Annotated in this window: 55 protein-coding genes and 3 pseudogenes; 43 read left to right on the top strand and 15 right to left on the bottom strand. The window is 58.6% G+C overall.

The annotated features are described in order from the left end of the window. Window positions 1–86 precede the first annotated feature (86 nt). Together I3253_RS18505 and I3253_RS18500 are read left to right on the top strand one after the other, a co-directional pair. Entirely contained in the window at window positions 87–707 is a 621-nt protein-coding gene (locus I3253_RS18505; protein WP_197919298.1) for a sensor histidine kinase, read from the top strand. Continuing rightward, a complete protein-coding gene (locus I3253_RS18500) occupies window positions 707–2599 on the top strand; it encodes a hypothetical protein (RefSeq protein ID WP_197919297.1) in 1893 nt (630 codons plus the stop codon). The genes I3253_RS18505 and I3253_RS18500 overlap by 1 nt, the downstream gene beginning before the upstream one ends. A 17-nt stretch (window positions 2600–2616) precedes the next feature. On the opposite strand, the gene I3253_RS18495 is transcribed toward I3253_RS18500, so the two are convergent. The 9 genes and pseudogenes from I3253_RS18495 to I3253_RS18460 form a co-directional block, all read right to left on the bottom strand. Beyond that, entirely contained in the window at window positions 2617–3147 is a 531-nt protein-coding gene (locus I3253_RS18495) for a hypothetical protein (protein WP_197919302.1), read from the bottom strand. A 162-nt stretch (window positions 3148–3309) separates the two neighbouring features. Beyond that, window positions 3310–3459, bottom strand: a pseudogene (locus tag I3253_RS18490) (TrbG/VirB9 family P-type conjugative transfer protein); the annotation flags it as partial. Further along, window positions 3458–4078: pseudogene (locus I3253_RS18485) on the bottom strand (type IV secretion system protein); the annotation flags it as partial. The pseudogenes I3253_RS18490 and I3253_RS18485, both read right to left, overlap by 2 nt. Then, complete coding sequence (locus tag I3253_RS18480; RefSeq protein ID WP_332262150.1) at window positions 4078–5166, bottom strand: lytic transglycosylase domain-containing protein; 1089 nt, start codon at window positions 5164–5166, stop codon at window positions 4078–4080. The pseudogene I3253_RS18485 and the gene I3253_RS18480, both read right to left, overlap by 1 nt. Window positions 5167–5385: 219 nt before the next feature. Then, on the bottom strand, window positions 5386–7761 hold the full coding sequence (locus I3253_RS18475; protein ID WP_197919295.1) for a VirB4 family type IV secretion/conjugal transfer ATPase: 2376 nt from the start codon (window positions 7759–7761) through the stop codon (window positions 5386–5388). Then, on the bottom strand, window positions 7751–8029 hold the full coding sequence (locus I3253_RS18470) for a type IV secretion system protein VirB3 (RefSeq protein ID WP_008327373.1): 279 nt from the start codon (window positions 8027–8029) through the stop codon (window positions 7751–7753). The genes I3253_RS18475 and I3253_RS18470 overlap by 11 nt, the downstream gene beginning before the upstream one ends. After that, a pseudogene (locus tag I3253_RS20750) lies at window positions 8022–8102 on the bottom strand (TrbC/VirB2 family protein); the annotation flags it as partial. The gene I3253_RS18470 and the pseudogene I3253_RS20750, both read right to left, overlap by 8 nt. Beyond that, window positions 8084–8311 (bottom strand): hypothetical protein, encoded by a 228-nt coding sequence (locus tag I3253_RS18465; protein WP_232272196.1) that lies wholly within the window; start codon window positions 8309–8311, stop codon window positions 8084–8086. The pseudogene I3253_RS20750 and the gene I3253_RS18465, both read right to left, overlap by 19 nt. Window positions 8312–8360: 49 nt before the next feature. Beyond that, window positions 8361–8714 (bottom strand): hypothetical protein, encoded by a 354-nt coding sequence (locus I3253_RS18460; protein WP_012187165.1) that lies wholly within the window; start codon window positions 8712–8714, stop codon window positions 8361–8363. 203 nt (window positions 8715–8917) lie between these two features. On the opposite strand from I3253_RS18460, the gene I3253_RS18455 reads away from it, so the two are divergent. The 6 genes from I3253_RS18455 to arsJ all read left to right on the top strand — a co-directional run bounded on the left by I3253_RS18455 (window position 8918) and on the right by arsJ (window position 13337). Continuing rightward, window positions 8918–9178, top strand: coding sequence for a hypothetical protein (locus I3253_RS18455; RefSeq protein ID WP_197919301.1), 261 nt, complete (start codon window positions 8918–8920; stop codon window positions 9176–9178). Window positions 9179–9302: 124 nt separating this feature from the next. Next, on the top strand, window positions 9303–9560 hold the full coding sequence (locus tag I3253_RS18450) for a helix-turn-helix domain-containing protein (protein ID WP_197919294.1): 258 nt from the start codon (window positions 9303–9305) through the stop codon (window positions 9558–9560). 168 nt (window positions 9561–9728) lie between these two features. Beyond that, entirely contained in the window at window positions 9729–9956 is a 228-nt protein-coding gene (locus I3253_RS18445; RefSeq protein ID WP_197919293.1) for a hypothetical protein, read from the top strand. Window positions 9957–10225: 269 nt separating this feature from the next. Further along, window positions 10226–11071 (top strand): arsenate reductase/protein-tyrosine-phosphatase family protein, encoded by an 846-nt coding sequence (locus I3253_RS18440; protein WP_197919292.1) that lies wholly within the window; start codon window positions 10226–10228, stop codon window positions 11069–11071. Further along, window positions 11068–12066, top strand: a complete 999-nt coding sequence (locus I3253_RS18435; protein ID WP_197919291.1) for an ArsJ-associated glyceraldehyde-3-phosphate dehydrogenase — start codon at window positions 11068–11070, stop codon at window positions 12064–12066. Before I3253_RS18440 ends, I3253_RS18435 begins: the two co-directional genes overlap by 4 nt. After that, the gene (gene arsJ / locus I3253_RS18430; protein WP_197919290.1) at window positions 12063–13337 is read left to right on the top strand and encodes an organoarsenical effux MFS transporter ArsJ; all 1275 of its coding nucleotides are present in this window, start codon (window positions 12063–12065) and stop codon (window positions 13335–13337) included. Before I3253_RS18435 ends, arsJ begins: the two co-directional genes overlap by 4 nt. 113 nt (window positions 13338–13450) lie before the next feature. Here the strand turns inward: arsJ and I3253_RS18425 are convergent, their stop codons facing one another. After that, entirely contained in the window at window positions 13451–14197 is a 747-nt protein-coding gene (locus I3253_RS18425; protein ID WP_232272191.1) for a hypothetical protein, read from the bottom strand. Between the two features lie 87 nt (window positions 14198–14284). Next, window positions 14285–15169, bottom strand: coding sequence for a LysR family transcriptional regulator (locus tag I3253_RS18420; RefSeq protein WP_232272190.1), 885 nt, complete (start codon window positions 15167–15169; stop codon window positions 14285–14287). Window positions 15170–15252: 83 nt separating this feature from the next. On the opposite strand from I3253_RS18420, the gene I3253_RS18415 reads away from it, so the two are divergent. The 21 genes from I3253_RS18415 to I3253_RS18315 all read left to right on the top strand — a co-directional run bounded on the left by I3253_RS18415 (window position 15253) and on the right by I3253_RS18315 (window position 33702). Next, the gene (locus I3253_RS18415; protein ID WP_197919288.1) at window positions 15253–16407 is read left to right on the top strand and encodes an ABC transporter ATP-binding protein; all 1155 of its coding nucleotides are present in this window, start codon (window positions 15253–15255) and stop codon (window positions 16405–16407) included. A 1-nt stretch (window position 16408) separates the two neighbouring features. Next, window positions 16409–17374 (top strand): carbohydrate ABC transporter permease, encoded by a 966-nt coding sequence (locus I3253_RS18410; RefSeq protein WP_197919287.1) that lies wholly within the window; start codon window positions 16409–16411, stop codon window positions 17372–17374. After that, entirely contained in the window at window positions 17374–18336 is a 963-nt protein-coding gene (locus tag I3253_RS18405) for a carbohydrate ABC transporter permease (RefSeq protein ID WP_197919286.1), read from the top strand. Before I3253_RS18410 ends, I3253_RS18405 begins: the two co-directional genes overlap by 1 nt. Window positions 18337–18434: 98 nt before the next feature. Then, window positions 18435–19682, top strand: coding sequence for an ABC transporter substrate-binding protein (locus I3253_RS18400; protein ID WP_197919285.1), 1248 nt, complete (start codon window positions 18435–18437; stop codon window positions 19680–19682). A 57-nt stretch (window positions 19683–19739) separates the two neighbouring features. Beyond that, on the top strand, window positions 19740–20567 hold the full coding sequence (locus I3253_RS18395; protein ID WP_197919284.1) for a phosphodiesterase: 828 nt from the start codon (window positions 19740–19742) through the stop codon (window positions 20565–20567). Further along, the gene (locus tag I3253_RS18390) at window positions 20564–21343 is read left to right on the top strand and encodes a phosphodiesterase (protein ID WP_197919283.1); all 780 of its coding nucleotides are present in this window, start codon (window positions 20564–20566) and stop codon (window positions 21341–21343) included. The genes I3253_RS18395 and I3253_RS18390 overlap by 4 nt, the downstream gene beginning before the upstream one ends. 119 nt (window positions 21344–21462) lie before the next feature. Then, window positions 21463–22179 carry a phosphonate metabolism transcriptional regulator PhnF gene (gene phnF / locus I3253_RS18385; protein ID WP_197919282.1) on the top strand — a complete coding sequence of 239 codons (717 nt, stop codon included), beginning with the start codon at window positions 21463–21465 and terminating at the stop codon, window positions 22177–22179. Beyond that, window positions 22172–22579 (top strand): phosphonate C-P lyase system protein PhnG, encoded by a 408-nt coding sequence (locus I3253_RS18380; protein ID WP_197919281.1) that lies wholly within the window; start codon window positions 22172–22174, stop codon window positions 22577–22579. The genes phnF (I3253_RS18385) and I3253_RS18380 overlap by 8 nt, the downstream gene beginning before the upstream one ends. Further along, the gene (phnH, locus tag I3253_RS18375) at window positions 22579–23115 is read left to right on the top strand and encodes a phosphonate C-P lyase system protein PhnH (protein ID WP_197919280.1); all 537 of its coding nucleotides are present in this window, start codon (window positions 22579–22581) and stop codon (window positions 23113–23115) included. Before I3253_RS18380 ends, phnH (I3253_RS18375) begins: the two co-directional genes overlap by 1 nt. After that, a complete protein-coding gene (locus I3253_RS18370) occupies window positions 23115–24185 on the top strand; it encodes a carbon-phosphorus lyase complex subunit PhnI (RefSeq protein ID WP_197919279.1) in 1071 nt (356 codons plus the stop codon). Before phnH (I3253_RS18375) ends, I3253_RS18370 begins: the two co-directional genes overlap by 1 nt. Continuing rightward, a complete protein-coding gene (locus I3253_RS18365; RefSeq protein WP_197919278.1) occupies window positions 24182–25096 on the top strand; it encodes an alpha-D-ribose 1-methylphosphonate 5-phosphate C-P-lyase PhnJ in 915 nt (304 codons plus the stop codon). Before I3253_RS18370 ends, I3253_RS18365 begins: the two co-directional genes overlap by 4 nt. Further along, window positions 25093–25890 carry an ATP-binding cassette domain-containing protein gene (locus I3253_RS18360; RefSeq protein WP_197919277.1) on the top strand — a complete coding sequence of 266 codons (798 nt, stop codon included), beginning with the start codon at window positions 25093–25095 and terminating at the stop codon, window positions 25888–25890. Before I3253_RS18365 ends, I3253_RS18360 begins: the two co-directional genes overlap by 4 nt. Beyond that, on the top strand, window positions 25887–26606 hold the full coding sequence (locus I3253_RS18355) for a phosphonate C-P lyase system protein PhnL (protein WP_197919276.1): 720 nt from the start codon (window positions 25887–25889) through the stop codon (window positions 26604–26606). The genes I3253_RS18360 and I3253_RS18355 overlap by 4 nt, the downstream gene beginning before the upstream one ends. Beyond that, a complete protein-coding gene (locus I3253_RS18350; RefSeq protein WP_197919275.1) occupies window positions 26593–27756 on the top strand; it encodes an alpha-D-ribose 1-methylphosphonate 5-triphosphate diphosphatase in 1164 nt (387 codons plus the stop codon). The genes I3253_RS18355 and I3253_RS18350 overlap by 14 nt, the downstream gene beginning before the upstream one ends. A gap of 79 nt (window positions 27757–27835) precedes the next feature. Further along, window positions 27836–28648: a phosphonate ABC transporter ATP-binding protein gene (gene phnC / locus I3253_RS18345; RefSeq protein ID WP_197919274.1), complete on the top strand. Its 813-nt coding sequence runs from the start codon at window positions 27836–27838 to the stop codon at window positions 28646–28648. Between the two features lie 41 nt (window positions 28649–28689). Continuing rightward, entirely contained in the window at window positions 28690–29589 is a 900-nt protein-coding gene (phnD, locus tag I3253_RS18340) for a phosphonate ABC transporter substrate-binding protein (protein WP_197919273.1), read from the top strand. Window positions 29590–29648: 59 nt separating this feature from the next. After that, complete coding sequence (gene phnE / locus I3253_RS18335) at window positions 29649–30581, top strand: phosphonate ABC transporter, permease protein PhnE (RefSeq protein ID WP_197919272.1); 933 nt, start codon at window positions 29649–29651, stop codon at window positions 30579–30581. Then, window positions 30578–31435: a phosphonate ABC transporter, permease protein PhnE gene (gene phnE, locus I3253_RS18330; protein WP_197919271.1), complete on the top strand. Its 858-nt coding sequence runs from the start codon at window positions 30578–30580 to the stop codon at window positions 31433–31435. The genes phnE (I3253_RS18335) and phnE (I3253_RS18330) overlap by 4 nt, the downstream gene beginning before the upstream one ends. Then, window positions 31435–32061 carry a DapH/DapD/GlmU-related protein gene (locus tag I3253_RS18325; protein ID WP_197919270.1) on the top strand — a complete coding sequence of 209 codons (627 nt, stop codon included), beginning with the start codon at window positions 31435–31437 and terminating at the stop codon, window positions 32059–32061. The genes phnE (I3253_RS18330) and I3253_RS18325 overlap by 1 nt, the downstream gene beginning before the upstream one ends. Further along, on the top strand, window positions 32062–32622 hold the full coding sequence (locus I3253_RS18320; protein ID WP_197919269.1) for a GNAT family N-acetyltransferase: 561 nt from the start codon (window positions 32062–32064) through the stop codon (window positions 32620–32622). It begins immediately after the preceding gene. 141 nt (window positions 32623–32763) lie between these two features. Beyond that, window positions 32764–33702 (top strand): aldo/keto reductase, encoded by a 939-nt coding sequence (locus tag I3253_RS18315; RefSeq protein ID WP_197919268.1) that lies wholly within the window; start codon window positions 32764–32766, stop codon window positions 33700–33702. Here I3253_RS18315 and I3253_RS18310 read toward each other — a convergent pair. After that, complete coding sequence (locus tag I3253_RS18310) at window positions 33699–33992, bottom strand: hypothetical protein (protein ID WP_197919267.1); 294 nt, start codon at window positions 33990–33992, stop codon at window positions 33699–33701. The genes I3253_RS18315 and I3253_RS18310 overlap by 4 nt on opposite strands. A 216-nt stretch (window positions 33993–34208) precedes the next feature. Here I3253_RS18310 and phnC (I3253_RS18305) point away from each other — a divergent pair, with 216 nt between their 5' ends. From phnC (I3253_RS18305) to I3253_RS18285, 5 genes are all read left to right on the top strand, one after another. Further along, a complete protein-coding gene (gene phnC, locus I3253_RS18305; protein ID WP_197919266.1) occupies window positions 34209–35024 on the top strand; it encodes a phosphonate ABC transporter ATP-binding protein in 816 nt (271 codons plus the stop codon). 93 nt (window positions 35025–35117) lie between these two features. Further along, window positions 35118–36029 (top strand): phosphonate ABC transporter substrate-binding protein, encoded by a 912-nt coding sequence (gene phnD / locus I3253_RS18300; RefSeq protein WP_197919265.1) that lies wholly within the window; start codon window positions 35118–35120, stop codon window positions 36027–36029. 64 nt (window positions 36030–36093) lie between these two features. Then, window positions 36094–36969 carry a phosphonate ABC transporter, permease protein PhnE gene (gene phnE, locus I3253_RS18295; RefSeq protein WP_197919264.1) on the top strand — a complete coding sequence of 292 codons (876 nt, stop codon included), beginning with the start codon at window positions 36094–36096 and terminating at the stop codon, window positions 36967–36969. After that, window positions 36966–38279, top strand: coding sequence for a phosphonate ABC transporter, permease protein PhnE (gene phnE, locus I3253_RS18290; protein ID WP_197919263.1), 1314 nt, complete (start codon window positions 36966–36968; stop codon window positions 38277–38279). The genes phnE (I3253_RS18295) and phnE (I3253_RS18290) overlap by 4 nt, the downstream gene beginning before the upstream one ends. Beyond that, a complete protein-coding gene (locus I3253_RS18285) occupies window positions 38279–38896 on the top strand; it encodes a DapH/DapD/GlmU-related protein (RefSeq protein ID WP_197919262.1) in 618 nt (205 codons plus the stop codon). The genes phnE (I3253_RS18290) and I3253_RS18285 overlap by 1 nt, the downstream gene beginning before the upstream one ends. Here the strand turns inward: I3253_RS18285 and phnF (I3253_RS18280) are convergent. Then, window positions 38893–39612: a phosphonate metabolism transcriptional regulator PhnF gene (gene phnF / locus I3253_RS18280; protein ID WP_197919261.1), complete on the bottom strand. Its 720-nt coding sequence runs from the start codon at window positions 39610–39612 to the stop codon at window positions 38893–38895. The genes I3253_RS18285 and phnF (I3253_RS18280) overlap by 4 nt on opposite strands. A gap of 81 nt (window positions 39613–39693) precedes the next feature. Here phnF (I3253_RS18280) and phnG point away from each other — a divergent pair, with 81 nt between their 5' ends. The 3 genes from phnG to I3253_RS18265 are packed head-to-tail and all read left to right on the top strand — an operon-like array spanning window position 39694 to window position 41800. Then, window positions 39694–40149, top strand: coding sequence for a phosphonate C-P lyase system protein PhnG (phnG, locus tag I3253_RS18275; RefSeq protein WP_197919260.1), 456 nt, complete (start codon window positions 39694–39696; stop codon window positions 40147–40149). Further along, entirely contained in the window at window positions 40149–40712 is a 564-nt protein-coding gene (phnH, locus tag I3253_RS18270; RefSeq protein WP_197919259.1) for a phosphonate C-P lyase system protein PhnH, read from the top strand. The genes phnG and phnH (I3253_RS18270) overlap by 1 nt, the downstream gene beginning before the upstream one ends. Further along, window positions 40712–41800, top strand: a complete 1089-nt coding sequence (locus I3253_RS18265) for a carbon-phosphorus lyase complex subunit PhnI (protein ID WP_197919258.1) — start codon at window positions 40712–40714, stop codon at window positions 41798–41800. Before phnH (I3253_RS18270) ends, I3253_RS18265 begins: the two co-directional genes overlap by 1 nt. 2 nt (window positions 41801–41802) lie before the next feature. Here the strand turns inward: I3253_RS18265 and I3253_RS18260 are convergent, their stop codons facing one another. Continuing rightward, window positions 41803–42102 (bottom strand): hypothetical protein, encoded by a 300-nt coding sequence (locus I3253_RS18260; RefSeq protein WP_197919257.1) that lies wholly within the window; start codon window positions 42100–42102, stop codon window positions 41803–41805. 50 nt (window positions 42103–42152) lie between these two features. Between I3253_RS18260 and I3253_RS18255 the strand changes: the two genes are divergently transcribed. From I3253_RS18255 to phnN, 5 genes are read left to right on the top strand one after another with little or no spacing between them, the layout of a single operon-like run. After that, the gene (locus I3253_RS18255) at window positions 42153–43010 is read left to right on the top strand and encodes an alpha-D-ribose 1-methylphosphonate 5-phosphate C-P-lyase PhnJ (RefSeq protein WP_197919256.1); all 858 of its coding nucleotides are present in this window, start codon (window positions 42153–42155) and stop codon (window positions 43008–43010) included. After that, entirely contained in the window at window positions 43007–43777 is a 771-nt protein-coding gene (phnK, locus tag I3253_RS18250; protein WP_197919255.1) for a phosphonate C-P lyase system protein PhnK, read from the top strand. Before I3253_RS18255 ends, phnK begins: the two co-directional genes overlap by 4 nt. Window positions 43778–43780: 3 nt before the next feature. Further along, a complete protein-coding gene (locus I3253_RS18245; protein ID WP_197919254.1) occupies window positions 43781–44242 on the top strand; it encodes a GNAT family N-acetyltransferase in 462 nt (153 codons plus the stop codon). Then, entirely contained in the window at window positions 44239–44922 is a 684-nt protein-coding gene (gene phnL / locus I3253_RS18240) for a phosphonate C-P lyase system protein PhnL (protein ID WP_197919253.1), read from the top strand. Before I3253_RS18245 ends, phnL begins: the two co-directional genes overlap by 4 nt. Beyond that, window positions 44919–45464, top strand: a complete 546-nt coding sequence (phnN, locus tag I3253_RS18235; RefSeq protein ID WP_197919252.1) for a phosphonate metabolism protein/1,5-bisphosphokinase (PRPP-forming) PhnN — start codon at window positions 44919–44921, stop codon at window positions 45462–45464. Before phnL ends, phnN begins: the two co-directional genes overlap by 4 nt. Here phnN and I3253_RS18230 read toward each other — a convergent pair. Further along, window positions 45446–46162 carry a DUF1045 domain-containing protein gene (locus tag I3253_RS18230; protein ID WP_332262148.1) on the bottom strand — a complete coding sequence of 239 codons (717 nt, stop codon included), beginning with the start codon at window positions 46160–46162 and terminating at the stop codon, window positions 45446–45448. The two genes, phnN and I3253_RS18230, sit on opposite strands and share 19 nt — an antisense overlap. Before the next feature lie 4 nt (window positions 46163–46166). Here I3253_RS18230 and I3253_RS18225 point away from each other — a divergent pair, with 4 nt between their 5' ends. Then, a complete protein-coding gene (locus tag I3253_RS18225; protein ID WP_232272189.1) occupies window positions 46167–47309 on the top strand; it encodes an alpha-D-ribose 1-methylphosphonate 5-triphosphate diphosphatase in 1143 nt (380 codons plus the stop codon). The last annotated feature ends 360 nt before the right edge of the window (window positions 47310–47669 follow it).

Here is a 47669-nt window from a genome sequence, read left to right as displayed (position 1 = left end):
AAATTGGCGGCATGAAAACCAACCCGGATACACCTTAGATCAGCCGCTGAGCTGTCCGAAAAACCGGGACCACTTCAGAGCATGCTTTGGAGCGCATTCGGGAAATCCGAAGCACGGCAACGTCGGACGAAGTCGTAACAGGCTTAGATGGGTTGGCGGCTTCGATGAAGAGCATACACAAGAGACTGCGCATTCTGGACCCATTGAGTGTAAGCGGACGACAAGCACCCGAGACATTTTCGCTCACCCAGCTCATCAGCGAGACCCTTGAGGATCATCAGACTCAGTTCATAAGGCACGGAATTCATCTTAAGTATGAACCGCCAAAAGACCGCTTCACGACTAAGACGGTCAAAGGCTATGTTGTGCAGATATTCGAAAATCTACTTGCGAATTCTGTCTACTGGTTGAGCCTAGAAAAGGAGAAGTCGCCTCTGTTCGAGCCTCAGATCAATGTCAGCATTGTCGGCTCTCCGACTAGAATCATTTTTTCGGACAATGGCCCGGGGATCGACCCTGAACATAAAGATCGCATCTTTGATATGTTCTTCTCCTTAAAAGAGAGCAAGAAACGGCGCGGCTTAGGTCTTTACATCGCCAGGGCCAACGCCGTCGCAGCAGGTGGTTCACTCGAGCTACAAGAGGAGCCGGTCAACGATTTCGGGCGCCTGAATACATTTGAGTATTGTATTTCGGAACAAACCTAATGGATATCCAACAAAACGGCGTTGCTACAGCAATAATTGTCGATGACGGCGTAGATCCGTCACCCCTAGTGTCCGACCTTGGAAATGTGGATGATGAATGGTCGGTTTTCTGGGCTGATTTGACAGACGAGGACAAAGCGTTGCTCGATGAGATCTACCCCGAGCATAAGGATCTCGATGCGGAAGCACTGATCAAAGACCAGGCCTTCGTCACGCTAACATTTGAACGGCGGGAGGAATTTTCTGGTAACGCTCTCGGCAAGGTGTTTGAGGCATTCCTCGGAAATCAACAGCAAGTCCGGAAATTCATCGACGCTGCGGCCGCGAAGCTTGGTGGCATCGGCTTGAAAGTAAGCGAAATCGGAAGGGATTTCGTTGCCGCCGCAAAAGAGGCCGATCTTATTATTGTCGATCTGTTTCTTGGGTCTGAGCAAGCGGAGGGGGATAAGGAGCGATCCATCAGCGGCTTGAAAGAGATCTTGAAGGATCGGGCCGGCAACCCGCCTATTGTGATACTGACCTCTGCACACAACGGCCTCCATGACCTTCGCCATGAGTTTCGCGACAAGACGGGGCTACTGGCATCTGGCTTCAGGACCATCAAAAAGTCGGAAATTGAAAAGGACGGGCACCTTGAGCAGCTTGTCTTCGAATTGTCTGAGCATCGAGGAGATGCGCTGAAGCTGTGGGCGTTCCTAAAATCCTGGGAGACCGGGATCTCACAAGCGCTGCAACGTGCGCAAAGTGAAGTTCGGAAGCTCGATCTCGAGGATCTTTCTCACGTGAAACAGATGCTCTCGTCAGAAGGAGTGCCGTTGGGTGGCTACATGGTCGATATCATGGATGCAGTGCTGGCACATGAACTGGAGGCGGAACAAGGCGTTATCGACGCAGCGATCGCTCTCAACTCGCTAGAAGCGACGTCCTTTCCCCCGAATTCAATCACGGGGAACAAGAACACGCTTGAGGTTGTTCGTAAGACACTGTTTGTAAATGAAAAAAGAAGGCAACTTGATCCGAGTAGCGGCTTTCCAGTTTCACTAGGAGACATTCTTGCGATTTTACCGGAAGCGGACGGACCCGATGTTCGGAAAGGAACAATTTTTGAGGGTGACGAGCGACGCGTATTCCTCGTTCTGACACCCTTGTGCGATCTCGTGCGCGATCCACCAAAGGCCAAGCGCGTCCTATTGCTCGCGGGTGCCTTTCACGATCACAGCGCGCTCAACTTCAAAGCCGTAGCCAATGGAGTTCATACACCCGTCTTGGATTTGAATGCGGAATTGCGCGGTATCGTCAAATGGGACTTGAAGCATATTGAGACGATTGGGAGCGACGCGCTCACCAATCTTCTGTCGCCGCACGGCTCGTGTTTTGTTCCTGCGAGGTTGAAGGAGCATACGGCAATTGCGCTGCAACAAAAGTTACTCAGTGACTTGGGTCGGGTTGGAGAACTGAAAACCATGCCATCGATGTTCCCGGTTCGGTGTGCAGTGTATTTCACGAACAGCCACCGCGAACTTGTGCCATTGGCGACGAACCTCGATGGAATTCTGGTAGGTGAGAGCTCCAATCGGCTAGCCTTCGACGCTGCGCACAGGTTTGACTTTATGAAAGAGGTTCGGGCGGCTCTCGCGGAGGTCTACGATACTAGCAGGGCGAAACTCCAGTCGACCTTGGCTCCGAGCGCGTTAGATGCTCTGTTCACAACGGGTGTTGATTACAAGTCAGATGCCAAGCCGAAGCCCTGCAAAGTACCAGGTGATGGTGCAAGCGTAGACATTGGCAAGATCATCATCAATGCTTCCGCCCAAGAAACCTTTCAGGACGTCAATCAACATCAGGGAGCCGGTTTGATCTTCGAGTTAAGTGAAGAACCAGCGAATGGCTAGTTCAATGGATGGCAGCGCTACCCGGAAGAAATGGTTCGGCCCTTGACCAAGACCTCTTGGCCTACCTCTATTCGATATTGCTCCGGAAAGAAGTGCATCATCCATTGCTTGAGAATTCTCCAGGCGTCAGTCGGACCGATCATTGATGACACATCGATATAATCTGCGATTAGCTCGGCCGCCTGAGAATCCGAAACACCTGAACTGCTGGCAGAGACCACTTTCTGGACGACTTCCAGCTGCTGGAGTCGATCTGCAACGTACTCCAGGAACTGTTCCTCCGAGTAGCCTTTGGGCGGGCCAAGTGTTCTCAAATCGCGTTGCGCGAATTCGAAGGCTGACCGGACCATTTTTGCCTCGTCAAGTTCGCCGGCATATACCTTGAATAGCCGTTCCGGTGACGGGCAGAGGGGTATCCATCGAAAACCCGGATCATCGTCGTGCTCAACATCGATCGAGGTTGTCTTTGGGCGCTGAGCCGCTAGGTCTGCGGCCTGATGCGCGATCAGATCACGCAATTCGGCCGTCACCGAGACGCAGCTACTCATTAGCGATCTTTCCCATTTTTGGAGCTCATGTCGGCCCATATCTAACTCAACAAGAAGTTCGAGATTGGTTGGGAGACGCCAACCAAGCGCTCGCCCGGTCAGATTGGTATAGACAGTCACATTGGTATGGACACCACGCGCGACGGGTTTGATCGCGAAGGCCTGCCCGCCCGGCACGCCGTCGATCTCGAAGCCTTCCGTGTCGCCTGCGATGATCGAGCGAATGCTCTCGCCCTCGCCGAACTCGATCGTGGTCACATGGGTGAGCGAGACATTCAGTCGATAGACCTGGCCTTCCTGGTAGGTGGCCATCCATGTCGTCGATGAGCCCGACGAGCCGGTCGACCCGCTCAAGAGATTGGCCCGCGTCCTCGTAGCTGTTCTGGGCCGCAGCCGAGACGAGCGCACCGGTGGTGGCTTGCGTGGCCACACGGTTGGCACCGGGATTGCCGCTCGTGGCCATTTCCGAGAGGGTATCGTCGTCAAATCCGAGATCAGCCAGCACCCTGTCCATCTGGGTTTCAATCTCGCCCGCGCCGGAGCCCGACAGGCCGGAGAAATCACCTGTCTTGATGGCTTCGATGGTGGCGAGGATGTCGCCGAACTCCTGATCGAGCAGGCCGTTCAGCTCGTCCTCCATCTCGGTCCGGATGATTTCCGGAAGTTCGGCAAGGCGGGTGAGCGCTTCATAGGTTCTTTGCAGCTCCGCGAGTTGGTCCGTGAGTGTCGCAAGCTGTTCGCGGAGCTGCGTCAGCTGCTCGTTTTGCAGGATCTCGTCTTCGATCATCTGCCGGAGCTGCTGGATGTTTTGCGCGATGTTCTGGGTGTCGACGACGGGCACGCCTTGCGCCAGGGCAGGGGACAGGGTGCCAAGATGCAGGCCAATCCCAAGTGTCGTGGCCAAGGCCGTTCTCAGAAACATTCGTCCCATCAGTCAATCTCCCTGATCGTGAATTCCATGAACGCGCCCTCGGCCATGCGGGCGCTGGCCTGTGCCAGTTCTTCGGCGGAAAGGACGCGGGTGCGCGCCGCCTGTAGCCGGATGCGGGCCGCGACGAGGCGCACGAGTTCGGCGCGGGCATAGGTGTTGAGCGCGATGCTTTCCTGCACGTCTTCAGTCGCGGAAATCCGCGTGACGATGTCTTGGATACGCAGGGCAGCTTGCCTGATCGCAGCGGGTGAGTTGTTGCCATAAAAGGCCGCCCCATGACCCGTAAGGGAGAGGTTTGCATTGGCCAGAAGCGCGGGGTCGATCGTCCCAAGCGCTTCGATCCCGCCGATGCGGCTTAGGTAGAGATTGTAGCGTTCGGGGATGACCTGGACATAGTGCTGGGTCTCGGCAAAGGGCGGCACGCCCCCATATTCAAACACGCGGCCTGGTCCGGCGTTATAGGCGGCAAGCGCGTTGATGATATTGCCGTCGAAGGTGTTGAGCTGGGTCAAGAGATAGCGGGCACCGCCATGCACCTGCAGGTAGGGGCTGTCATAGTATTCTGGGTTGATGCCGAGATCGCTGGCGGTGCCCGGCATAATCTGGGTAAGGCCAAAGGCCCCGACCGGCGACCTTGCACCGATGGTGAAACGGCTTTCCTGCCAGATCAGCGCTTGGAGGAGCGCGCGCCACTGGACGGGGGACAGTCCGGCGCGCCCCACGCCCGCAAAGCCGCTGGTCTCCTGGGCGACGCGGATGATGAGCTGCTCTATGTTTTCTGCCGCATCCCCGAACATCTGCGCACCGCCGGGATTGGGATCGATCTCACCCGTGCCATAGACCGCCTCGACGGAGCGGTCCGGATCGCCGCTGCCGTTCTCCAATCCAGAGATCATCGCCGGCAGGCCCTGACCGCCAAAACTGGTTTGGGCATCGAGAATGCGCCGCAGGGTGGCCAATTGCTCGCGTTCGATCTCGGCGATGAGTTCGCGCACGGCAAGCTTGTCCGCCTGAACGGCCAAGTCAGCCTCGCGATCACCGGTCTCGACGATATCGCGCGCGGTCAGCTCGCTGTCATTGGTTGGCACACCTTGAGACAAGGCGAGACCGGGCAGCAGGCAAAGCGCAAGGATATGGGGCAGCTTAGACCTCAACGTCACCCTCCGGTGCATCTAGAGGAGTGAAGGAACAATCTGGCGCGACGGGGGCTGTCGAAGCCAGAAAGGTAAAGCAATTGGCCTGCGGTTCCTGGTACTGCGCGCAGGAGGCCAAAGCGCCGAGCGCGGTGAGAAGAAACAGAGTACGAATCATGAAAGCCTCCAAAAGTCCGGGCGGTCGCGGTAATCGGCGCCGACCAGCGCCTCGCCTTTTTCCATGCCGCCGAGGATGGTGAGATTGGGCCCGAGGGCGCTAAGATCGGCATCGACCACGATGGAGCCCTGGTCATCGCGGATAAGCGCGAGGCGGCTGTCGCTGCCGGTGTTGAGAAGGACGTCGAGTTCCTTCTCGTAAAGATTGAGCATCGCGTAATCGGCGGCATGGGCGCGGATGTTCGGAAGCAGGATTTGTGTGGGTACCGCTTCGACGATGGTCTTGCCGGTTCGGGTGCGCTCGAGCTGGCTGGCGTATTGCGTCATCATCACCGCGACGGTGTTCTGCTTGCGTGCGGTCACGAGCCAGTTCGAGAGCCGCTCGGCGAAATACGCGTTGTCGAGCGCTTTCCAGGCCTCGTCGATCACGATGATGGTGGGGCGGCGATCCTCGATCTCGCGCTCAACCCGGCGGAAGAGATAGGAGAGGACGGCCAAGCGTTCCTTCTCGGCCTCGCTGTCGAGAATGCCGGTCAGATCGAAGCCCACCACATCGCCCTTCAGCGAGAAGGTGTCTTCCAGCGTCTGTCCGAAAATCCAGCCGTAGCGGCCCTCTTCGGTCCATTCGAGAAGACGCTGGTGCAGATCGCCGCCATCATCTGTTGACACGAACAGCGATGCAAAATCCCGCCAGTTGCGCAGGGCGGGGTTCGTGGCCTGAGCGTTCTGACGCACCACTTCCTGAATGCGGTTGGTCTGTGCCGGAGTGAGTGGCTTGTCGGCACGATAGAGCAGGGTGGCGAGCCAGTCCGAGAGCCATGCTGTGCCGCGACTATCGGTTTCGGTCCAGAGGGGATTGAGGCCTGTAGGCTGCCCGGCTTTCAAAGACGCATAGCGCCCGTCATTGGCGCGGACCGCCATCTCCATACCGAGACGGTAATCGAAGACGAAGATCCGCGCCCCTGCTCGACGGGCCTGTGTCATGAGAAAGGCGGAAAGCACCGATTTGCCCGATCCGGGCCGTCCCATAATCAATGTGTGCCCGCTGGTCGGTTCTTTGTCGGGGCTGCCTTGCTCATGATAGGAAAACCGGTAGGCGCTCTGCTCGGGCGTTGGCAGGTAGGTGATGACCTTCCCCCAGGGGGTCTTCTCAGCAGGCTTGCCAAGCTGGGTCCGATGGAAGGCCGCGAAATCTGCGAAGTTGCGATTGGTGATGGCACTGGCGCGCACGCGCTTGGGCTGGTTGCCGGGATGCTGGCTCAGGTAATGCGCCTTGGCCGCGACCCGCTCGCCGATCATCTTCACGCCCTCGGCGGCGGCGGCGTTGACGATCTCGGCGCTCAGCGTTTGCAACTCGTCCAGCGTGTCGCAAAAGATCGTCACGACCATGTGGTGCTCGCCGAAGCTCTGGCGCTTGGCCTCCAGATCATCGGCGGCGATGTCGAGCGCTTCCATGAGCGACAGGGCCGCATCCTGGCTGGCCTGCATCTGGCGCTTTTGCCGCTTGATGCGGCCCGCCATGAGGTTCGAATTGATCGGTGTGAAGGACTGCGTGACGATCATATCAACCGGCAGGTTCAGCATGTCGAACATCGTGCAGGAGGTGGCCTCAGCATATTCCCCGACGGTAAAGCTCTTGCCGTAGCGGTGGCCCACGACGCCTTCGGAAAGCTCGAAGTGATCTCCTTGAAACGTCACGCGGGTGTTGGCGACGTTGAAGGAGAGGAAGCCGTAGGTATTGGCGGGAAAGAGCGGCAGTTCCTGGCCGGTGTTGAGGGCACCCAGAAAGCCGATCAACTCGCCGCTCTTGGCCGTGAGCACCCGTGGGTTCAACTCCGCCAGGCCCGACACGAACACGCTCACGGCCTCGCCCAATCGGCGAAGGCGTTTCTCGGTTGCCTCCTTCAGCCGGTCCGGGGCGCTGCGATTGAGGAAGGGCAGAACGCTCTTGGGAGGCGGGCGGTGAATGACCGTGAGCGTCAGGGTTTTGTCGCGTAGGCCGCTGCTTTCGAGTTTCGCACGCCAGAGCCGGTCAACTTCTCCAGCGAAACTGTCCTCGCGTATGGGCTCGAGGTCCGGCGTGATCGCCTTTGAGACCTTGTGGACGTAGTAGCTGAATTCCGGCCCAAGCTGCGCGATGATCCGGGCAAAGAGCGCAGTTACTTTGTCGAGATAGGCATCATCGGTCGTATAGCTGTTGACCCCATCGAGGCGGATGCACTGGAAAAGCTCATTCACCCGTGTCCGCACTGTCTGGTCATCGACCAGACTGACGTAAGGCAGCATATGCGCGAGGCGGGTCTCGCGCGCATACCAGTCCGGCGTCATGGTCCGGGGATCGAGTGCTTCATTCAAGGCTGTATTAGGGCGCATAGCTGTCCCCGCCGTGAATGGAGCGATTCCGCGTCGGTGGGGTTTCCTGCAGCGCCGTCATCATCACGTCGATGAAGCGCGGATCCCAATCCGCGGCCTTCCAAAGCACGGGATAGAGCAGGGCGGCCACGCCCAGCACCGCGATGTGCTGGACCCAGACGAAGAGCAGCACCGAACCGAAGAGCCAGACCATCGCATACATGATGGGCAGGCCCAGAAGTTTCGGCGGGCGCACGAGACCAAGAAAGAGGGGTGAGCGCTCAGCCACCGGCAAAGACCGCGGCAACAATGGTGGGGGCGGCGGCAACACCGGCAATGCCGACTAGCACCCAGAGGGCCTGGCCTCGATGGCCGAGAGAACATCGGCGCGGGGCAGGGGCGCAGGCCGCGCTAGGGATGCCATCTCGATTTCGTCTGGCCCAAGGTCAGTATCGCCGAGGATCGCCAGCTCATCAGCAGCGGACCCCTGGCCGATGCCGTCATTGTAATTGCGGGCCAAGCTGTCCTGGGAGCGGGACGGGGTCAGAGAGCCATCGCTCTCCATGACCAAGACCATCTGCGCGGTGGCGGGACCCGTCAGGAACCAGAAAAGGAGAAGACTACTTGCTGCCGCCCTTGTCGGTTGCAGCCAGCTTGTGTGTCGTCCGCTGGCCTTCCTCGAGCGGCACATCGGCATGGGAGAAACCGATCCCAATAAGGAAGGACACCACGCCCGTGATGGTTTTGAACTCGCGGATTTTGATGTCGTTGTAGGTTGTCCGGGTACGGGCCGTGACGAGGAGTTTTTCCACGCCTTCGTCAGAGACGACACGCATGATCCAGACCCCGTAATAACTCGGGCCCTTCTTGTGTGCCGACTCCTGGCACAGGATTTCAGCGCTATAGCCGCTTTCCACGAGTTCGCGGAAACGTGCTTCCGTAACCACATTTGGTGCTTCGATGTCCCAGTTCATGGCCCGGCTCACGCTTTCTTCAAATGCGCAACGTCCGGGCATTCCCACTTGAAGCCCAGAGTTACGGTAGTATATTATTAACCGCAAGATATAATGCGGCGGATACGGCTGTATCTCGGTTACTCAAACTCTAGGCACGGCCATTGGCGTCTATCAAGGAAAATAGGGGTTTCAGAAACCTGCGGTTGAGCCGATGGGTGGGCATGCAGTCTGTAGCGCTGTTTTTGCTCGCTCCGGCTGCAAGCCACGCGGCATCCTGTCTTGCCCCGGTTCGACCTTTCGTCCCAAGCGATTCGCGGGCCGCCCGAGACTACGCCGACATCATCCGCCGGGACTTCGAGGTCTACATCACGGACATTCAGGACTACTTTCGCTGCCTCGAGCAGGAGCGCGCGCGCGCTTTTGAGGAAGCCCGCGAAGTCAGTCAGGACTACGGTCGGTTTCTGGAGCTGGTGGGGGATTGATGGGCGATTGGGTGTGCATCAGCCTAGCACCCGACGGAAACCAGACGCCGATAACACCCTCAAATATCTACTTTTTAGATAACAGATTTCATCCGCTAGCGACGTCACAAAAGGTATGTGACGCGTGTCGAAAACAATCTGGAGTACCGGGCATCTGGCCCTTTGTCAGTCTTTGGTCGAGGCCCGAAAACACGCGGGTCTGGGGCAGAAAGACTTGGCGGACAGGCTCGACTGTCATCAGTCTTTCGTGGCGCGCATTGAAAGTGGCCAGCGACGGATCGACGTTGTCGAGTTCATCGTATTGTCCCGGGCGCTTGGCTTCGACTTATCGGAGGTTCTGGCGATCGTCGAAGCCGCCACGGAGCCCGACCACAAGATTTGAAAACAATGCAATTTTGGGGCGTTCCGCTTTGGGTGTCCCCGCGTGAGACCAGCAACCTCAATGAAGAGCAGTTAGCCAACATCCACCACGTGCGGCCTACGGCGCGAGTGAGCGCCTTATGACACCATGCCGCAAATTCAGCGCCATAGTGCAGGAAGTCCGTAAACAGTGAACGATGACAAAGGTGAGGGCGTCGCGATCGCCAATCTGATCGGGACCGATGGGTACAGCGTGGTTGGTTGGGTTTATCGCTGGAGTACAGGCGCGCATGCGGTGATGTGGGACGTCTACGGGCCCCAGCCTGTATCGGACGTCCGGCCGGATCTGACTGCGGAACAGAAGCAGGAAATCGACTTCGATGGTTTGAAGCGGATTGGAAGCGGCGAAGACGGATAGGCTCCTCAGGTGGCCGCTAGTTCATGTTTGATGGTTGGGGCCGGCCGGCATACCGGACATTGGGGTCGCAAGCAGCGAATGCGGACTCTGAGCCCATACCTCCCAGCTTCTGCGAGGCGACGAATGTTGGCTGTGCTCGATACGACAGTTTGTCTTGTCGGAAGCGCAATCATCCTTTTGCCATCGCGAGGCTGATGAATTGATATTTGAGTGCACGAAACTGGACAGAGTGGTTGCGTCGAGTAATTTAATTCAGTAATTCATGAAACATGGAAATAATGATTCCCAATCGCCTTTCAACCCTTGGTCATCCGCAACGTTTGGCCTTGTTCCGGCTGCTCATGCGTCGCTACCCGGATCGTGTGCCGGCAACCGAGCTGGCGCAAGCGCTCGACCTTAAGCCCAATACACTCTCGACCTATGTGAACGCGCTGAAGCAGGCGGGTCTGGTCACGCAAGTGCGTGTCGGAACCTCGTTGCGCTACGCGATCCACATGGATGCGGCACGCGAGACATTCGACTATCTGCTGCGCGACTGCTGTCGTGGTCGCCCGGAAATCTGTTCACCCCTCACATCCTTTGGCTTTGATGGAGGCAGTCAAATGACTGATCGCAAGTACAATGTCCTTTTCATCTGCACCGGCAATTCCGCGCGCTCGATCTTTGCAGAGTCGATCCTGCGCAAAGAGGCCGGGGATAGGTTCGTGGCCTATTCGGCAGGCACCAAGCCCCGCTCTGAGCTGAATCCATTCGCGCTCGAAGTTCTTGAGCAGAAAGGGCATGATATCTCTGTTCTGGAGTCAAAGAACGTGTCGGTCTTCCAGGGCGACGATGTCCCAAACTTCGACTTCGTCTTCACCGTCTGCAATCAAGCAGCCAATGAGGAATGCCCCGCTTGGACGGGCCAGCCGGTAAGTGCCCATTGGGGTATGCCGGACCCGGTGAAAGTCGAAGGCTCGAACGCTGAAAAGAGCCTGGCGTTTCATCAGTCCTATGGTGCGCTCCTGAACCGTATCAAAGCCTTCACGGCTTTGCCGATTGCGTCTCTTGATCGGATCGCTTTGCAGAAGGCTGTGGATGACATCGCACAAACAAACGAAGGAGCCACTGAGTGACCACCTATGCCCTCAATGGCCTTGGCCGGATCGGAAAGCTTGCTCTTAAGCCCCTGCTCGAGCGCGGAGCCAAGATTGCCTGGATCAACGATGCCGTGGGCGATCCAGAGATGCACGCGCACCTTTTGGAGTTCGACACCGTGCATGGTCGGTGGAAAGCCGATTTCTCTCATGATGCGGACAGCGTGACGATTGATGGCACGCGGCTTCCGTTCATCGGAACAAGAAACATCGAGGACCTTCCCTTGGAAGGCGTGGATGTCGTGATTGATTGCACCGGGGTCTTCAAGTCTGAGGCCAAGCTTGCCCCTTACTTCGAAGCGGGTGTGAAGAAAGTTGTCGTTTCTGCGCCAGTGAAGGACGGCGACGCAGCCAATATCGTCTACGGCGTGAACCATGACATCTATGACGCAGGCAAACATCGGATTGTCACGGCGGCAAGCTGCACGACAAACTGCCTCGCGCCGGTCGTGAAGGTCATTCACGAGAACCTCGGCATTAAGCACGGCTCGATCACCACAATCCACGATGTAACGAACACCCAAACGATTGTGGACAGACCCGCCAAAGATTTGCGTCGTGCTCGTTCGGCTCTGAATTCTCTGATCCCAACGACGACGGGAAGCGCAACCGCGATCACGTTGATCTATCCGGAACTGACCGGGCGTCTGAACGGCCACGCAGTGCGGGTTCCGCTCCTGAACGCGTCACTGACCGATTGTGTATTCGAGGTGGAGCGGGAGACAACGGCGGAAGAGGTCAACGCCCTCTTCAAAGCCGCGGCGGATGGGGAGTTGAAAGGCATCCTGGGCTACGAAGAACGACCGCTTGTCTCGACCGACTACACCAATGACGAACGCTCCAGCATCGTGGATGCGCCATCAACGATGGTCATCAATGGAACCCAGATAAAGGTTTACGCTTGGTACGACAATGAAATGGGCTATACGCACCGTCTCGTCGATGTGGCGCTGATGGTTGGAGCCTCGGTGTGACCAACGCTTCTGCGCGACCAGAGGGGCTGTCGGCCTATATCGCCGTGACGGCGGCATATTGGGCCTTCATGCTCACCGATGGCGCGCTCAGAATGCTGGTGCTGCTGCACTTCCACACGTTGGGCTTCAGCCCTGTGCAGTTGGCCTACCTGTTCGTGCTCTATGAGATTGCGGGTATGGTGACCAACCTCTGTGCGGGGTGGATCGCGGCCCGCTTCGGGTTGACCTCTACGCTCTATGCGGGCCTTGGCATTCAGGTCTTAGCTTTGCTGGCGTTGGCACAGCTTGACCCGACCTGGGCTATCGGTGTTTCCGTAGCCTACGTTGTGGTCGTCCAGGGCGCCAGTGGCGTAGCCAAAGACCTTGCAAAGATGTCGTCCAAATCCGCCGTCAAACTATTGGCTCCGTCTGAGGATGGCGGGCTGTTCCGCTGGGTGGCGCTGCTCACGGGTTCCAAGAATGCAGTAAAGGGCCTTGGCTTCCTGTTGGGGGCCGCGCTGCTGGCGACGCTCGGTTTTGTCTGGGCTGTCCTCGGGATGGCAGCAATCCTCGCTGTCATTCTGATTGCCGTGTTGATTGCGATGCCGTCGGGTCTGCCGAAGGGTCGAAGTGGTGCGAAGTTCTCGGAGGTCTTTTCGAAATCGGCGAACGTGAACTGGCTCTCATTGGCACGTGTGTTTCTGTTCGGAGCGCGGGACGTCTGGTTCGTCGTTGGGATCCCGATCTACTTCTATGCGGTGCTGTCCGACGGATCCGTTTCCGGTAACCGCACCGCCTTCTTCATGATCGGGACGTTCATGGCGGTTTGGGTGATCCTCTACGGCTTCATGCAAGCGTCGGCCCCACGCATTTTACGTGCGTCATCACGGTCAGAAAGCGATTTGGTGTATGCCGCAAAGGGTTGGGCATGGACCCTTTCAGCGATCCCTGCAGCTCTGACGGTTGCGGCCCTGGCATCTGATGGTCCTCAGACGTGGCTGACCATCACACTTATTGCGGGCCTACTGATCTTTGGCGCGATCTTCGCGATTAACTCCGCCCTCCATTCCTATCTGATCCTTGCCTTCACGAAGGCAGAGCGGGTCACCATGGATGTTGGGTTCTACTATATGGCCAACGCTGGAGGGCGGTTGGCAGGAACCGTCCTCTCCGGTGCGACGTATCAGCTTGGAGGTCTAACCCTGATGCTTGGGACAGCGACGTTTATGGTGGGAGGCGCGGCGCTCGCTGCCGGTCGTCTGCGGAGTGATCTTCAAACATCGACCACTTAACCTGCTCTAACGTGAAAGCAGCCATTGACGCAGCAGCAGCGAACGACCGGTGTTTGATTAGCTTCGAGCACTTAGGCCGACACGGACGAATGCCAACGCTGTCTTTGTTGCCGCTAGTAGTTCACCTGCTCAAAGCCGTAGTTCCCTTCATAGTCACGCCAGTCGACGAAGACAGAACGGTGATAGATGCCGGGGCAGTTCTGGCCCCAGCGTTCGAGGCCGATATGGGCGGAGGGTAGGGCGCTGATGGAAGACCTCTGCCAGGCGAAATCGCCTTGGGTTCCGTATGTGCCGAGGACCACGGTGGCGCTACGGTTGCAGTCGCCGTCGCGTCCGGATTCATGCTGTCGCGCATACCGGACATCGAAGACTCGGATGGATCGCACGAAGTTGAACTCAGGTCCGCTGATATCGATGTCCGCGCGATCTTGAATGAGCCGAAGGGCCTGGTCGGCAGGAACGAAGTCACTAGCTGTTTCTGGAATGCGCCAAGCAGCCATAATTGGATCAGCGGTATCGCGCGCTGGAAAGGATTGTCGCGGTCCAGTGCTGTTCTTCTGGAAGAACGCTTCAAAGATGCGGTCTACACTGTTTGCTGCTGGAGCTGTCTCAAAGGACGCGCCCATAGGACAGCGCCAGATTTGAAGCGGGGGTTCCACTGGCCAAGGCGTAATGCGTCGGATGAATTCGGCGCGCGCTCGTGCGCAAGGGACGGAAGCAGGCCAGCCGCCAGACAAGCACAGGAGGATCGCGCAATCGATCGGGTATGTCTGCGCTCGGGCGGACATAGGCAGCGAGAGACCTGTCACAGTTAGAGCGACTGCGACCGAGGGGAGGAGCTTTTTAAGTAGATGACACATGCTGTGGGCCCTCTGTGATAGGGTCAGCATACAAACAAAAATATACTATCGCAACATTAAGTATATTTTCGCATAATCAGGTTTATGTTAATTCACTGAGTTGATGAACTCGGAAATCAGTTTCAAACCCACCCTGTCTTTTGTGGCGATCAAATGGGTCTCATGTTTCTGCGGCATCTCGCGGATCGGAATTTCCGTTACAGACTTTTTGATCAGACTACTGTTGCACAGGAACACCGCGACGCCGATACCCTGCAAAACAGCCTCGTACATCAGAGGGAAAGTCGCCATCGTTACCGTTCGTTCGAGCGCAACGGCGTGGGTCCGACAGGCGTTCTCAAGCAACTTCCTTGTCAAGGATCCTCTTTCCGGAATAATGACCGTTTCTTCCTGTAAGTCTTTGAGAGATACCGATGCCTGCGCGCTCAGAGGGTGTTCATTTGGACAGTAAACAACATATTCGGCGCTCTCTATGTGAATGCGCTCCCACGCGTCAGACACGGGTGCATCCGTGATCAAACCTACATCGGCCAGTCTGTTGCGGAGCATATTCGTCGCGGTCGACCAGTCATAAAGGCCGAAGTTCACCTGGATGTTCGGAAAGCGTTGCCTGAAGGTCCCGATAATCCTGAGCGCCGGTTGCGGCGCGTTGCCAATGACGTTCAAGCGCCCGTTTTTCATGGCGTTGTAGCCTTCAAGACGCTCTGAGACCTCGGCATCCAACGACACCATGCGGTCGGCCAGATCATAAAACTCTTGCCCTGTGGGCGTGAGCTCCACTCCGTCCCTGCCGCGACGCAGGAGAAGCGTGCCGACGGTCTTTTCCAGATTTCCAATATGTTGCGTGATCGTGGATTGTGTCACGCCCATGCGCGCCGCAGCAGCGGAAAAGCTGCCTTCGCGGACAACATAGGCGAATGCGATGAACTGGTGATGGTTGGGACGCATTGAACCGCCTTTCATATAACCCATAGACCCCATCGGTTTCACTAATATGACGTCACAAAATTGTGGCTCAGCATCAGTAGCCCTGTGTCAAAGAATGGGGGAATCGCATGGCTGGCCTATCGATCTCATCGGTTACCAAACGCTTTGGGGACACCGAGGTGCTGAAAGGTGTGACGCTGGACGTCGCGGATGCGGAGTTCGTGTCGCTTGTTGGGCCGTCAGGGTGCGGGAAGTCGACATTGCTGCGGATCATTGCGGGTCTTGAGGATCCGACCAGCGGCGAGATCGCGATTGATGGCAAAGGCGTCACCGGGATGCGCGCGGCGGCTCGCAACCTGTCAATGGTGTTCCAGTCCTACGCGCTTTATCCGCATTTGACCGTGGCCGAAAACATCGCTGTGCCTTTGCGGATGCGGTCCTTGACAGCCGCGCAACGACTGCCTTTGATCGGCCCTTTTCTGCCGGGTGCCAAAGAGCAGCGTGCCGAGATCGCTTCTGCGGTGCAGGACGCAGCCGACATGCTGGAAATCAGCGCATTGTTGGATCGCAAGCCGGGACAACTTTCAGGTGGGCAACGTCAGCGGGTTGCCTTGGGCCGCGCATTGGTGCGGGAACCGGCTGCGTTTCTGCTGGATGAGCCGCTGTCCAATCTGGACGCCAAGCTCCGCGTGCAAACGCGCGCCGAGATCGCGCAGCTTCACCGCCGTCTGAACGCGACTTTCATTTATGTGACCCACGATCAGGTCGAAGCAATGACCATGTCAGACCGGATCGCTGTCATGATGGGCGGTGAGATCCTGCAATGTGATGCGCCCAGTGTCATCTACGAAGACCCCAGCGATATCCGTGTGGCGGAGTTTATAGGCTCGCCAAAGATCAATATCTTGCCGGTTGAGCTTGCAAATGCCGAGATGACCCTGTTTGGCCGGGTATTGGGCCATGCCGCCGAGGTGGCACAGGCTGGCATCTATCAATTGGGCCTACGTCCGGAAGCGCTGAAACTCATGCAGGCAGAGCCGGTGATGACCGGGACTGTCGCGCATATGGAAAACCTCGGGTCCGAGGTTTATGCGCAAGTCGCCCTGGCGGATCAAACCGCGCGCGTGACCCTGCGCGCAGCTCCTACTGAGCGCCACAAGCTGCACTTGGGTGCTGAGGTCGGTTTGGGCTTTGATCTGAACGACGGTTTGATTTTCGACGCGGATGGTAAGCGCAGGCGACGCCTTGAAGTCGCCGTCATGCGTGAGCGGGAGGTCGCCTGATATGGCTGCGATTGACGCGCCAGCCGCCGCGCGCGCGCCGCGCGAAGTGAACCGGCAGGCCCGGACGGCCTGGGGCCTGACCGCACCAGCGCTGGCTTTGATGTTTCTGATCCTGTTGGTGCCTGTTGTCGTGGCGGGCATTCTGTCTTTCACCAACTACTCGCTTGGAAATACCGGCTTTGACTGGGTCGGGTTCAAGAATTACGACCGCCTGTTTTCCCGCTCGACTTATGAGAAGATGTTCATCGCGACCTTTACCTATGTTGCGGTGGTCGTGCCGGTCTCTGTTGCATTGGGGCTGGGCGCAGCGCTGCTCGTGAATTCGCTGGGGCGGATCGGGGATATCTACAAGACGATCTTTTTTTTGCCGGTTATGGCGACATTGCTCGCGATGGCGATTGTTTGGGAATTCATGCTGCATCCGACGATTGGCGTAATCAATCAAACGCTTGAGCTGTCCTGCGGCACCTTCCTTGAGGTGGTCCCCTTCCTAGCCAATGGTTGCGCCGACGGCTTCCCCTTGTGGCTCGGGGATCGGGACTACGCCATCTGGGTGCTCTGTTTCATCGGCATCTGGCAAGGGTTTGGCTTTAACATGGTGCTCTACCTCGCAGGGCTGACGGCGGTGCATCGTGAGCTTTATCACGCTGCCGAAATGGACGGGGCCAAAAGCGCATGGGAACGGTTCCGGCTCGTCACATGGCCCGCGCTTGGGCCGACAACTGTGTTCGTGGTGACAATCTCTTGCATCCGCGCCTTTCAGGTCTTTGACACGGTCGAGGCGTTCTGGCCCCAAGGCGGCGGGCCCAACAAATCCACCTATGTGATGATGTTCGCGATCTTCGAGAAAGGTGTGCAGCAGAACCTGATTGGCATCGGCTCGGCCATCACCATGCTGTTTTTGGTCTTCGTGATGTTTCTCACCCTGATCCAGCGTTGGCTGGTCGAGCGGAAGGTGCATTACTGATGACACGCGACGTCTGGAAACACCTGATCCTAGTGATCGGCGCGATCATCGTACTGGCGCCGTTCTACATGATGCTCAGCTATTCCTTCAAAAGCCCGGGCGAGATTGACCGGGGTGTGGGCGGGTTCTTTGGCGCGCAAGAGATGATGGTCGACCCGCGCTGCGTGAAGCTGCGGGATCCGAACCGGGACGAGATTGCAGCCGTTGCCCCTCAGTATCCGGGCAAGACCGACAGCGAGATCCGCGCCGCGATCATGGCGCAGGCCGAAATCGACTGTTCGATGCGCCCCGTGGTGTTCAACTATTCCAAAGCTTTCATCGAGGCGCCGCTGCTGCGCTATTTGCTGAACGGGGTGATCGTCACCGCGTCGATCTTCATTGTTCAGGTGCTGGTCGCCCTGCCCGCAGCTTATGCGTTGGCCAAGCTGAAATTCTGGGGCCGAGAGGCGGTGTTTGGGCTGGTGCTGTTCTGCCTGCTGATCCCGGTGCACGCGATTGCTCTGCCGCTTTACATCATGCTGGCCAAGGTTGGGCTGACCAATACCTATGCCGCGTTGGTGGTGCCCTGGACGATCTCGGTCTTTGGGATTTTCCTGATGCGGCAGTTCTTCATGACTGTGCCGGATGATCTGATCGATGCCGCGCGCATGGACGGGATGACCGAGTTCGCCATCGTATGGCGCGTCATGCTGCCCACCGCCATCCCTGCCCTGCTCGCCTTTGCCATCTTCAGCATCGTCGCCCATTGGAACGACTATTTCTGGCCGCGCATCGTTGTCACCGGCAGCCGGGACCTGTTCACGCCACCGCTTGGCCTGCGCGAGTTCAAAGGGGACGCAGACGGGTCATTCTTCGGGCCGATGATGGCCACCGCCACCATCATTGTCACACCGCTTATCGTCGCATTTCTGGTCGCACAACGCCGCTTTATCGAGGGGATCACGCTGTCTGGAATGAAATAGGGTGGGATCGCTCCCACCCTACTCACCCGCCCTTTCGGGCTTATCACCGGGGTCTGCCAATCGCCAAACCGTCAGCCCCAACAACTGGAGTAGATGTAATGAAATACACGCTGACTGCAATGGCTGTGGCGCTCTCCGCCACCGCTGTTTTTGCCGAAGACAAGGTGACAATCGAGTTTGCCTATCCTTATAGCCACCTCTTTGACGTGACCTATGAGGCGATGATGCCCGCCTTCAAAGAGGCGCACCCGAATATCGAGGTGAAGTTCCGCGCGACCTACGAATCCTATGAGGACGGCACCAACACAGTGCTGCGCGAGGCGGTATCCGGCAACTTGCCCGACGTTACCATGCAGGGCCTGAATCGTCAGGCTCCGCTGGTCGACAAGGGCATCGCGCAATCGCTGGAGCCCTTCATCTCTGCCGAGGCTGATTTCGAAAAGGACGGTTATCACCAAGCCATGCTGTCGCTGTCCACGTTCAACGGCGAAGTCTACGGGCTGCCCTTCTCGGTCTCGCTGCCGGTTGGCTACTACAACATGGACATCCTGCGCGAAGGCGGTATCGAAGAGCTGCCGCAGACATGGGGCGACGTGATCGCGGCCTGCAAGACGATGAAGGCCAACGGTATCGACAACCCGATCTTCTGGGGTTGGAACATCACGGGCAACTGGTTCATGCAGGCTTTGCTCTGGAGCCAGGACAAGGCAATCGTCGAGAATGGCAACGTCACCATGGACAGCCCCGAGGCGCTGGTGGCGCTGGAGCAGATGCAGGAGATCTTCACCGAATGTGAGATGCAGAACCTCGAATGGAAAGCCGCGCTGGCGTCTTTCTCTGCCGGCGAGATCGGCATGATGTTCTGGTCCACCTCGGCTCTGGGCGCGGTTGAGCGCAGCCAAGGCGATTTTGAACTGGTCACTGGCCCCTTCCCCGGTCTGGAAGGCGCGCCGATGGGTCTGCCCGCGGGCGGCAATGCTGCAATGCTGACCTCGACCTCCGAAGATCCCGCCGTGCGTGAGGCCGCCTGGACATGGCTCAAGTACATCACCTCGGGCGAAGGCGCTGCCGAAGTGGCAAAGACCACCGGTTACATGCCGCCGAACAAGGCAGCCAACGAGATCATTCTTGCGGATTTCTACGAGCAGAACCCGAATAAACAAACCGCCGTGGATCAGCTGCCGCTGCTGCGCGACTGGCTGGCCTATCCGGGCGACAACGGCTTGGCGATCACACAGGTGATCTATGACGGGATCGAACGCATCGTCACCGGCGACGCCACCGACATGAAAGAGCTGCAAGAAGAGCTGGTCGAAGAAATCGCCGACCTGCTGCCGAACGGCTAAACCCAACGGCTGGTCGCCCTTTGCGGGGCGGCCAGCTCTCTTTCGAAAGGCATTTCGATGAAACTCGTCCATATCTCTGACATTCACCTGACCGTTCCGGGCGAGCGTATGGGCGGGCTCGATCCCCATCGCCGTTTTGCGCAGGCCCTGGATGAGGTGCGCGCAAAGCACGCCGATGCCGACAGGATCATTATCACCGGCGACCTCACCCATTGGGGAGAGCCGCAGGCCTATGTCGCGCTCAAAGACGCGCTTGCGGATCTGCCCTGCCCCGTGCGCTTGCTGATGGGCAATCACGATAACCGCACGGATTTCCTGGCCGCGTTCCCCGATCATCCGCGCGATGAAAACGGCTATGTGAACTATGTCGAAGATCTGGAGGGCACGCGGCTCATCTTTCTCGATACCACCGCGCCGTGCACGCATGCTGGCCATTTCGGTGCGGACCGGGTTGCTTGGCTTGAGAAACAACTGGAAAGCTGCAAACGCGCGCGACTGTTCATGCATCACAACGTCATGACACTCGGCCAGCCCGCCGAGGACAAAATTGCGCTGGTCTCGGAGGATCGGCCTGCCTTTGCCGACTTGCTCAAACGCTTTGCCAACAAAATCGACTATCTGCATTTCGGCCATATCCATACGATTTGTACCGGCACTTATTGCGGTATCCCCTTTGCCTCTGTGCGGTCCACAGGGAACCAGTCCCTGCCCGACTTCACCGAGACCGAACTCCTGCATGGTGCGCCCATGGCGCCCTCCTTTGCAGTGATCGAGGTCCGCGAGGACACGACCGTAATCCACGACATTCCTTTCACATGGGACGGCCCGGTATTCTCCTCGGGCACCGGCTGGGACGACTGGGTAAAGCCTGTGGCGGCGGAATGAAGTTCATCCACCTCACGGACACGCATGTTGTCGGTTCCGGTCTGCTCTATGGTCAGGACCCGGCAGAGCGACTGACCGAGGCTGTCACGTCGATCAACGCCGAACACAGTGATGCGGAGTTTGTGATTGTCACGGGCGATATGACCCATTGGGGCGACGCAGATGCCTATGCGCGTTTTGCAATTGAGATCGCCAAGCTGAAAATCCCATTCCATCTTATGGTGGGCAATCACGACGACACGCCGTCGCTGATGCAGACATTTCCGGACCTGCCGCGTGACGAAAATGGCTTTGTGCAGCAAGCGATTGAGACGCCGCGCGGGCGGTTCTTGCTGCTCGACACCAAAGCGCCGGAGGGCCATGCGGGAGCTTATTGTGAGGCGCGCCGCGACTGGCTGTCCCACCAGTTGGAGGCCTCCGGCCCCGTCTATCTGTTCATGCACCACCCGCCGTTCGAGGTCGGGATCAAAGCGATGGACGCGATCATGATGCTGGATGCAGAGGCGTTCCACGACGTGGTTGCGCCGCATAAAAATCGCATCCGCCACCTGTTTTTTGGCCATGTTCATCGGGCGATCTGGGGCAATTGGCGCGGAATCAGCTATTCATGCATGCGCGGGCTCAACCATCAGGTGGCCCTTGATCTGAACGCCCGGGCGGAGCGGATAAACGGCAATTTTGAACCGCCAGCTTATGGCGTTGTTCTGTTGCAAGACGATCAGGTGACCGTTCATCTGCACGACTTCACCGACACGTCCGAGAGCTTTCAGCTATAAGTGCTCCAAGGCCAAGGTAAGACCTTTGATCTTTCGCCACGCCGCCGGTGTTTTTCCTGCTTTTGTCATGCCAGTGTCACCCGCGTGACCTAGACAAAATTCATTCGGATGAATCGGACATGACGCGCGAAAACTGGATCATAATTCGGGATACCCTTTCAGATGATATCCGCTCTGGGCGTTTGTCGGCAGGGGATCAGTTGCCGACGGAATCCCAACTGGCGGATCGGTTTGAGATTGGTCGACATTCGGTGCGACGCGCGCTTGAAGCGCTCGCGCGCGACGGAAAGATCAGCATCGAACAGGGGCGCGGCACCTTTGTCGCCGATGCGCCACGGCTGACCTATCAAATCGGCAAACGCACCCGGCTGCGCCGCAACCTGATCCCGCAGGGCGTGGATGTGACCAGTCGCTTGGTCTCTGCCAGTCGCGTTTCTGCACCTCATGACGTGGCAAAGGCACTTCTGTTGAATTCCGGCGCGCGGGTGACCAAAAGCCAGCGGATAACGCTGGCGAATGATCTGCCGGTTGCCTTTGGATCCAGCTACCACTGCGCCGAACGTTTCGCCGATTTTGCAGAGCGCCGGGACGTTCTGGGATCCACGACAGAGACATATCGGTCCTTCGGTATCGACGACTATGTGCGGCAGCACACGTCGATCTATTCGCGTGCGGCAAAACTTGAAGAAGCAAAAACCCTCAAACAACACCCGGACGTTCCCGTGCTGGTCGTCACGGCCATCGACGCCACGCTTGACGGGATGCCGATCTCGACCAGCCGGGTCATCTGGTCCGCGGCGCGGGTGAATTTCACAATGGAGCATTCCGATGGATGACACGCTGAGCGTGCTGGCGCGCGCCGATGCAATACAGCTCAAGAGTTTCGCGGAAACCCTGATCCCGGATCTGGGCGAGATCGAAGTCCTGCAATCGCAAAGCGGTCTGGTGATGCTGCCGATGCGCGACACGGCCAAAGGCGTCGCGTTTCACCTTGGCGAAGTGCTGATGAGCGAAGCGCATATTCGCAAGGGCGAGGTGCAAGGCTACGGGATGCGGCGCGGGCATGACCTCGAGGCCTCGATGGCGATGGCGCTAGTTGATCTTGCGATGGCGACAGATGTGCGTCGCGCGGACTGCAAGGCGTTTTGCAACGCGCAGGCCGAGGCATTGCAACAGGCAGACGAAGATGTGCTGCGCCGCGTCGAGGCCACCCGCGTGAACATGGAGACCTTCTGATGCTTGCCACCCCTGCGCCAAGCCTCGCCGAGAGCCGTGACAACGCGGCGTTTGACGCCTTGCTCTGGACGTTGAGCCGCCCCGGATTGCCCCGTGATCTGCCAGAGCCGGGAGAGCAAAGCATTGTCCCCGCCCTGCTGGACAGGGAATGCTTGGTCTACGCAGCTGACCCGCTCCTGATGCCCGAGATTATGCGCACCGGCGCCGAACTGGCTGACATCGACAAGGCTGATCACGTCTTTCTGGGGGCAATGGCCACGTCCGAGCCTCTCGCCGACATTGCGATCGGCAGCGATTATTACCCTGACGAAGGGGCGACGGTGATTGTCCGGGCCAGTCTCGGTGCAGGCTCAGGAGTGCGGCTGACCGGACCGGGCGTTGACGGCGCGGTAACGCTTCAGCTCGGCGGGCTGCCCAATGGGTTTTGGAAAGCACGCGCCGCGCGTCTGAGATACCCGATGGGGTTTGATCTGTTCTTTGTCGATGGTGCCCGCGTTGTTGGCGTGCCGCGATCCACGACTGTGGAGGAGTTGTAATGGCCTATGTCGCAACACGCGGTGGTGAGCGGGCCATCGAACAATCAGAACGGCTTTTTCGCGAGGAAATGGGGGGCTTTGACCGCGACCGCGTTGAAGAGGTCAAGAAAAGCCTGCCCTATCTGATCGACCGGGTCATGGGCGAGGCCTCGCTTTATGACGAAGATCTTGCCGCGCTCGCTTTGGCCCAAACCGGCGGAGAGCTCTATGAGGCTGTTTTGCTGCTTCGCGCATGGCGGACAACGCAGCCGCGATTGCAGGTGGCGGCACCGATTGAGCAGGATACCTTGTTTACCCATCGTCGCATCTCTGCCGCCTTCAAGGATATTCCCGGCGGGCAGGTTCTGGGGCCGACCCTTGACTATGCACATCGCATTCTGGCGACCGATGTGCTGCAAGGCGCGCCTTATGCGCCCGAACCCGTTGAGCCTGCGACCAACCCATCGCCTGCCTATCAACCCAGTGTCAGCGCATGGCAGGCGGAGAACGACCTGATTGATCCACCGACCAACGATCCGACCAAAGGCAACGATATCCCTGATCTGACACGAGAGCCGCTGCTGTTTCCGTCCAAACGCGCCCATACGCTGCAAAGCCTTGCTCGGGCAGAAACCGGCGGTGTTCTGGCGCTCGGCTACGCCGCAATGCGCGGCTATGGGCAGGCGCACCCGACGGTGAACGAATTGCGTTTGGCCGAGGCCGAAATCGCCGTCACCCATCCCGATGGGCGCCAATTTTCTGCGGGCCGGGTCAAGGTCTCTCAGGCCGAAGTCGTCGACAAAAAGGGTGAGAAGCTGGGCATCGGCTATGCCGCCACCTTTGGCTGGAACGAGGTCAAATGCATCGCAGCCGCGACGCTCGATCTCAACAGCCCCGGTGCGGAAAAAGGCTCGGCCACCGAAGAGGAATTCTTCCTTTACCATACCGAAGGCGTCGAAAGCTCGGGCTTCTGCATTCACTTCAAGCTGCCGCATTATGTGACATTCCAGTCTTCGCTAGATGCGATGCGGGATGCGAAGGCCAAGAAGGCTGGACAATCCAAATCCTCTGACATGGAGCCCGCGGAATGAGCCTGACTGCCCTCACAAAGCCGTGGGAAGCGATGAGTTATGGCTTCCTTGATGGCTCTGCCAAGCGCGAGCTGCGCCGCAAGATGCTGAAATCCGTCGCCGTGCCGGGATGCCAGATGCCCTATGCCAGCCGCGAAGTGCCCATGGCACGCGGTTGGGGCACGGGCGGGCTTCAGGTGTCATTGACACTGGTGAACCCGCAAACACGCGTGAAGGTCATCGACCAAGGCGCCGATGACAGCGTCAACGCGGCTTCGATACGGCGCTTTATCGCGCGGGTTGCGGGGACGCCGACGACAAAGGATGCGTTGGACGCGGATCTCATCCAATCGCGCCACCGTATCCCCGAGGAAATCCTGCGCGAAGACCAGGTCTTGGTGTTGCAAGTTCCGAACCCAGAGCCGCTGCGGCCGGTCCAGCCCAACATGTCCATCGCACGCCAGATGCATGCGGATGCAGACTATGGGCGGATGTGGCTGCAGCTCTATGAGCAGATCGTGCGCTCGGGCCGGGTTATGCAGGGCGCGAGCTACCCAAGCCTGGTGCATGGTCGGCATGTCATGACGCCCTCGCCCATCCCCCGTTGGGATGTCCCGAAACTGCATATGGCCAAGCACCTGACGATCCTTTCGGCAGGTCGGGAAAAGCGCATCTTCGCGGTCCCACCATTTACGCGCGTTGAGCCTTTGGTCTTCTCGGATGTGCCTTACAAGGTCGAAGAGCACGGAGCTCTGACCTGTACCCGCTCCGGCACCACAGGCTTTTTCATGAACGAAATCCCGCGGGATGACGGCAGCTCCGCCTTTGAGGTCTCGGACAGCGAATGGGGTGTAAAAACCATTCGCGCACGGGATGGAAACGGCGAAAGCCGGGGCGAGACCTGGTACAAAGACGGGGAGATGCCGCAATGACCCTAACACTCGACGCCCCACGCATCGTTGAAACGCGCCCGCTGCTAGAGGTGCATGGCGTCTCCAAATCCTATGGCCCGGTGCAGGCCGTGCGCAATGTCTCGGCCCATGCCTATCCGGGCGAGGTGCTTGGCATTGTCGGCGAAAGTGGATCAGGAAAATCGACGCTGCTGCGGATGATGAACCTTGAAGAGATCCCCGAGACCGGCAGTTACACGCTCGACTTGCCCGATGTGTCTGGCAATCTCTTTGAGCTTGACCGATTTGCCCGCCGGATGCTTTGCGCGACCAAGATCGGAATTGTCTATCAGAACCCCCATCTTGGCCTTTTGATGAAACACTCATCGTCAGGCAATGTCGCCGAACGTCTTCTCGTCGCGGGGGAACGCAGCTTTGCGACCCTGCGGCAGGCGGCGACTGAAGCCTTGGATGCGTCAGAGTTTCCGTTGGATCGCCTTGACGCGCCGCCGATTGAGCTCTCAGGCGGTATGCAACAGCGGGTGCAACTGGCAAAAGCGATTGCGCTTGAACCGGCGCTTTTGCTGCTGGATGAGCCGACCACGGGTTTGGATGTGAGCGTTCAAGCGCTAGTGCTCGACACGCTCAAGCGCCTTCAGCAGGACCGACAGATCACCATGGTCATTGTAAGCCACGACCTTGGCGTCATCCGCACGCTCGCGGACCGGGTCATGGTGATGCGGCGCGGCGAAGTGGTTGAGACTGGGCTTGCGGATCAGATCTTCCAGGATCCGCAACATCCTTACACACAACAACTGGTGCACGCGAAGCTATGACACAGGTTCTGGAAATCGATCGGCTCACTAAGGGCTTTTCGCTGCATCATCTGGAAAAGGATATCCCGGCCTTCAAAGAAATTTCCTTTGACGTCGCGGCGGGGGAGTTTGTTTTGCTCAAGGGCGCAAACGGTGCGGGCAAATCCACGCTGCTGCGCACGCTTTACCGGTCTTACCTGCCGCTCTCCGGTGAAATACGGTTTCATTCCAGTCACGGTTTGATCGATCTTGCGCGGGCGGCGGATGTAGACGTTGCGCATTTGCGGCGCACGGAAATTGGTTTTGTCACGCAATTCCTGACAGCGCGCCCGCGTGTGAGCGCCGAGGCCATCGTGGCTGAACCTTTGCGCCTTGCAGGATGGGAGCCTGAAGCCGCTTTAGAAGCCGCCCGCAAAGCGCTTGCAACCTTTGGCGTGAAGCCAGACCTGTGGGCTGCCTATCCAACAACCTTTTCTGGAGGCGAACAGCAAAAGGTCAATCTGGCCCGCGCGCTGATCCTGCCGCAGAAACTGTTGATGCTGGACGAGCCAACCGCCTCGCTTGACGCCAACGCGCGCGGGGCGCTGGTGGCACGGCTGAAAGAGTTGAAAGATCAGGGCACGGCGATGATTGGCGTGTTCCACCATCCTGATGATGTGATGCACCTGATTGACCGCGTGGTTGATCTAACCCCCGATGCAGCACCTCAAGAGGAGCGAGATGATGTGGCTCTCTGACGTAAAACTCATCCTGGCGGACCGGATCATCGAGAACGGCGCGCTGAAGATCGAAAACGGTATGATCGCCGAGATCACTGACAGCCCAGGTCAGCCGTGTGGCTTCACCGTCTTCCCCGGCTTTATCGACATGCACGGTGACATGATCGAGCTGGAACTGGAACCTCGCCCGAAGGTCGATTTCCCCATGGAGGTCGCGGTCGGTCATCTGGATGCGCGCCTTGCCGCGGCTGGGGTAACGACGGCCTATGCGGGCGTGTCTTTCTCGCGCAGCGCGAAGGATGGAGAGCGGCGGTCATTTGAGCATACAAGCGCCATCATTCGCGCGCTCAAAGACAACATTCAGGGGCTCCGGGTCGATCACCGCATCCATGCGCGGTTTGACATGACCTATACCGATGCCATCGCTGCGCTTGAAGGTTTGCTGGTCGCAGGAGCCGTCGATCTGGTGTCCGTCATGGATCATACCCCGGGTCAAGGCCAGTATCGCAACATCGAAAAGCTGATCGGTTACCGGATGCGGGGCGGGAAAAGCGAAGAAGAAGCCCGCGCAGAAATCCAGACGCGTATGGACAATGCCGTGCCCGTCGAACAGCTATTGGAGAACCTTCGCGATGTCTCGCGGCTCTGCAAAGCACACGGTGTTGTAATGGCCAGCCATGACGACGACACCGTGCAAAAGGCTGGTTTGATGGCGGACATCGGGGCCGTCATTAGCGAATTCCCTGTGACGTTGGAAGCTGCTCAGGTCGCAAAGGAGCGCGGTCTGATGATTGCCATGGGCGCACCAAATGCGATGCGCGGGCAAAGCTATTCGGGCAATCTGTCTGCGCGCGATGCCCATGCAATGGGGCTTTTGCACATCTTGGCGGCGGATTATCACCCTGCTGCCATCTTGCCGGCCATTCGCGCCCTGTCCGCGTCTGATCCGGGTGGTCTGGTCGGCGCGGTGCGTCTGGCTTCAAAAAACCCTGCCAAGGCACTTGGCCTCAGCGACAGGGGTGAGGTTGCCGTGGGCAAGCGAGCGGACCTTGTCGTCGTCGATGCCAATGACCGGGTTGTTCAAACCATCTCTGGTGGTGAGACCATTTTTTCGAATGGCTCTGGTCCGCGATTTAGCGCCCAATCCAGAGTTGCCGCTGTCGCTTAACCCAACTTTTACAAAACGGACTCTTAGGTGTCACAGAAGCAGGTCATCAATCACGCACAATTCATTCGGATGAATCGCGATGCCTGCTTCTGACCTGTCTGCGCTAACCCTCACCAATGTTTCCAAAGTCTTTGATGAAACACGCGCCGTCGACAATGTCACACTAAAGATCGAGCCAGGTCAGTTTGTCGGTGTCATTGGACGCTCAGGCGCCGGCAAGTCCACCATGCTGCGTTTGATCAACCGCCTCATCGACCCCACGCAGGGGTCGATTTCGTTTGGGGGCACAGAGATCACCAACCTGCGCGGTCGCGATCTGCGTAACTGGCGCCGCGATTGTGCGATGATTTTTCAACAGTTCAACCTTGTAGACCGGCTCGATGTTCTGACCAACGTGCTGATCGGGCGCTTAGCTGAGCATGGCTTTCTCAGTTCAATGGCCATGCAGTTCACTGATGCCGAACGAGCGATGGCTTTGCAGGCGCTCGACCGGCTGGATCTGGTGCCGCAGGCTCTGCAACGCGCGGGCACGCTTTCGGGCGGGCAACAACAGCGCGTGGCGATCGCAAAAGCGCTTGTGCAGCAGCCTAGAATTATGCTTGCCGATGAGCCGATCGCCTCACTCGACCCGGCCAATGCGACGCTTGTGATGGATGGCCTGCGCCAGATCAACAAAGAGGACGGTCTGACCGTTCTTGTGAACCTCCACACGCTCGACACCGCACGCGCCTATTGCGACCGGATCATTGCGATGCGCAACGGGCGCGTCTTCTTTGACGGGGTTGCCGCGCAACTGACCGACGATGTTGTGCGCGACATCTACGGCCTCGAAGGCCTGAGAGAATTCAATGAGGCAGTGACGTCCACCCAATCCGTGGCCCTGCCCGCCTGACACCTTATCCAATCGCCAAACCAACCCAGGGGGACCTGACCATGAAATACTTTATTACAACTGCTGTGGCCGCAGTGCTTGCGACGTCTGCCGTCGCAGAGGACTGGAAAGAAGACTACCAAGTCATCAAATTCGGCATCCTGTCGGGTGAGAACGAAAAAGATCGGATCGCGCGCTACACGCCGTTCGAGGAATACCTCGAGCGGGAACTGGGCGTCGAAGTCGAAATCTTCACCGCAGGCGCTTATGACGGTGTGATCCAGGCGCTTGGCGCCGATCAGATCGAATTTGCCTTCCTCGGCTCGTCCTCTTATGCCGCCGCCTACACGGCCACCGACGGCGGCGTTGTTCCGCTGGTCAGCCGCGTGCAGAACGACGGCTCGACGGGTTATTACTCGGTGATCGTGACTCGTTGCGACAGCGGCCTGAATGATCTGGCTTCGCTCGAAGGCAAGGTTCTGGCCTTTGCCGACCCTGACAGCACCTCGGGCTACGCCGTGCCTTACTTCAACCTCGCCAAGGAAGTTGACCCCAAGACCTACTTCTCGGCCATCCCCTTCTCCGGCTCGCATGAGGCTGGCGTGGCCGGTGTCGTGCAAGGTACGTTTGACGCCGCAGCCACTTATCAGACCAACGAAACCTCGGGCATCGTCCAGCGTATGGTCGAAAAGGGAATGATTGCGGAAGGCGAAGCCTGCGCGATCTGGCAGTCGCCCGAAATCACCTCTGGACCTCTGACGGCACGCGCAAACCTGCCTCAGGAATTGATGGACGCGATGACCAAAGCCGTTATGGAAATCCCGGAAAAAGACCCTGCGGCATTCAAGGAAATGTCCGGCGGTGAGACCTCCACCCAGAAAGGCTGGATAGAGGTCGATCAAGAGCGCTACCAGTGGATCGTGGACATGCGTGACTGGCTGAAAAAGCAGCGCCGTTCGTAAGCTTACAGATTTGGACCCTCGCCGATCCGGCGGGGGTCCATTTGGATTGGGATACCAAAATGACCGTAGCTGCCGACGTGACGTCTTTGCGTCCCATGGACCAATTTGAATTGGACTACGCGGCCCAAAGGCGGCGCGCAAAACTCGGCTGGCTGATCGCAAGTGTCCTGTTTTTTGCGCTCTTCGCGTTTTCGGCATGGCTTGGAGATTTCTTCAAGGTCACGCAGGTCACGCTGTCTGACGGCTCGCGCGAATGGCGCTGGATCATTCCTGCAGGCCTGCCACGGTTGGGCGAGTTCATCGAAAAAACGCTGCCCGCTTTGCGGTGGGACAGCCTAGGCGCGGATTTCGCCGAATGGTTCTGGCGCTGGAAGGTCTGGCTGAACCTTCTGATCGAGACAGTGCTGATCGCTTTCATGGCAACGGCACTAGGCGTCTTTGGCGGGTTTGTGATGTCCTTCCCCGCCTCGCGCAACCTTGCCCCAAACAAATGGGTGCTTTGGATCTGTCGGCGCTATCTTGAGATCGCGCGCACAGTGCCGGAACTGGTCTGGGCGCTGATCTTTGTATTTTGCTTCTCGGTCGGGCCAATGGCCGGTGTTCTGGCCATTGGTCTGCATACGGCGGGGGCATTGGGCAAGCTTTATTCGGAAGTGAACGAAAACATCGATATGCGTCCGCTCGAAGGTGTGAAGGCGGCAGGCGGCACTTGGTTCGACCAAATCCGCTATGGAGCCGTGCCTCAGGTCATGCCGAACATCATCAGCTACACGCTGCTGCGCTTCGAGATCAACGTGCGCGCCTCTTCCATTATCGGCTATGTCGGCGCTGGCGGGCTAGGTCAGGAATTTCGCGAGGCCTTGTCTTTGCAAGAGTATACAGACCTGTCGGCCCTGTTTTTGATCATCTTTGTGACCGTCATGGTCATTGATTATGGATCAGAGAAGCTACGCCATCGGGTCATCGGACTTGAGAAAGGGCCAGCGACATGACCCCAACCGACGCGCAAATCAAAGACTGGATGGACAAGCAGCCGCAGGCTTTTCGCGACACACCCGCCGTGCGCCTGCGCAAGATCAGCCTTTGGGCGCTTTTCATTGGGCTCTTTGCCTGGTGCCTTTATGATTTCAACTTTTCACCTGAACGGATCTGGGTTGGCCTCCAGCGGCTCGGAACTGTGGTCTCATTCATGTTCCCACCGCATCTGTGGGAAACCTGGCCCGAATGGGTCGAGGTGTTCACAGCCCTCGGCGAAACCGTCGCCATGGCCTTCCTCGGTACCGTGCTCGGGCTGATTATCGCCTTTCCAGTGTCCTTCCTCGGAGCCAAAAACATCAACCGGATTTTCTGGCTGCGCCATTCGGCACGGCGCGGTTATGACATCATCCGTGCGTTTGAAACTCTGATCCTCGCCCTGATCTTCATCCGTGCATTTGGTTTGGGGCCCTTGGCAGGCATTCTCGCCATCGCGGTCTCTGAAATCGGGACGTTCGGTAAACTCTTCTCTGAAGCATTGGAGAACACGTCAAAACGCCCCGTTGAGGGCGTGGTCGCATCGGGCGGATCGCGGTTCCAGTCGATTCTGTTTGGCATCATGCCGCAGGTCTTGCCGGTGCACTTGTCGATCATGCTCTACAACTTTGAATCCAATGTCCGCTCGTCCACGATTCTTGGCATTGTCGGTGCAGGCGGGATCGGCTTCATGTTGTCGGACCGGATCTCGGGACTGTTCTGGGATCAGGTCTGGACGATCATCTTCCTGATCATCGCCATGGTCTACATGGTTGACTATCTCTCCGGCCTGATCCGCACCCGTGTGATCGGCAAATGGGAAGGCGCGCACTGATGGCCGGAGCCGGTTCCAAGAACGCGCTTTCCGAAACGCCCACCATCCAAGAGGGTCCCATTGTTGACGATTTCGAGCTTGGCATGTGGACCGAGGTTGGCAAGGGCACGATTCTCAAGCACGGCTCCATGGGCGACTGGTCATACATCACCAAGGACTGCCACGTGGTTTGGACTACGGTCGGCAAGATGTGCTCGATTGCCAATTCGACCCGTATCAATCCCGGAAACCACCCGACATGGCGCGCTGTGCAGCATCATTCTGTTTATCGTGCCGAAGCTTATGGGCTTGGATCCGACGATTATGAGTTCTTCGAATGGCGCAAAGCTGATTGGGTGACGATTGGCCATGATGTCTGGATCGGGCATGGGGTGACCGTGACCGCTGGCGTGACCATCGGGACGGGCGCCGTGATCGGCGCGGGCGCGGTCGTCACCAAGGATGTGGAGCCCTACACCGTGGTCGGCGGGGTGCCAGCGCGTGTCCTCAAGCGCCGTTTCAACGAGGCGCAGGCCCACGCCCTGCAAGAGATCGCCGTCTGGGATTGGAGCCATGATGCCTACAAGGCAGCTTTGCCAGACATCCGCGCGCTGGAGATCGACGCCTTCATCGAAAAGTATCGGTAGATGCGGCTCGTCACGCCGTCGCTGGAGTATCTGGACGCTTATCGCGCCGCGCTTGAAACCGGCTGGTCACCTCGCACCACCCGGCCAGAGGCGGCGACAGAGGAATTGCACGCGATCTCCTTGGATCCTGAGGGCTTCATTGCATCTCTTGATGATCCCGACGCGCGCGGCGGCGATATCCAACTTCAAGACGGCAACTTCGTGAAGCGCCTTCCAAGCTTCCGTCGGTGGATTTGGCACGCCGGCTTTTGCGGTAGTATCGAGTTGAGATGGCAGCATGGTACCAATGCCCTGCCACCGACTTGTCTCGGACATATCGGTTATGCGGTTGTGCCATGGCGCAGGCGCGAGGGCCTGGCAACAGCAGCTCTTGGCGCGCTCTTGCCCGAAACGCGGCGCACAGGCCTGACCTTCGTGGACCTTACGACCGACCCGGGAAACACGGCCTCGATCCGCGTGATCGAAAAGAACGGTGGGCAACTGGTAGAGCGCCGCGACAAAGCTCTAACGCATGGAGGAGGCGAAGAACTGCTGTTTCGCATTCACCTGCCACTTCTTTAGATGTCTTCGACCAAGGCCATCACTGGTGATTTTGGTGTAGCGGCCGAACCTTGAAAGCAAAGGTTGGCGCAGTTGTCACAAAACCTTCACGCGGTCAGTCTAAGCGGCCTCGACCGGCAAACCAAATCTGGAACAGGACGCATGGTCAGGCTAAAGGCACTCGATGGCAAGGACGCGTCTCCCTTGTGTTTTGGATGCATGCAATTCGGCGGGACTGCAGATGCCGCTGCAAGCCGCGTCATGTTCGACGCTTGCCGAGAAGCAGGTATCAACTTTTTCGATACAGCTCACACGTATACAGGCGGTCAGTCCGAGGAATTGCTGGGCGGCTTCATCAAACAGGACCGCGACGCGCTGATAGTAGCGACAAAAACCGGTTATACCGGGGGCAGCGGCCGCGAGAATATTCTGACTCAGTTCGACGAAAGCCTATCTCGTCTTAGGCTGGATGTCGTCGATATCTTGTACCTGCACCGTTGGGATCCCAAGACCCCTTTGCTTGAAACCTTCGAAGCACTGTCCGAGTTGCAGGCCCAAGGAAAAATTCGGCACATTGGGGTGTCCAATTTCGCGGCCTGGCAGGTCATGAAAGCACAAGCCGTTGCCGAACAACTTGGAACGCGCATCGACATAATCCAGCCCATGTATTCCTTGGTCAAGCGACAGGCTGAGGTGGAGCTTTTCCCGATGGCGCTTTCCGAAGATATTGCCGTCGCACCCTATTCACCCTTGGGCAGCGGTTTGCTCACGGGCAAGTACCAGAGCGGCGGCGAAGGGCGTCTTTCGACGGACAAACGCTATGCGGCCCGATACGGGCAGCTGTGGATGGCGGAGACGGCGCAGTCCCTGTCCGCTTTGGCCCGTGAATGGGGAACTGACCCTGCCACTTTGGCTGTGGCATGGGCCGCCAAACATCCTGCTGTTTCTGCTCCGATAATCAGTGGACGCAATGCTAAGCAGTTGGAACCGTCTTTGAATGCCTTGAGTTTTTGCTTAACTGTGGAGCAATACGCGCAGATCGGAGCGCTGTCTCTGCGCCCGGCTCCCGCGACCGACCGTTTGGAAGAAGCAGGGGCCTAGGCTGGTCCAGCCAGACCAGCCTCCCAATTTTCGCCCATGGCCACGATGCAAGACGTGCCATTCGCGTAATTCTGCACGATCATCCATTCGCCATCCCGTGGACTGACCCACACTTCCAGCATGGTTTCGGGGTCGCGCAGTCCCATGCCCTGACGTTCAGCCCCGAGAACCTCGGTCAGCATCGAAAGCATACGCGCGCTGTCATCACAGCTGACATCCGACATCTTGGCCCTTGCAAGGGTTGGCGCAGTGACACAAATCGTCAGCACGAGAAAAAGTCGATTGATCATGGTCACAGCATAGATGGCCAGAATGACGGATGTAACAGATTTATGACAGCTTGTGGATAAAATTTCCTTACTGCGTGCGGTTGATCACTGTCCCACGCTCGTCTTTCAGAACGTTTGCTGTCACAAATCCGTTTCGCAAATGCCAAGAAACTGAATCAAAACTGTCACGCAGATGTAGCGTAGCAGCCTTATCCGCCCCCTAAACATGGGGGCGATATGCTGAAAATCGACGCGCTGACCAAGCGGTTCGGAGATAAGACGGCTGTGGATGCAGCCAACATCTCCGTAGACAAACCAACCATGATCGGGATCATCGGTCGTTCAGGGGCCGGTAAATCCACGCTGCTCCGGATGGTCAACCGCCTCAGCGACGCCACCAGCGGAACAATCACGTTCGAAGGTGAAGAGATCAGCGCCCTGCGCGGTGCCGCCAAACGGGATTGGCAGTCCCGCTGTGCGATGATTTTCCAGCAATTCAACCTCGTGCCGCGCATGGATGTGGTGTCCAACGTGCTGCACGGGACGCTTAACAAACGTTCGACCTTCGCGACGATGTTCAACCTTTATCCGCAATCGGACATTCACAAAGCCATCGAAATTCTCGACCGGCTTGGCATCGCTGAACAGGCCCCCAAACGCGGGGAGGCCCTTTCAGGCGGTCAGCAGCAACGCGTCGCCATCGCGCGGGCGTTGATGCAAGATCCCAAGATCATTCTCGCCGATGAACCGATTGCCTCGCTCGACCCGATGAACGCCCAGGTGGTGATGCAGGCCCTGCGCCGGATTCACGAAGAGGACGGGCGCATGGTCATCGCCAACCTGCACACGCTCGACACCGCACGGCGCTATTGTGATCGCGTCATCGGGATGCGTGACGGACGGATCGTGTTTGATGGCACGCCAGAGCAACTGACCACCGGCGTTGCGCGTGACATCTATGGTGCCGGTGCCGACTTCTCGGAAGCCGCCACATCCACAGAAATCGAAACACTGGACAGACCGGAGGTCCGCAGAGCGGAAGCCTACGTCTGAGCCAGCTGCCACCCGCGCCTTTCGCGGGCCACCTTCATCAACCCCGCCCTCGAGTTGCCGACAGGCGATAGGGCATCAAACTTGGAGACAAAGATGAAAAAGACCCTCGCACTGGCGCTTGCCGCCACAACCGCGCTCAGCACCGGCGCTTTCGCTCAGGAAATTACCGAATTCCGCATCGGCATTCTGGGTGGCGAAAACGCACAAGACCGCATGAACTCCTACCAGTGCCTTGCCGACTACACGACCGAAGCGCTTGGCGTTGAAACCAAACTCTTTGCCCCCGCCGACTACAACGGCGTGATCCAGGGCCTGCTGGGCGGCACCATCGACATGGCGTGGCTGGGCGCCTCGTCGTATGCCGCAACCTACCTTCAGGATCCCGAAGCGGTTGAGCCTGTGCTGATCAAGGTCAACGTGGACGGCTCCATTGGCTACCACTCCATCGGCTTTGCCCGCAAGGACAGCGGCATCACTTCGCTGGACGACATGGAAGGCAAAGTCTTTGGCTTTGGCGACCCGAACTCCACGTCCGGCTACCTGATCCCGTCCATCGAGATCCCGCAGTACAAAGACGGCATCACAATGGAGAATGGCGAGTACTTCGGTGAAGTGAAGTTCACGGGCGGCCACGAGCAGACCATCGTTGCAGTCAACAACGGCGACATCGACGGTGGCGTGACCTGGGCTGATGGCCAGGGCAACTGGGAAGACGGCTACAACTCCGGCGCGCTGCGCAAGGCGGTTGATGCTGGCCTCGTCGATATGAACGACATGGTCCAAATCTGGAAATCGAACGTGATCCCCGAGGGCCCCGTCGTGCTCCGCAAAGCGCTGCCTGCAGATGTCCGCGAGACAATGACGGCTCTGGTCGATGGCCTGCACGAGCGTGACCCTGATTGCGCCTATGGTGTGGCCGCTGGTGACACGCTGGGCTTCCAGCCGGTCACCCATGATACCTACATCTCGATCGTCGAAGCGCGCAAAGCGAAAATCGGCGGCTAAGTCATTTTCATGAGGTATCCGGCAGGCCTTCGGGCCTGTCGGTATTTTTGTATCCGGGGGCAGCATGGCGGACATTTCCTTAGGCGGCGCGGCACAAAGCGTGGGCAGCATCCAGTCAAGCTATATGGCGCAGGTTCAAAGACGCCGGCTTTACGGTGGTCTGACGCTTTTGATTTTCGTCGTGCTCATGGTGTCCGGTTTCAACATCGCTGATGACCGCAACGCTGGCGGTTTCTGGGAAGGTTTGCACCAGATCGGTGATTATCCTGCCGACGTCCTGTCAGAAGCCTGGGGAAAACGAGCCGATCTGCCCGGCTTGATCGCCAAATACTTCCCGGCCCTTGTTGAAACGATCAACATTGCCGCTGTCTCGACCCTGATTGGAGCCATTGGCGGGTTGTTCCTGTCCTTGCTCGGGACGCGTGGCCTCGCGAAATGGCCTCGCCTGATCCCTTTGTTCCGCCGCATCTCCGACATTATGCGCGCTGTGCCAGAGATCGTGATCGCACTTGTTTTGATCTTCGTGCTAGGCGGCGGACCTGTGCCTGCGATGATCGCCATTGCGATCCACACGGCCGGTGCACTGGGTAAGATGTTCTCCGAAGTGGCTGAAAATGCCGATCTGAAGCCGGTCGAGGGCCTCGCCTCCACCGGCGCAACCTGGTCTCAGCGCATGCTTTTGGGTGTGCTGCCACAGGTTGCACCGAACTATCTCAGCTATTCCCTGCTGCGCTTCGAGATCAACATCCGCGCCTCTGCCATTCTGGGTTTTGTGGGTGCAGGCGGCCTTGGCTACGAGCTTCGCAATGCCATGGCATGGGGGCCGGGCCGCTTTGACGAGGCCGCTGCCATCTTTGTCCTGCTCTTCGGGACGATTGTCTTCTTCGATCAAGTGTCCAGCCGCTATCGCAACCGACTGACCGAGGGGCAAGGCCAATGACCGCGACCGATCTGAGCCTGACCAAACAGGACGCCGACAAACTGTTTCAGCGAAAGCGCCTTGTCGGCTTTGGCATCCCCGCAGTTATCTTTGCCTATCTGGTCTACATCTTCTTTGCATTCGATATTGCCGGGCTGGCGGGGCGTGCCAATCTCGATAACGCGGTCACGCTGGCCTCTGACAGTTGGTCGCACAAGGTGCACGTGACCCGCGATAACCGGTCCGGCGAGATCACCTATGCTGTCGAAGGCGAACGCAAAGGCACATATCCTGAAGGCCAACGGCCCGAATGGGTGAGCGGCGATGAGGTCATCACCATTGATTTGGGCGGCGATCACATAGTGCGCTACCTTCCGGACAACCGAACCGAGATTGAGTTGCCGGGGTTCCCGCTGATCGAAGTTCGGGCCGAGGGGCGCAGCCTGACCAGCAACCTGCCCGCTGACCTGCCGGATTGGATTTCCGCCTCGAACCGGCGCATCGGCATCACCACACCCGAGGGCCGCATCACCCTGACAGGGGCGCGAACCGAAGTCTTCAACTATTTCCCGGGGTGGGAACTGTTCTGGTTTACTCTCGACAGCCCCTATCATGGGCAAGGTCTTGGCAAGATCCTGTTCGGCGAACAGATCGATCCATCGCGGTCCAATATTGCCGGGGCGGTTTCCGACTGGTGGAACAATGCCATGTGGCGACACAAGGATGTCGCCTGGGCGATTGGCGAAACGATCCTGATGGCCTTCCTTGGCACCATGGGTGCGGCGATCATCGCGCTGCCACTGGCCTTTATGGCGGCGAAACGCTTTTCGCCCGTCATGATGCTGCGCGCGGCAACGCGCCGGGTCTTTGACTTTGTGCGCGGCGTAGATGCGTTGATCTGGACCGTGGTTCTTGCGCGTGCCTTTGGACCCGGCCCTCTGACAGGTGCGCTGGCGATCCTGATCACCGATACTGGCACCTTCGGCAAGATTTTCTCCGAAGCGCTGGAAAACGTCGACCAAAAACAAATCGAAGGCGTGGAGTCCACGGGCGCCAAGCCTCTTCAACGTTACCGCTTCGGCGTGATCCCGCAGGTTGTGCCGGTGCTGCTGGCGCAGATCCTCTACTTTCTGGAATCCAACACGCGTTCGGCCACGATCATTGGCGCAATCACGGGCGGTGGTATCGGCCTGATGCTGACCCAAGCAATCCAGACCCAGAAGGACTGGGAAGAGGTTGCGTATTACATCGTCCTGATCGTGGTCATGGTGATGTTCATGGATTGGTTCTCGGGCTGGCTGCGCGGCAAGCTGATTGGACGCAAGGACTGATGGCACGGCTTTCGGCAGACACTCCGTTCATTCACCCGGACTGCGAAATCACCGGCAGTTCCTTTGGTGCTTATATCGAGATTGGCAAAGGCAGCCGGGTCAACAATTCTTATTTCGGTGACTACTCCTATTGCGACCGTTATGCCGACGTCGCCAATGCGCAGATCGGCAAGTTCGCCAACATCGCGGCCTTTGCGCGGATCGGGGCCACCGACCACCCGCTTCAAACGGCGGCCTGTCATCACTTCCTCTATCGGTCGGATGACTACTGGGACAATGCCGGACGGGATGAGGACTTCTTTGCGCACCGCCGGTCTCGCACGGCCCATATCGGCCATGACACATGGATCGGTGCAGGCGCAATGATCAAACCGGAAGTGACCCTAGGCGATGGAGCGGTCGTTGCCGCGGGCGCCGTCGTGACCAAGGATGTGGACCCGTACACCATTGTCGCAGGTACACCGGCCAAAGTGCTGCGCGTGCGCCAACCACCCGAGATCGCCGAGCGCCTGATCGCACTGGCGTGGTGGGATTGGTCGCACGAGTATATCCGGCAAGCGCTTCCGGATTTTCGGTCCCTCGCGGCTGAAGCCTTTCTCGAAAAATACGAGACCTAGCCTTCCAGTGTCAGCGTCACCCTGTCGCCGGCGAACCATGTGCGGCCAAACTCAACCGCCATACCAGCATGATCCACGTTGACACCAGAGGACTTCAAGAGTGGGTCGCCTTCCGAAACCTGAAGATGCAGCGCATGCGTTGCCGTGGCCCGCACGGCCGTCAGACGGGTCGAGGCGCGGGTGTAGTCGGATATGCCAACGAGCCGCAGCGCTTCGGTCACGCTGCTGGTTTGGCTCAGGGCCTCGTTGATGCCGGGAAGCCGTCCGAGAGGAAAAAGACTTTCAAAAACAGCGATGGGCTGACCGTCGGCAAGCGAAAGACCGTGATAGGCGCAAACCGGATCGCCCGGGGCAATCTGCAGCGCTTTGGCTTCGCCCGTCGTCGCGGAACGCTCCTCGACCTGGAGAACGCGCTTGTCGGGTCGCCTGCCCGCGGCGATCAGGTTCTCGTGGAACCGCACACGTTGCCCAATCGGGTAGTCCGTCGGCGTGGCTGCGACGAAAGCACCAGAACCACGACGGGTGCGTATCAGACCTTCTTCAACCAAAGCCGAGATACCGTGACGTACTGTGTGCCGATTGACTCCAAAGCGCTCGGCCAAACCTGCCTCGGTCGGCAGTTTGTCTCCGGGCGCGTATTTGCCCTCTGCTAGGTCACTGCGGAGCGCATCGGCTATGGCCTGCCAGATGGGTGTTTTGCCTGAAGTGTCACGCAAGTTTCACAAATCTCTTCTGTCCTGAGAGGGGGAATCTGTTATGATGTGTATAGTTGTATAGTATATGGAAAAGTTGTCGAGATGAAAGACACTTTCGACGAGAACGCCGAGCGAAAAGCCTGGATGGGCCTGCTTGCCAGGGCGCCGGAAGGCCGCGTTGCTACCTTGCTGGATGCCGCTATGACGCGTCCGGAATTCACTTGGCTGCGCGCGCCTGAGATTGGCAGCACAATGGTCCGCGGCCGCGCCGGTGGGACTGGCGCGCCCTTCAACATCGGAGAGATGACTGTCACGCGCTGCGCGCTGACGCTCGCCAGCGGTGAAGTCGGTCACGCCTATATTCAGGGTCGCCGCAAGTCTGATGCCGAGGCAGCCGCCCTTGTCGATGCGCTGATGCAGGGAGCCAGTGCCGGGGCGGTCCGCAAGGCCGTTCTTGACCCGCTCGCCATGGAACAGACCGCCGCAAAGACCGCCCGCGCCGAGAAAGCTGCCGCAACGAAGGTCGAGTTTTTCACAATGGCACGGGGAGAGGACTGATGCAGGCAACCGCTCTGGCAGGTGGGTTCGACAATCCCGCCATAGGGTCCGCCCACGCGTTCCGGAGTGTCATGGAAGCCATGGCGCGTCCGGGAAGGATTCAAGATATCGAGGGCGCCGTTCCTCCCGCAGCCTTGTCCGTCGCGGCCGGCACCGTTCTTTTGACCCTGTGCGACACAGACACGCCTGTCTATCTCGCTGGCAAGGCTGACACGGACGATGTCCGCAAATGGCTGGCCTTTCACACCGGCGCCCCGCTGACAGGCCCATCACATGCGATGTTTGCCGTGGGCGACTGGGACGCATTGTTGCCGCTTGGCAGCTATCCCGTTGGAACGCCGGAATATCCAGACCGCTCGACAACCCTGATCGTGGAATGTGCCGAACTCGAAGCGGACGGCGCGACGCTGCGTGGACCCGGGATCAAATCTGAGGCCACGCTGTCCCTACCGGAAACCCGCGCCTTCCAAAGCAACCGCGCACTGTTTCCGCTCGGGCTCGATTTCATCTTCACCTGTGGCGACAGGTTGGCGGCTTTGCCTCGCAGCACGGAGGTTTTCTGATGTATGTGGCTGTAAAGGGTGGCGAGCGGGCGATTGAAAGCGCGCATGCCTGGCTTGCGGAGGAACGCCGTGGCGATACGGATGTCGCCGAACTCAGCATCGCGCAAATCCGTGAACAGCTGAAACTGGCCGTGGATCGTGTCATGGCAGAAGGGTCGCTTTATGATCCTGACCTTGCCGCCTTGGCGATCAAGCAATCGCGCGGTGATCTGATCGAGGCGATCTTTCTGATCCGGGCTTACCGCACCACACTGCCCCGCTTTGGTTCGTCAGAACCTGTGGACACGGGTGCAATGGCCTGCGACCGGCGTATCTCGGCCACGTTCAAAGATTTGCCGGGCGGACAGGTCTTGGGGCCGACTTTCGACTACACGCACCGGCTGCTCGATTTCAAACTGGCCGCTGACGGGGGCGTCCCCGAAGCTCCAACACGGGAAAGCATTCCAGGCGACGTGCCTCATGTGACAGAGTTTCTGAACCGCGAAGGCCTGATCGAAGAAGCTCCACATGATGACACGCCGCCGCCCGACCTGACCCGCGAACCGCTTGAAATGCCGGCCGACCGCGCGCTGCGGCTGCAAGCACTGACCCGCGCCGATGAAGGCTTCACGCTTGGTCTCGCCTATTCCACGCAGCGCGGCTATGCGCGCAACCATGCCTTTGTGGGCGAGTTGCGCATTGGCGCGGTCGCGGTCGAGATGGACATCCCCGAACTGGGCTTTGCCATCGAGATTGGCGAGGTGACGCTGACCGAATGCGAAACCGTTAACCAGTTCAAGGGATCAAAGACAGAGCCACCGCAATTCACCCGCGGATATGGGCTGGTCTTCGGCCAATCTGAGCGCAAGGCGATCTCAATGGCGCTCGTTGACCGCGCTCTCCGCTGGGAAGAGTTGGGCGAAGACAATGTTGGCGCACCTGCGCAAGACACGGAATTCGTCCTCTATCACGCGGACAACATTCAGGCGACGGGCTTCTTGGAGCACATCAAGCTGCCGCATTATGTCGACTTCCAGTCCGAACTGGAACTGGTGCGGAAGCTGCGACGCGAAGCAGGCGCGGACCGTGTACCGGAGGCTGCAGAATGACCTCAGTTGTCGCTGAAGTTCCGGTCTTCCTTGTCCCAGACGATACGCGGATCGATGTCGCTGCGCTGTTCGGAGCCGTCCAGCTCGGTCCACACGAACATGCCGTCTTCTTCGCGGACACTGCGGAACCGGCGAAGTTTGCGCCAACCATCCCAAATGACCAGAAAGCCAGCAAAAGGCATCAGGGTCATAAGCACCTTGTACAGGGTCGTTTCCGCCTGAAAGTCATCCTGACGCGAGAACGCGATCAAGCAGGCAAAAGCGACAAGTGTCCAGATTATTCCAAAACCAAGCGTATACATCACGGTCCATCTGTTCCGGCTCAATCTTTGCTTGGGAAAGTGACAACACTATGACCGATCAAGCCTACAACTTCGCCTATCTCGACGAACAGACCAAACGGATGATCCGCCGCGCAATCCTCAAAGGGTTGGCGATCCCCGGCTATCAGGTGCCGTTTGCCAGCCGCGAGATGCCGATGCCCTATGGTTGGGGGACCGGAGGCGTTCAGGTTTCGGCCGCTGTATTGACGCCAGATGACACGTTCAAGGTCATCGACCAAGGTGCGGATGACACTACGAATGCGGTCTCGATCCGCTCGTTCTTTGAACGCACCGCGGGTGTTGAGACCACCACCGCGACTTCAGAGGCGAGCGTCATCCAGACCCGTCACCGCATCCCCGAAGAGCCGCTGACCGAGGATCAGATCCTCGTCTACCAGGTGCCAATCCCGGAACCGTTGCGTTTTCTGGAACCGCGTGAGAGCGAGACGCGCAAGATGCACAGCCTTGAGGAATACGGGCTGATGCATGTGAAGCTTTACGAGGATATCAGCCGGCACGGCCACATTGCGACCTCCTACGCTTATCCGGTGAAGGTTGAGGGGCGCTATGTCATGGACCCGTCGCCCATCCCGAAATTCGACAACCCGAAATTGGGCGACATGGCCGCCATCCAGCTGTTTGGCGCAGGGCGCGAGCAGCGGATATACGCGCTGCCGCCCTACACGCAGGTTGTGAGCCTCGATTTCGAAGACCATCCGTTCGAGGCCAGCAAGGCGGATCACCCCTGCGGGCTGTGCGATGCGACGGACAGCTATCTCGACGAGGTCATCATGGATGATCAGGGTGGGCGGATGTTTGTCTGTTCCGACACGGATTACTGCGAAGCCCGGCGCGCCGCAGGACACAAAGGAAAGGACGCGGCATGACACCTTTGCTGTCGGTTCAAGGTATCACCAAACGCTACGGCGCACATATCGGCTGCGCGGACGTGTCCTTTGATCTCTATCCCGGAGAGGTGATGGGGATCGTGGGGGAATCCGGGTCTGGCAAATCGACGCTGCTGAATTGCATGGCGGGGCATCTGCCACCTGATGCGGGTCAGGTCGTGTTCGATACGCGCACCGAAGGCCCCAAGGATACGATCACCATGTCCGAGCCCGAACGACGGATGTTGGGGCGGACGGATTGGGCGTTCGTTCACCAACACGCCCGTGACGGGCTGCGTATGGGCGTCTCAGCCGGCGGCAATGTTGGCGAGCGGTTGATGGCTGTCGGCGAACGGCATTACGGCGACATTCGCGGCAAGGCCACGGATTGGCTGGAGCGGGTCGAGATCGACGCCGCCCGCGTCGATGACCGACCCACAACCTTTTCCGGCGGGATGCAGCAGCGCCTGCAGATTGCCCGTAACCTCGTGACGGGGCCACGTCTCGTGTTCATGGACGAGCCCACCGGCGGGCTGGACGTGTCGGTGCAGGCGCGGCTGCTGGATCTGTTGCGCGGGCTGGTACGCGACATGGGCCTGTCGGCAATCATCGTCACCCATGATCTTGCTGTCGTCCGGCTGCTCGCGGACCGTCTGATGGTGATGAAATCGGGCCGGGTGGTCGAGGCGGGCCTGACCGATCAGGTGCTGGATGATCCGCAGCATGCCTATTCCCAACTTCTTGTCTCTTCCGTTTTGCAGGTGTGAGCGATGACAGTTCAAATCACTCAGGCTACGAAAAAGGATTGCCAAGATGTCGCTTCGTTCTTGGTCGCCGCCCTGCCAGAGAGTTGGCGGCAGCCAGAATTGCCAGACTGCACGCAAATTCAACGCGTTCTTTCACATAACGCGTCCATCCTTGTGCTCGCGCGTCAAGAAGACACCGTCGTGGGGCTGGCGCTTGGATGGTGCTTCCCGAACGCAGTCGCCCAAGGCGATACAGCCATGCTGGATGAGCTTTTGGTCGATCCCGGCTGTCGCGGGATTGGCATTGGGACTGAGCTGGTAGAGGAATTTACAAAGACGGCACGCCAACCCGGAAAGGCACCTATCGAAGTCTGGGCAACAACAGATTTTCCGGACGAGCCAGCCGCAACCCCGTTTGCACGAACAGGCGGCCAACAGGGCGAGTTGCTACGCCAATTCGACTGGCCAAAGGAGACATGCGCATGATCACTCTAAATGACGTCTCGAAAACCTTCACGCTACACAACCAGGGCAGCGCGGTGATTGAAGTCATCAGCGATGTGTCCCTTCACGTGGCACCCGGGGAGTGCGTCGCGCTGACCGGGGCTTCGGGTGCGGGTAAATCGACCCTGATGCGGATGATTTATGGCAATTACCTGACGCAGTCGGGATCGATCTGCATCGGCGATCTGGACATCGTTCAGGCCGAGCCCCGTGAGATCATTGCGCTGCGCCGCGAGGTGCTGGGCTATGTCAGCCAGTTTCTGCGGGTCGTTCCGCGCGTCCCGACACTGGACGTTGTCGCGGACCCCTTGCGGGCCCTCGGTGTGCCTACTGAGGACGCCCAAGCAAGAGCGCAAGACTTGCTGGCGCAGCTCAACATCCCGCAGCGGCTCTGGTCTCTGTCCCCGACAACCTTCTCTGGAGGCGAGCAGCAGCGGGTCAACATCGCGCGCGGTTTTGCTCACACATATCCCGCGATGCTTTTGGACGAACCCACGGCGAGCCTGGATGCGACCAACCGCGAAGTTGTGTTGTCCCTGATTGAAGAGGCCAAAGCCCGCGGCGCGGCGATCATCGGAATTTTCCACGACGAGGCCGCGCGGGCCAGAGTGTGCGACCGGGAGATTGACGTCAGCCGGTTTACACCGGGGCTCGCGGCATGACCGAAGGTCGTCTCATCGCGGTTGTTGGCCCCTCTGGAGTGGGCAAAGACAGCGTGATGCAAGGCGTGGCCGAAGTCATGCCGGCACTACACCTTGTACGGCGTGTCATCACGCGCGCGCCAGGTCTGGGCGGCGAGGATTACGACGCTGTCTCTGAGGCGCAGTTTCAGGATCTGGCCCGCGATGGGGCTTTCGCCGTCCATTGGGGCGCGCATGGGCTGTTCTATGGGATTCCTCAAACAGTCAGGTACCAATTGAACAAGGGCACCGACTGTCTTGCCAACTTCTCGCGGAAAGCGCTTCAGGCCGGCGCAGATGCGTTCCCAAACTTCGTCGTCCTGAACATCACGGCAGCGCCCGAGACCTTGGCTGCCCGGTTGGCAGCACGCGGCCGCGAGTCGGAGGCCGACATCGCCAGACGCCTCGCCGAGGCGGCAAAGCCTCTACCGACAGGTCTGGACGTCATCACGCTTTCCAATGACGGACCGCTTAACCAGACAATCGCGCGCGCAGCTCAGCTGCTTCACCCCGTGAGCGTATAGCGATGGATCAGTTCAAAGCGCCCATCCTGCCGTTCGCCGCAAAGCGCGATCTGATCCATGACAAAAGGCGCGGACAAATCCGGCAGGTGAACTTGCAAGGTATCCATCCAACCCGGCGCGTCCCCTTCGGGCAACCCACCCGTGAGTGTCATATGGAATCGGAACTCCTCGAAGACGTAAGGGTAGCCCCACTGCGCCAACAGCATCTCTTGCCGGTTGCTCAGCCCGGCTTTGCGGCGTCGCGCAAGTTCTGCCTCACCGGCAGGCGCGCGAAACCCGTCAAGATCGCGGACACAGGCCCCAGCGATACTTTGCAGGCCGTCCAGTGGCCCAAAGGGCGTGAGCGCCAGAAATCGGCCCAACTGCGTCAATTTCAGTCCGTCACAAGCTGCAGGAGAAAGCACACCTGCCAAGTCGGACACAGCTGCTTCAAGAGCCTCAATCGTTTGACCCTCTTTCAAGCGGAATGGCGGTTTCAGAGTTCCGTGAAAGCCATATTTGCGCGGTGTCATTGTAATGTCATGCAAACCGGGCACATCGAATTGAGGCACCTTGCGGCCCGTCAAGACATCCCAGCCCAGCCATTTCGCGCCGAAGTCGGCCAGCGGGCCTTCAGGCGGCACATAGTAAATTGCGAAACGAGCGTATGACATGAATTCCCCTTTTTCTGCATCGTCTTTGGCAAAAGCATGTGACACTTCGATGTCAGCAGACCTTTGTCTTGCCAATGCTCAGCTTGTTTTGCCAGATCGGGTAGCGCTTGGGTCGATCACGATTGAAGCGGGTGTCATTTCCGAAATCACTGAAGGTGCCAGCATCCCAAGAGGGGCTTTGGATTGCGGCGGGGATCTGGTGCTTCCGGGTCTTGTGGAGTTGCATACCGACAATGTCGAACGCCACATCGAGCCGCGCCCCGAGGTCGATTGGCCGCATCTGCCTGCTCTTCTTGCCCATGATGCAGAACTGGCCTCCACCGGGATCACTACGGTGTTCGATGCCATGCGCGTCGGGTCCATCCATTCGGGCAAAGGCCGCTACATCGACTATGCCCGCAAACTGGCCGACGAGCTTTTGGCTGCGCGCGCGGAAGGCATGTTCAAGATCAGCCACTTTCTTCACCTGCGCGCCGAGATCTGCTCTGAGACGTTGCTCGAAGAATTGGCCGCCTTTGGCCCCGAAGATCGCGTCGGCATTGTCAGCCTGATGGACCACACGCCCGGACAGCGGCAATTCCGTGATCTGACGGCGCTCAAGACCTATGTCGCCAAGAAGCGTGGTATGAATGATGCCGAATTTGCCGAGCATGTGCAAAACCTGCTCAGCCTTCAGGAGCGGTTCGGTGCAAAGCATGAAAAGGGCGCGGTGGCCGAGGCAACCCGTTTGGGCGCCGTTCTGGCCAGCCATGACGACACGACGGCAGAGCATGTCGCGACATCCGCCACCAACGGCGTTGGTTTTGCAGAATTCCCAACGACGGTCGAAGCCGCACAGGCCTGCCGGGACCAGGGTATTGCCGTGATGATGGGTGCGCCGAACCTGATCCGCGGTGGGTCGCATTCCGGCAATGTCGCCGCTGAGGCGTTGGCTCAGCAGGACCTGCTGGACATCGTCTCATCCGACTATGTTCCTTCGGCACTGCTGCTGTCGGCCTTCCATCTGGCGCGGGTCTGGGATGATCTGCCGCGTGCAGTTGCAACCGTGACACGTAACCCGGCGCAAGCCGCGCGCCTTGATGATCGCGGTGTTCTAAATGTCGGGATGCGGGGTGATGTACTTCGGGTTCGCCAAACCGAAGCGGCGCCCCTTCTGCGTGGGGTGTGGAGCCAAGGAACAAAAATTGGCTGAGCAGGGTGTCATTACCCTGTGAACGGTTTTGATCGCGCAAGCAGCCATCGGGTAATCTCTGCTTCAGAGGCCCCCGAATACTCAGCTGCCTCATTCGGGTCGAACCTATCCTTGACGACGTCAAACACTCTGGGTGACTTTCGCCCCTTCGGCTTGAACCAGATGGCAGCAATCGAATTTCTGCCGTCGGTTTCGGCGATGTAGTGAGTGATGTTCATGGCGAGCAGCTTTGTAACAGTTTAATGAAGATTAACCTCGTTCAGGCCGCATGCCAACGCTAGATGGCGTAACAGGCCCGAGCGTGCATATTTGATCGTTTGATGGGACAAAAGGCGTACAAGCTATGCGCCTGAGCGCTGC

The sequence above is a fragment of the Thiosulfatihalobacter marinus genome (assembly GCF_016019955.1).
Lineage (GTDB): Bacteria > Pseudomonadota > Alphaproteobacteria > Rhodobacterales > Rhodobacteraceae > Shimia > Shimia marinus_A.
The sequence above is the reverse complement of the archived record's forward strand: the minus strand, read 5'-3'. Positions and strand labels throughout refer to the sequence as shown.

What these genes read in the sequence shown, in the direction of transcription:
- I3253_RS18500 (WP_197919297.1), top strand. Translation starts at nt 707, where the DNA reads ATGGATATCCAACAAAACGGCGTTGCTACAGCAATAATTGTCGATGAC.
- I3253_RS18495 (WP_197919302.1), bottom strand. Translation starts at nt 3,147, where the DNA reads ATGAGTAGCTGCGTCTCGGTGACGGCCGAATTGCGTGATCTGATCGCG.
- I3253_RS18475 (WP_197919295.1), bottom strand. Translation starts at nt 7,761, where the DNA reads ATGCGCCCTAATACAGCCTTGAATGAAGCACTCGATCCCCGGACCATG.
- I3253_RS18460 (WP_012187165.1), bottom strand. Translation starts at nt 8,714, where the DNA reads ATGAACTGGGACATCGAAGCACCAAATGTGGTTACGGAAGCACGTTTC.
- I3253_RS18455 (WP_197919301.1), top strand. Translation starts at nt 8,918, where the DNA reads ATGCAGTCTGTAGCGCTGTTTTTGCTCGCTCCGGCTGCAAGCCACGCG.
- I3253_RS18440 (WP_197919292.1), top strand. Translation starts at nt 10,226, where the DNA reads ATGGAAATAATGATTCCCAATCGCCTTTCAACCCTTGGTCATCCGCAA.
- I3253_RS18425 (WP_232272191.1), bottom strand. Translation starts at nt 14,197, where the DNA reads ATGTGTCATCTACTTAAAAAGCTCCTCCCCTCGGTCGCAGTCGCTCTA.
- I3253_RS18420 (WP_232272190.1), bottom strand. Translation starts at nt 15,169, where the DNA reads ATGGGTTATATGAAAGGCGGTTCAATGCGTCCCAACCATCACCAGTTC.
- I3253_RS18415 (WP_197919288.1), top strand. Translation starts at nt 15,253, where the DNA reads ATGGCTGGCCTATCGATCTCATCGGTTACCAAACGCTTTGGGGACACC.
- I3253_RS18410 (WP_197919287.1), top strand. Translation starts at nt 16,409, where the DNA reads ATGGCTGCGATTGACGCGCCAGCCGCCGCGCGCGCGCCGCGCGAAGTG.
- I3253_RS18405 (WP_197919286.1), top strand. Translation starts at nt 17,374, where the DNA reads ATGACACGCGACGTCTGGAAACACCTGATCCTAGTGATCGGCGCGATC.
- I3253_RS18400 (WP_197919285.1), top strand. Translation starts at nt 18,435, where the DNA reads ATGAAATACACGCTGACTGCAATGGCTGTGGCGCTCTCCGCCACCGCT.
- I3253_RS18395 (WP_197919284.1), top strand. Translation starts at nt 19,740, where the DNA reads ATGAAACTCGTCCATATCTCTGACATTCACCTGACCGTTCCGGGCGAG.
- I3253_RS18390 (WP_197919283.1), top strand. Translation starts at nt 20,564, where the DNA reads ATGAAGTTCATCCACCTCACGGACACGCATGTTGTCGGTTCCGGTCTG.
- phnF (WP_197919282.1), top strand. Translation starts at nt 21,463, where the DNA reads ATGACGCGCGAAAACTGGATCATAATTCGGGATACCCTTTCAGATGAT.
- I3253_RS18380 (WP_197919281.1), top strand. Translation starts at nt 22,172, where the DNA reads ATGGATGACACGCTGAGCGTGCTGGCGCGCGCCGATGCAATACAGCTC.
- phnH (WP_197919280.1), top strand. Translation starts at nt 22,579, where the DNA reads ATGCTTGCCACCCCTGCGCCAAGCCTCGCCGAGAGCCGTGACAACGCG.
- I3253_RS18370 (WP_197919279.1), top strand. Translation starts at nt 23,115, where the DNA reads ATGGCCTATGTCGCAACACGCGGTGGTGAGCGGGCCATCGAACAATCA.
- I3253_RS18365 (WP_197919278.1), top strand. Translation starts at nt 24,182, where the DNA reads ATGAGCCTGACTGCCCTCACAAAGCCGTGGGAAGCGATGAGTTATGGC.
- I3253_RS18360 (WP_197919277.1), top strand. Translation starts at nt 25,093, where the DNA reads ATGACCCTAACACTCGACGCCCCACGCATCGTTGAAACGCGCCCGCTG.
- I3253_RS18355 (WP_197919276.1), top strand. Translation starts at nt 25,887, where the DNA reads ATGACACAGGTTCTGGAAATCGATCGGCTCACTAAGGGCTTTTCGCTG.
- I3253_RS18350 (WP_197919275.1), top strand. Translation starts at nt 26,593, where the DNA reads ATGTGGCTCTCTGACGTAAAACTCATCCTGGCGGACCGGATCATCGAG.
- phnC (WP_197919274.1), top strand. Translation starts at nt 27,836, where the DNA reads ATGCCTGCTTCTGACCTGTCTGCGCTAACCCTCACCAATGTTTCCAAA.
- phnD (WP_197919273.1), top strand. Translation starts at nt 28,690, where the DNA reads ATGAAATACTTTATTACAACTGCTGTGGCCGCAGTGCTTGCGACGTCT.
- phnE (WP_197919272.1), top strand. Translation starts at nt 29,649, where the DNA reads ATGACCGTAGCTGCCGACGTGACGTCTTTGCGTCCCATGGACCAATTT.
- phnE (WP_197919271.1), top strand. Translation starts at nt 30,578, where the DNA reads ATGACCCCAACCGACGCGCAAATCAAAGACTGGATGGACAAGCAGCCG.
- I3253_RS18325 (WP_197919270.1), top strand. Translation starts at nt 31,435, where the DNA reads ATGGCCGGAGCCGGTTCCAAGAACGCGCTTTCCGAAACGCCCACCATC.
- I3253_RS18320 (WP_197919269.1), top strand. Translation starts at nt 32,062, where the DNA reads ATGCGGCTCGTCACGCCGTCGCTGGAGTATCTGGACGCTTATCGCGCC.
- I3253_RS18315 (WP_197919268.1), top strand. Translation starts at nt 32,764, where the DNA reads ATGGTCAGGCTAAAGGCACTCGATGGCAAGGACGCGTCTCCCTTGTGT.
- I3253_RS18310 (WP_197919267.1), bottom strand. Translation starts at nt 33,992, where the DNA reads ATGATCAATCGACTTTTTCTCGTGCTGACGATTTGTGTCACTGCGCCA.
- phnC (WP_197919266.1), top strand. Translation starts at nt 34,209, where the DNA reads ATGCTGAAAATCGACGCGCTGACCAAGCGGTTCGGAGATAAGACGGCT.
- phnD (WP_197919265.1), top strand. Translation starts at nt 35,118, where the DNA reads ATGAAAAAGACCCTCGCACTGGCGCTTGCCGCCACAACCGCGCTCAGC.
- phnE (WP_197919264.1), top strand. Translation starts at nt 36,094, where the DNA reads ATGGCGGACATTTCCTTAGGCGGCGCGGCACAAAGCGTGGGCAGCATC.
- phnE (WP_197919263.1), top strand. Translation starts at nt 36,966, where the DNA reads ATGACCGCGACCGATCTGAGCCTGACCAAACAGGACGCCGACAAACTG.
- I3253_RS18285 (WP_197919262.1), top strand. Translation starts at nt 38,279, where the DNA reads ATGGCACGGCTTTCGGCAGACACTCCGTTCATTCACCCGGACTGCGAA.
- phnG (WP_197919260.1), top strand. Translation starts at nt 39,694, where the DNA reads ATGAAAGACACTTTCGACGAGAACGCCGAGCGAAAAGCCTGGATGGGC.
- phnH (WP_197919259.1), top strand. Translation starts at nt 40,149, where the DNA reads ATGCAGGCAACCGCTCTGGCAGGTGGGTTCGACAATCCCGCCATAGGG.
- I3253_RS18265 (WP_197919258.1), top strand. Translation starts at nt 40,712, where the DNA reads ATGTATGTGGCTGTAAAGGGTGGCGAGCGGGCGATTGAAAGCGCGCAT.
- I3253_RS18260 (WP_197919257.1), bottom strand. Translation starts at nt 42,102, where the DNA reads ATGTATACGCTTGGTTTTGGAATAATCTGGACACTTGTCGCTTTTGCC.
- I3253_RS18255 (WP_197919256.1), top strand. Translation starts at nt 42,153, where the DNA reads ATGACCGATCAAGCCTACAACTTCGCCTATCTCGACGAACAGACCAAA.
- phnK (WP_197919255.1), top strand. Translation starts at nt 43,007, where the DNA reads ATGACACCTTTGCTGTCGGTTCAAGGTATCACCAAACGCTACGGCGCA.
- I3253_RS18245 (WP_197919254.1), top strand. Translation starts at nt 43,781, where the DNA reads ATGACAGTTCAAATCACTCAGGCTACGAAAAAGGATTGCCAAGATGTC.
- phnL (WP_197919253.1), top strand. Translation starts at nt 44,239, where the DNA reads ATGATCACTCTAAATGACGTCTCGAAAACCTTCACGCTACACAACCAG.
- phnN (WP_197919252.1), top strand. Translation starts at nt 44,919, where the DNA reads ATGACCGAAGGTCGTCTCATCGCGGTTGTTGGCCCCTCTGGAGTGGGC.
- I3253_RS18225 (WP_232272189.1), top strand. Translation starts at nt 46,167, where the DNA reads ATGTCAGCAGACCTTTGTCTTGCCAATGCTCAGCTTGTTTTGCCAGAT.